Raw genomic sequence first — 56,451 nt, forward strand, 5'->3', positions numbered from 1 at the left:
CCGTCGGCGTCGAGGGCCACCGCCCAGTGGTGCCCCTTACCGGCGTCGATGCCGACCCATATCCGCTCCTGCCGCGTGCTCAACCGCGTTGCTCCGTTCCACCGTGACCAACACTCCCGTGGTCCGTAGAACACTCCGCCGACAGGTCCCTAACCAGCGATGACCGCAGTTCTCAATCAGTGGTCGGAGCGTCCCGGAGGACCGGGCGGCCATTCCTCTCGAGCCCTCAAGGGCAACCCACCATCAGCCACACCCGGTCCTCCCGGACCGCCTCACATTCTTAGGGAGACCTCCCATGTCCGAACTGCCGCTGGTGCTGGGGCTGCTCCTCGTGGCGCTCAGCGGGACCGCCACGGTGCTGGTCCGCGACCCCGTCCGGCAGTCGTTTCTGCTCTCCCTGCTCGGCCTGGCCCTCGCGCTGCTGTTCCTGCTGCTCCAGGCACCGGACGTGGCACTGTCCCAGCTGGCGGTCGGCTCGGCACTGACGCCGCTGATGGTGCTGCTGGCCGTCCGCAAGGTCCGCCGCCGGGCCCGCGACGAGCTGAGCGAGGAGCGGGAGTGAGCCGGCGCCTGCGGGCGTGGGTGCTCGCCCTCGGCGGACTGGGCTTCGCGCTGCTCTACGCCGCGGCCGTCACCGGGCTGCCGGAGTTCGGCGGCCGCTGGCACCCGTACGGCGACCGGGCGGTGCGGGCCGCGCTGGCCAGGCACACCGCCAACGTCGTCTCGGCGGTCAACTTCGACCAGCGGGCGTTCGACACCCTCGGCGAGGAGTCCATCCTCTTCGGCGCCGTGCTGGGCGCCGTGGTGCTGCTCCGCCAGGCCCGGGACGAGAACCGCCGGCCGCCCGCACCGGCGCCCGTCTCCCCGCCGGTCCGCCGCTACGCGCTGCTCGCCCTGCCCGTCACCCTGCTGATCGGCGTCTACGTCGTGGCACACGGCCAACTCAGCCCCGGCGGCGGCTTCCAGGGCGGGGTGGTCGTCGCCACGTCGCTGCACCTGCTCTACATCGCCGTCGACTACCGGGCGCTGGAGCGCATCCGGCCGGTGGGGCTGTACGAGGTCGCGGACGCCGCGGGCGAGGCCGCGTACCTGCTGGTGGGCGCGGGTGCTTTGGTGGCCGGCGCCGCCTTCCTGACCAACGTCCTGCCCTACGGCACGTTCAACATGCTCTCCTCCGGCGGCACCGTCCCGCTGCTGAACGCCGCGATCGGGGTGGAGGTGACCTGCGGGGTGGTGGTGCTGCTGGCCCGTTTCCTGGACCAGGCGGTGGAGATCGAGGACCCGGAGGGGGACGAGAACGGGGACGGCGGCGGAAACGGGAACAGGGGCGGGCCGGAACGACCATGAGCGGGGTGTGCGGATGAGCGGGATGGACGTGCTGCCGTACGCGGTGGCCGGATGGCTGTTCCTGGCGGGCTGCTACGGGCTGGCGACCAGCCGCAACCTGATCCAGGCGGTGGGCTGCCTCGCGGTCTGCCAGTCGGCGACGTATGTGCTGCTGCTCGCGGTCGGCTACCGGAAGGGCGCCACCGCCCCGGTCTTCTCCGACGTGACGCCCGGTTCCCGGCCGGTGGTCGACCCGGTGGTCCAGGCACTGGTCCTCACCGACGTCGTCATCGGCGCCACGGTCACCGCGCTGCTGCTGTCTCTGGTCATCCAGATAGCCAAGCGGCACCGCACGGTGGACCCGGACGAGCTGCGGGAGCTGCGCGGGTGAGCGTCGCACGGCTTCTTCCGCTGATCGTGGCCGGGCCGCTGCTGGGCGCGGCGCTGCTGGTGGGGGCGGGCCGGCGGCTGCCCCGTTTCGCCGCGGAGCTGATGGGGTGTCTGTTCTCGGCCGGGACGGCGACGTTGGCACTGGGTGCGCTGGCCGCCACCCCCGCGGCGGCGCCCCGGCCGGCCGAGTGGGTGGGCGGGTGGCGGCCGCACCGGGGTGCGGGAGTGGGCATCGTGCTGGTCGGCGACCCGGTCGGCCTCGGTCTCGCGGCGCTGGTGTCCGTGCTGGTCCTGGGCTCCCTGGCGTACGCCTGGCGGTACTTCGACGAACCGCCGCGCCGGCACGCCGGCTCCTTCCCGGGGCTGATGCTGCTCTTCCAGGCGGGCATGTGCGGTTTTGCACTGACCGGCGACCTGTTCAACGCCTTCGTCTTCTTCGAGCTGATGGGCGCGGTCGCGTACGCGCTGACCGGCTACCGGGTCGAGGAGGCCCGCCCGGTCCAGGGCGCCCTGGTCTTCGCACTCGTCAACTCCCTGGGCGGCTACGCCGCGCTGCTCGGCATCGGGCTGCTGTACGGGCGGACCGGCGAGCTGGGGATGGCACAGATCGGCAGCCGGCTGGACGCCCACCCGGGCCGGGGCGGCGCCCTGGTCCTGGCGGCGTTCGTCCTGATCGTCGCCGGGCTGCTGGTCAAGGCGGCGGCGGTGCCGTTCCACTTCTGGCTGGCGGACGCGCATGCGGTGGCCCCGACGCCGGTGTGCATGCTGCTGTCCGGGGTCATGGTGGAGCTGGGCCTGTACGGCGCCCTCCGGGTGTACTGGACCGTCTTCGCCGGCCCCGGCGGGCTGCCGGCCGCCGGAGTGCACCGGGCGCTGCTGACGCTGGGCGTCGTGACGGCGCTGCTGGGGGCGGTGATGTGCTGGCTGCAGCGCCATCTGAAGCGGCTGCTGGCCTATTCCACGATCGCGCACATCGGCCTGTTCCTGGTCGGTCTGGCGGTGCTCACCCCGCGGAGCACCGGCGGGGTCGCGCTGTACGTCCTGGCGCACGCGGGCGTCAAGGCCGCCCTGTTCGCCTGCGTGGGCATCCTGCTGGACCGCTACGGCAGTGTCGACGAACACGAACTGCACGGCCAGGCGCGGGAACTGCCGCGGGTGGGCGTGCTGTTCGCGGTGGGCGGTCTGGCGCTGGCGGGGCTGCCGCCGTTCGGCACCGCGCTCGGCAAGGCGGCCGTCGAGGAGGCGGCCGGCGGCTGGGTGACGGCGCTGGGCGTGCTGGTCTCGGCGGCCACCGGCGGCGCGGTGCTGCGGGCGGCCGCCCGGGTGTTCCTGGGTCTGGGGCAGCGGCATCCGACCGACGCGCCCGAGGAGACGACCGGTGCGGGCGAGGAGCCGGAGACCCAGGGCGGGCTGCTGTCCCGGGTCCCCGACACCATGCTGGTGGTGCCCGCGGTGCTGCTGGCCGGCGCACTGGCGACCGGCCTGGTCCCCGGGCTGCCTGCGGCAGTCGGCCGGGCCGCCGGCGCCTTCACCGACCACGCGGGCTACACCGCTTCGGTGTTGCGGGGCACCCCGGCCCCGCCCGCGGCGGACGAGGCGCCGCGCTGGTCGGCGGCCGGGGTGCTGTGGGGCCTCGTGGCCACCGCGCTGGCCGCCACCGGTGCCGCGCTGTCCGTGCGGCGGCCGGTCCACCGGGAACCGGCCCGCTGGATGGTGCCGCTGCGCCGCCTGCACTCCGGTCACCCCGGCGACTACGTCGCGTGGTTCCTGGCCGGGCTGACGGTGCTGGCGGCGCTGGTGCTCTGAGGTGACTCAGGCAGGACTCAGGGGTACGACACCACGGTCGAGGGGACCGTCGAGCTGCCGGAGGTCGGTGCGCCGGTCTCGTTGATGACGTGTTCGAACTGGCCCTTGCCGCCGAGCGAGACGACCAGCAGGTCGTGGAACTTCACCCCGGGCGCGTTCGGGGCGGCGAAGCCGTGGTGCTGGACGATGCCGGGGTCGACATTGTAGTAGCAGTAGCTGCCCAGGCCCCATGCCTCGTGGGTGGTGACCGAGTCGGCGACCTTGTAGGCGGCGTAGCCCTTGGTGTCGCCGTCCTGGACGGCTGCCTGGTTCGGGGCGTCGTACGCCTTCTCGTTCTGCAGGAAGACGGTGCGGCCGCGCTGCCCGTACCACTGCACGTCATACTTGTTGAAGTGCTCCACGAACAGGCCGGTGGCCAGCACGTCGTCGCCGTTGACGCGGATGCCGTAGTCGGCGCGGTTGGTCTCCCAGCCGACGCCGTCGCCGTGGTCGGCGCGCCAGACCCAGGTGTGGTCGACGAGGGTGTGCCGGCTGTTGACGACGATGCCGGTGGTGGCCTTGCCCGGGCCGGCGCCGCCGATGCGCAGGAAGACGTCCTGGACGGTGGTCGGGTCGGCGGAGTGGTCCGCGGCGGCGCCGGCCGGGCCGATTTCGAGGAGGGTGGCGGAGTTGACCGGTCCGGCGTCGATGAGCAGGCCGGCCAGTCTGATGCCGTCGACGTCGGCGGTCTTCAGGGCGGTGACACCGTTGTCGGGGACGAGGGTGGCGTAGCCGAGGCCGAGGACGACGGTGTGCGGTGCGGTCACCCGGATCGGCTGGTCGAAGTGGTAGATGCCGGGCGTGAGGAGCAGGTGGAGGCCCTGGGCGAGTGCCTGGTTGAGGGTGGCGGCCAAGTCGCCGGGCTTGGCGACATAGCAGCTCGACAGCGGCAGCGAGGTGCCGCGCGGGGTGCCCTTGCCCCAGGTGACCCCACGGGCGCCGGTTCTCAACTCCGGTAGGAATACCTTGAGTTCGGCACCATCGAGGTGGAGGAAGGGCTTTTCGCGGGAGACGGGGGTGGTGTCGAGGACGGTGTAGGGCGGGTGGGGGAAAGTCTGCCCGGGGGCGCCCTCGACGCCCGAGAAGACCATGTTCCACACGCCGTTGGACCAGCCGCCGACCGCGCTGTCGCGGGCGTACCACTGCTGTTGGGAGCGCGGCTCCACCGTTCCGTCGATCCGGCAGTCGGCGAGGTAGCCGCCACTGGCCCAGCCGTCGCCGGTGGGCGCGAGGCCGAGGCCGCCGCGGACGTGCATCCGGCGGAACGGCGCGGCCTGGGCGACGGCCCAGCGGGTGGTGCCGCTGACCGGGACGAGGGCGAGGTTCTCGGCGGAGCGCCAGAAGTTCTGCGTGGCGTTTCCGTTGAACCAGCCGGCGTCGACGGTGACATCGCCGTTGAGGGTGGTGTCGTCGGGCGACAGTCCCAGGCCGGCTATGGAGGTGTAGAAGCCGAGCTGGGCGTTGAGGCCGTGGTAGGTGCCCGGTGTGAACAGCAGGGCGTAGCGCCCGGTGCCGAACTGGGCCTTCTCCTGGCGCTTGAACACCTCGTCCAGTCGGGCCTGGATGTCCGGGGTGGACGGGTTGAAGATCAGGACGTTGGGGCCGAGGTCGCCGCCGCCGGGCAGCTCGCCGCGCGGGGCCCGGCGCCGCGGAGCGGCGCAGGCGGTGCGGGACAGGCCGAGCACGGCGGATGCCGAGGCGGCCGCGGCCCCGAGAACGGTCCGGCGGCCGACGGCGGGGCGCCCGGAGGTGGGGCGTTCGGGGGTGGCGGGTTCCTCGGAGGCAGGGCTCATGAGTGACCCTCCTGATTCAGGAAGTGAAGACGTGGGGGGAGGTGGGGAGCGTGCTCCCGCCGTCGCATGCTTCAGCTTCCTGAAGGGTGCGTCAAGAGGACGAACCGGAGTGCGCCCCGCCACAGCCGAGCCACCGTCAAGTTACGTGTACCTAAGGGCAGTTGATGCCCGTTGTGCAGCACCGACCGAAGCGGGACGCCTCGTTCCCGCCGTGTTCAAGAAGTGTTCGCTTCGACGCTTCACTCCACCGTCTGATCCCCGTCGGGGAGGTCCTGGACGGTGACCTTGGCGTGCGGCCGGCCGAGCCCGTCCGCCACCGCGCGGGCCAGGCCGTCGGGGTCGGGCGCGGTGGGCACCGGGATCTGTGCGTCCTCCGGATAGCTCTCGATCGCCTTGGTGAAGTAGCCGGGATACCAGGCACCGACCGCGCCCCGGACCTCCACCGCGCGGACCGCGCGCGTCCCGATCCGCTGCCGGACGGCGCCGAGGATCCGGTCGGACCGGTATTCCCCGGGCACCTGGAACAGACTGGCGTGCGCGCCGATCTTTCCGCCGTCGGCCAGGCGGACGGTGATCGTCAGACAGCTGGTCACCGCGGGGTAGAGCAGCGTGCCGCCGGGCCCGACCTCGCCGACCTGGCCCTCGGTGATCCTGAGCGTGGTGGCCGGGGCCGCGGCGGGGGCGCTCGCCACCGCCGGGGCCGCCTGGGCCGGGGCAGCCGCGGCCACGCCGGCCGGCAGAACCAGGACGGCGGCGAGCGTCGCTGTCGCGCGGTTGCGTATGCCGGTCATCGCTGCGCCGCCCGTCACTCGAACCGCGCCGGGTCGCCGGCGCCGCGCCGTACGATCTCCATGCCGTCGCCCGAGAAGTCGACGACGGTGGTGGGCTCGGTGCCGCAGTCACCGGAGTCGACCACCGCGTCCACGACGTGGTCGAGGCGCTCCTTGATCTCCCAGCCCTGGGTCAGCGGCTCGTCCTCGTCGGGCAGCAGCAGGGTGCTGGAGAGCAGCGGTTCGCCCAGCTCGGCCAGGAGTGCCTGGGCGACGGTGTGGTCCGGGATCCGGACGCCGACGGTCTTCTTCTTCGGGTGCAGGAGCTGGCGCGGGACCTCCTTCGTCGCCGGGAGGATGAAGGTGTAGCGGCCGGGCGTCGCGGCCTTGATCGCACGGAAGACGTCGTTGTCGATGTGCACGAACTGGCCCAGCTGCGCGAAGTTCTGGCACACCAGGGTGAAGTGGTGACGGTCGTCGAGGTTGCGGATCGACCGGATGCGGTCGATGCCGTCGCGGCTGCCGAGCTGGCAGCCCAGGGCGAAGCAGGAGTCGGTCGGGTAGGCGATGAGCGCGCCCGACCGGACGGCGTCGGCGACGGTGGTGACGGTGCGGCGCTGGGGGTTGTCCGGATGGACGTCGAAGTACTTGGCCATTTTCGCGAGTCTAGGTGATCGCCGGGCCGACGCCCCTTCGGCGCGGGCGGGCCGCGGCCCGGTCCATACCAAAGTATTGACGTGCCCACGGCGAGGGTTCACGCTGTGGTCGATTGGTCTGGACCACCCCCTCTCTCTCGTCGGCTCGTGGAGGTCAAGTGCCCCCTCGTCAGGTGCCCCCTCGTCACCTCAGAACTCTCGCCGCCGGTATCGCGGCGGCCGCGCTCGCGCTCGGCGTCGCCGGCACGGCGCTCGCCACCGGCGACCGCGCCGCCCCGCGGTCCGCCGCCGCGGCCCCGGCCCCGAAGGCCCTGGGCAGCAACTGGTACGCGGCCGCGCCCTACCTCATGCCGCTCGACAACGACCCGCCGGACGCCGGCGCGGTCATGGACGCCACCGGCCTCAAGGCGTTCCAACTCGCCTTCGTCCTCGCGCCCAACGGCGGCGGCTGCTCACCGGCCTGGGACGGTCTCCACCCGGTCGCGTCGGACACCGCGGTGACCGGCGTGATCTCCGCGATCCGGGCGAAGGGCGGCGACGTCTCCGCGTCCGTCGGCGGCTACAACGGCACCAAGCTCGGCCAGGCGTGCGGCACCCCCGAGGCGACCGCCGCCGCCTACCAGCAGGTCATCGACAAGTACGGCCTGAAGGCACTCGACTTCGACCTGGAGGAGCCGGAGTACGAGAACTCCGCGGCGATCCACAACGAGATCGGCGCCGCCAAGATCCTCCAGCAGAAGAACCCCGGCCTCTACCTCTCCGTCACCACCGCCGGGACGGCCGACGGCACCGGCTGGTTCGGCAAGCAGATGCTGAGCGAGGCCAAGTCCCAGTCCTTCACCCCGGACAACTTCTCCATCATGCCGTTCGACGGCGGCTTCGACGGCGCCGCCGCCCAGACCTCCGCACTGACCCACTTCAACGCCGTCCTGCGGTCCACCTTCGGCTGGGACGAGGCCACCGCCTACGCCCACGAGGGCATCTCGCAGATGAACGGCCGCAGCGACTCCGGGGAGTTCTTCACCCAGGCCGACTTCCAGACCGTGCTGGACTTCGCCACCTCCCACCACATGGCCCGCCTCACCAACTGGTCCGTCAACCGCGACCGCCAGTGCACCCCGCCCGACAACAACGGCCGCACCTCCGGGACCTGCAGCAGCGTCCCGCAGGGTGCCTGGGACTTCACCAGGTTCTCGGTGCGGTTCGCCGGTGCCACACCGCCCACCGCACCTCCGACGACACCGCCCACCACGCCCCCGGGCGGCAGTTGCGCGGCCAGTCCCTACGCCGCCGGGACGGTCTACGTGGGCGGTGACACCGTCTCCTACCAGGGCCACACCTGGAAGGCCCGCTGGTGGACCCAGGGCGAGGCGCCGTCCACCGGCGGCTCGGGTGTCTGGCAGGACCTGGGCGCCTGCTGACCCCGTGTGGGGAGGAGCGCTCGGCGGATCGCTTCTCCCCACCCGGGCCCCGCCCGTGCGATGCGCCCAAGATCACACATCCCGGCGGCCGGCCGGGGCAGACTCGGCGGTATGAGCGCCACGCCCCCGGTCCCCCACCTGCCCCGGACCATCGACGAGAGCACCCTGCTGCGCGCCCTCCCGATGGCCGCCGCCGTCGACGCCCTCCGCGCCGCGCTGCGCGACGGCCCCGACCCCGAAGCCGATCCCCCGCGCACCATCGTGCCCGTCGAGCACGGCCAGCTGCTGCTGATGCCCGCACACCGCAGCCGGTACGCGGGCGTCAAGGTCGCCACCGTCGCCCCGGACAACCCCGACGCCGGACTCCCCCGCGTCCAGGGCCAGTACCTCCTCTTCGACGCCACCACCCTCTCCCCGCTCGCGCTGCTGGACGGCATCGCGCTGACCACCGTGCGCACCTCCGCCGTCTCCGCGCTCGCCGCCGATCTGCTCGCCGTCCCCGACGCGGGCCGGCTGGTGGTGTTCGGCACCGGGCCGCAGGCCCGCGGCCACCTGGACGCGCTGCGCGCGGTGCGGCCGCTCACCCACGTCACGGTGGTGGGACGCACACCGGCGAACGTCGAACGCTTCGTCGCCGAGGCCCGCCGGGACACCGGGCTCACCGTGGAGTCCGGCGAGCCGTCCGCCGTCGCCGGCGCCGACCTCGTCGCCTGCTGCACGACCGCCCACACCCCGCTGTTCGACGGCGCCCTGCTCCCGCCGCACGCCACGGTGACCGCGGTCGGCTCCCATGAACGCGGCAGCCGCGAGGTGGACACCACCACCGTCCTGCGCAGCACGGTCGTGGTCGAGTCCCGGTCCGCCGCGGCCCGCGAGGCCGGCGACCTCATCCCGGAGCTGGAGAGCGGACGGCTCGACCGGGAGGCACTGGTGACGCTCGCCGGCCTGGCCACCGGCGCGGCCGCCGCGGACCCGGAACGTCCCCGCCTCTTCAAGAGCGTCGGGATGGCCTGGGAGGACCTCGCGGTCGCGGGCGCCGCCTACGAAGGTGCTGCCTGACGGCACACTCACCGGCGGTTCCGGCGACCCTCGTGCGATGCTAAGGGCGCCCGGCCGAGGGGCCTGACCTCGGCCGATGCCGAGATTGGGGAGCGTACGGCACGGTGAAGGCAGCTATACGACGGACCGTTACGGGCACCTGGAACCGCTTCGCGGCCTCCGACCCGGGACTGCTGCGACTGATGGCCGGGCTGCGGACGGTGGGGGCGATCGTGCTGACCCTCGTCGTCCTGGCGCTGCTCGGCACCGGCGTCACCTTGTTGGTCGCGGGCGCCATGGCGGCGATGGTCGCCACCTTCGCCATCCGGGAGAAGGAGGTGCGCGGCCAGGCGGTCACCCTCGCCCTGGGCCTGCCGGTCGCGCTGGCCGCGGTGACGCTGGGGGCGCTGCTGCACAGCCGGATCATCGCCGGTGACCTGTTCTTCATCGCGCTGATCTTCGGTGCGGCCTACGCCCGCCGGTTCGGCGACCGCGGGACGGCACTGGGGCTGATCGGCTTCCAGGTCTACTTCGTCTCGCTGTTCGTGCACGCCACCGTGGCGACGCTGCCGGAGCTGTTCCTGACCCTGGCGGTCGCGTTCGCGTGCAGCGCGGTGGTGCGCTTCGCCGTCTTCCCCGACACTCCCGAACGCACCCTGGCCCGGCTCCGGGAGGCGTTCCGGGCCCGGATGGCGCAGCTGGTGGCGACCCACCGGGAGGTGGTGGACGCCGGGCCCGAGGAGATCGACGGCGTCCTCGACGACCTGCGGCGGCACACCGCGCGGCTGCACGAGACGGCGCTGATGATCCAGGGCCGGCTGGAGGAGGGCACCCGCGACGCGGCCACCGCGGCACTGCTCCAACGCCGCGTCGCGGACGCCGAGATCGCCGCCGAACGCCTGGGCATGACGCTGCTCAACGCGCGCAGCGCGGAGCGCACCGACACCCTCACCCTGCACCTGCCGCACGCCCCGGTCCCGGCCACCGCCAACCGCATGCAGTCGGAGGGCGACGCGGTGGCGACCCTCCGCCGGGACCTGGACGCGCTGGCGCTGCTGGTGGCCCGGGCGCCCGGCGACCGCGGCACCGCGGTGGCGCACGTCCGCAACCGCCTGCTGGGCTACCGCGACGAGGACAACCTGCCGCGCGGCTCGGGCGCCGTCCAGGACGCCTTCCGTGCGCTCGGTGAGGCCGCCCGCGCGGTGCTCGGTCTGCGGCTGGCACTGGACGGGCCGCAGGACGAGTCCGACGACACCTCCGCCACCACTCGCTCGCGGGAGGAGTTCGACGCCGAGGACCTGGCGATCTTCGGCGCGGAGGAGGCCGAGGAGGAGGAGCACACCGGCCTGAAGCGGCCCACCACCCGGGCGGCGTTCCAGGTCGCGGTCGGTTCCGCGCTGGCCATCGTCGGCGGCGAGTTCCTGTCCACCCAGCGCTGGTACTGGGCGGTGCTGACCTGCTGGGTGGTGTTCCTCAACACCGCGTCCACCGGCGAGGTCCTGGTCAAGGGCTACCGCCGGCTGGTGGGCACGGTGCTCGGCGTGGCCGCCGGTGTGGCGCTGGCCGGGCTGGTGGGCAACCACACCTGGACGGCGTTCGTCCTGGTGCTGCTCTGCGTCTTCGGGGGCTTCTTCACCGCGCCGCTGTCGTACGCGCTGATGTCCTTCTTCGTCACCGCGATGCTGGGCCTGCTCTACACCCTCCTCAACACCTACAGCGTCGCGACGCTGGTGCTGCGGATCGAGGAGACGGCACTGGGCGCGGCGTGCGGGATCATCGCCGCGGCGGTGGTCCTGCCGGTGCACACCGACCGGCGCACCGACGAGCACCTGGCCGCGGTGCTGGACCGGCTGCGCGAGGCGGTGTCGGCGGCGGTGGCCCAGCTGTCCGGCGGTCCCGCGGTGGACCTGCTGACCCTCGCCCGCGACCTGGACACCGCGCTGAACGACCTGCGCGACTCCACCCAGCCGCTGGTGCACCCCATCACCCCGCTGCGGGTCCGCCGCCAGACCGCGCGCTATCTGGTGGCGCTGCTGGAGACCTGCGCCTACCACGCCCGGTCGCTGGCGGCGACCGCCGAGCTGCTGCCGGCCAGCCGCTCGGTGGCGGCCGATCCGCGGCTGGGCCGCGTCGGCCGGCGCATCGCGAGCAATATCGAGCTGATCTCCGCCCGGGTGCAGGACCAGCCCGCGGACGGCGAGGTGGAGGCGGGCGCCAGCATCGCCTCGCTGCTGGACGCCGGCGACTCCCCGGTGCCGCCCTCGCACACCGTCACCTTCCGTGTGCTGCGGCATCTGCAGCGGCTCGACGAGGGTGTGGTGGGTATCGCCCGCGCCCTGGACGTGCCGGTGGCCGGCCGGGCCGGCCGGAAGAACATCTGACGCGGCCGGTGGTGACGGGGGGCGCGGCGCACGGCCCGCCCCGTCACCGCCGGGTAAAACCTTTCCCTCGTTCCCGTAGCGCGGCCCGGCCCCCGCCGCGGCCGCCCGCTTCCCTCCCCCACGGAGAACCCGCAGCTCAAAGCAGCGCTCTCGTGATCGCCGACCGCTGGGGCGCCGCCCCGCGCGCCCCTCCCCCGCGATGCGCCCCGGTTGACGCGACCGGTTCCCCGGGCACACCCTCCTTACATAGGTGCTCGATACAACTGACTCTGGTGGAGCGGCTCGGGCGGCCGGCCCCGACCGGCCTCGTCCGCCCCCTCCGGGCCCGCGGCCGCAGCGGCGCCTCCGGCGTCCCCCTGCGCCCGCGGCCCCAGAGTTCGGAGCAGGAGGACACGGCATGTGCGGTATCACCGGCTGGATTTCCTTCGACCGCGATCTGCGTTCCGAGCAGAAGACCGTGGACGCGATGACCGAGACGATGTCCTGCCGCGGCCCCGACGACCGCGGCACCTGGGTACGCGGCCCGGCCGCGCTCGGCCACCGTCGCCTCGCCATCATCGACCTGCCCGGCGGACGTCAGCCCATGACCGCCCAACGCCCCGACGGCACCGAGGTCGTCCTCGTCTACTCCGGCGAGACCTACAACTTCGGCGAGCTGCGCAGCGAACTGACGGGCCGCGGCCACCACTTCACCACCGACTCCGACACCGAGGTCGTCCTGCACGGATACCTGGAGTGGGGCGAAGCGGTCGCCGAACACCTCAACGGGATGTTCGCGTTCGCCGTCTGGGACGAGCAGCGCCGCCGGCTGGTGATGGTCCGCGACCGGATGGGCATCAAGCCGTTCTACTACTACCCCACCACCGACGGCGTGCTGTTCGGCTCCGAACCCAAGGCGATTCTCGCCAACCCGCTCGCCCAGCGGCGGGTCGGACTGGACGGCTTGCGCGAGCTGTTCGCCTGCGTCAAGACACCCGGACACGCCGTGTGGGACGGCATGTACGAGGTCGAGCCGGGCAGCGTCGTCACCGTCGACGCCGACGGAGTGCGCCGGCACGTCTACTGGTCGCTGCGCACCCGTGCGCACCACGACGACCAGGAGACCACGATCGGCCACGTCCGAACCCTGCTCGACGACATCGTCCGCCGCCAGCTGGTCTCTGACGTCCCGCGCTGCACCCTGCTCTCCGGCGGCCTGGACTCCTCGGCGATGACCACCCTGGCGGCCCGTCAACTGGCCGAGACGGGCGAGACGGTGCGCAGCTTCGCCGTCGACTTCGTCGGCCAGACCGAGAACTTCGTCGCCGACGACCTGCGCGCCACCCCCGACACCCCCTTCGTGCACGACGTGGCCCGGGTCGCCGGCACCGAGCACCAGGACATCGTGCTGGACTCCGCCGCCCTGGCCGACCTCGACGTCCGCGCCGAGATGCTGCGCGCCCGCGACCTGCCGCTGGGCCTGGGCGACATGGACGCCTCCCTCTACCTGCTGTTCAAGTCGATCCGCGAGCACTCGACGGTGGCGTTGTCCGGCGAGTCGGCCGACGAGGTCTTCGGCGGGTACAAGCAGTTCTTCGACGAGGAGGCCCGCAAGGCCGACACCTTCCCCTGGCTCGTCCGCCACACCCAGCACATCGGCGACGACCGGACCATCCTGACCTCCGACGTCAGCGAACGCCTCGACCTGCGCTCCTACATCCAGGACGGCTACGACCGCGCCGTCAAGGACGTCGAACGGCTCGACGGGGAGAGCGACTTCGAGTTCCGGATGCGGACGATCTGCCATCTGCACCTGACGCGGTTCGTCCGGATCCTGCTGGACCGCAAGGACCGGGCGAGCATGGCCGTCGGACTGGAGGTCCGGGTCCCGTTCTGCGACCACCGCCTGGTCGAGTACGTCTACAACGCCCCCTGGTCCCTGAAGTCCTTCGACGGCCGGGAGAAGAGCCTGCTGCGCGAGGCCACCGCCGATCTGCTGCCCAGGTCGGTGTACGACCGGGTGAAGAGCCCGTACCCGTCCACCCAGGACCCGCAGTACGCCGTCGCGCTCCAGCAGCACGCCAAGGACCTGCTGGCGCGCCCCTCGCACCAGGTCTTCGACCTCGTCGACCGCGACTGGCTGCGCCGTGCGGCGCACCATGGGACGCCGCAGATCACCCAGGCAGCACGGCGCGGCCTCGAACGGACACTGGATCTGGCCCTGTGGTTGGAGATGTACTCCCCCGCCATTACGCTCACTTGATCCGCGGCGAGCCCTGAGCAGGGGATGCACGGCGGACCCGGTGCGGTACCGAGGGATGGTTGAGCGATGACAATCGGCGACGACGCGGCGCTCCAACTGGTGGTCTCACTGCACCGGCTCACCCGGAGCCTGCGCAGATCCGCCGCGGCGGGCAGCATCCAGCTGACCCATGTCGCCGTGCTGGCGCTGCTCAACCAGCGCGGCCCGTCCCGGATCGGGGAGATCGCGCAGTGGGTGCCCTGCTCCCAGCCGACCGCCACCGCGGCGGTCCTCGGCCTGGAGTCGGCCGGCCTGGTGCGCCGCGAGGCCGACCCCGAGGACCGGCGCGCCAGCCGGATCCTGCTCACCGAACGCGGCACCGCGGCGCTGGCGGACCTCGCCCGCGATGAGGCACAGGTGCTCACCCGTCGCCTCGCCGCGCTCCGGCCAGCGGAGATCCGCCGGCTGACCGAGGTCGAGCCGCTGCTCCGCCGCCTCGCCGAGGCGGGCGACTGACCAACTGGCCAACCGACCAGCGGCCGCTCCGGCCCTGCGCTCGGCCTCCGCTTTCTCCCTCGCCCGTCCCGGCACGGGCACCGGCATCCGGATCAATTGCGTCCGTGACGGCGATATCGCCCCACTCGGCCGGGAAGGGCTGCCCATGCGCACCGCCGACCGACTGACTGGCTGACTGGCGACCGGCCAGGTGCGGCGGGGCGGCCCACTGCGAGAAAGGGCGGACGATGCGGGTCGAGAAGGCGGTGCAGGCCGCGGAATCGGTGCGGGCCGAGGACGCGGTGCGCCCGGCGTCCGGGACGGACGGCGACCCCAGGCGGCTGGTGGCCCGCACCGACGCCGTACTGGCCGACCCACGGCTGGCCGCAGCCCTGCACCGACTGGGCCCCGGCGTCGTGAAACCACTGGTGGTGGCGGCCCAACAGCGGGCCCGCACCGGCGGGTTACCGCCCTCCGCGATCACCGAGGCGGTGCTGCGGGCGCTGCCCCGGAACGCCGGCGGGCTGCGCCCGGTACTGAACGCGACAGGGGTGCTGCTGCACACCAACCTCGGGCGGGCCCCGCTGTCGGCGGCGGCCCGGGCGGCGGTGGCCGACGCCTGCGGCTGCACCGATGTGGAACTGGACCTCGGCACCGGCCGGCGCGCCCGGCGCGGCGCCGCCGCCCTCGACGCCCTGCTGCACGCCGTCCCGGCGGCCGAGGCGGCGCATGTGGTCAACAACGGCGCCGCCGCCCTCGTCCTGGCCGCGACCGCGCTGGCCGCCGGCCGCGAAATCATCGTCAGCCGCGGCGAGTTGGTGGAGATCGGCGACGGTTTCCGGCTGCCGGAGCTGCTGGTGTCCACCGGCGCCCGCCTGCGGGAGGTGGGCACCACCAACCGCACCACCGCCGACGACTACCGGGCCGCGCTGAGCCCGGACACCGGCTGTGTGCTCAAGATCCACCCCTCCAACTTCCGGATCAGCGGCTTCACCCGCGCGGCGACCGTCGCCGAACTGTCCCGCCTCGGCGTCCCGGTCGTCGCCGACATCGGCTCCGGCCTGCTGGCACCCGACCCGCTGCTGCCCGACGAGCCGGACGCGGAGAGCTGGCTGCGGGCCGGCGCGTCCGTCGTCACGGCCAGCGGCGACAAGCTGCTCGGCGGCCCGCAGTGCGGACTGGTCCTGGGGCGCGCCGAGCCGGTCCGCCGGATGGCACGGCACCCGTTGGCACGCGCCCTGCGCACCGACAAGCTGACGCTCGCCGCACTGACCGCGACCGTCCGCGGACCGGCCACTCCCACCCACCGGGCCCTGCACACCGATGTCCGGGAACTCCGGTCGCGCGCCGAGCGACTGGCCGAACGCCTGCGCGCCGCCGGCGTGGACGCGTACGCGGTGGCCTCCGAGGCGACGGTGGGCGGCGGTGGTGCCCCGGGCGTCGTCCTCCCCAGCGCGGCGCTGTCGCTGCCGGAGTGGTTCGCGGCGCGGCTGCGCACCGGTGCGCCCGCCGTACTGGGACGCGTCGCGGGCGGGCGGTGTCTGCTGGATCTGCGGGCGGTGCCCGCGGAGGAGGACACCGAGTTGGCGGAGGCGGTCCGCGCCGCCGCGGACCGGTGAGCCGCGTGGCAGGCAACGACGACGGCGAGGTGCGGGCGGCCGGCCGGATGCATGTGCTGGCCACCGCCGGCCATGTCGATCACGGCAAGTCCACGCTGGTCAAGGCGTTGACCGGCATGGAACCGGACCGGTGGGAGGAGGAGCGCCGCCGCGGCCTCACCCTCGACCTGGGGTTCGTCTGGACGCGGCTCGGCCCCACCGACCCGTCCCTCGCCTTCGTCGACGTCCCGGGCCACGAGCGGCTGGTGGGCACCATGCTCGCCGGGGTCGGGCCGGTCCCGGCGGTCCTCCTGGTGGTCGCTGCCGACCAGGGCTGGCAGCCGCAATCGGCCGAGCACCTCGCCGTCCTGGACGCGCTCGGAGTGCGGTACGGGCTGCTGGCGGTCACCCGCAGCGACCTCGCCGACCCGGAGCCGGTCCGCCGGGACGCGCTGACACGGATCGCCGCCACCTCCCTGGGCCGCGTCGCATCCGTTCCGGTCAGCGCCACCACCGGCACCGGTCTCGCCGAACTCCGGGCGGCTCTCACCCGGTTGACGGGCCGCCTCCCCGCTCCGGACCACGGCGCCGACGTCCGGCTGTGGGCGGACCGGGTCTTCTCCGTCCGCGGCCGGGGCACCGTGGTCACCGGCACGCTCGGCGGCGGCACCCTGCGCACCGGCGACCGGCTCGTCGTCGCCGGCGGCGACGGGGCCCCCGGGGCGGACGCGGAGGTCCGGGTGCGGGGCCTGCAGTGCCTCCGGCAGGAGCGTACGGAGGTGACGGCGGTGGCGCGGGTGGCCGTCAACGTCCACGGCCCGGGCGAGGCCCGCATCCGGCGCGGCAGTGCCCTGCTCACCCCCGGCCGATGGACCGGCACCGACCTGATCGACGTCCGGCTGCGCGGGGACGCCACCACCGCGCTCCCCCGCCACCTGATGCTGCACGCCGGCACGGCCGCGGTCCCGGTCACGGTCCGCCCCCTCGGCCCGGACACCGCCCGGCTCACTCTCCGCCGCCCGCTCCCCCTACGGGTCGGCGACCGCGCCCTGCTCCGCGACCCGGGCCGGCACCGGGTCCCGGGCGGCATCACGGTGCTCGACGTCCGGCCGCCCCGGCTCACCCGGCGCGGCGACGCGGCCTCCCGCGCCGCGGTGCTCGCCACGCTGACCGGCGCCCCGGACGCCACCGCCGAACTCCGCCGCCGCGGCCTGATCCGGCGTCAGGACCTGCTCGCGATGGGCGTCCCGGCCACCGGGTCGGAGGTCGCCCCCGGCTGGCTGGCCGACCCGGCCCACTGGACCCGGCTCCGCACCCGCCTGGCCACCGCCGTCACCGCACACGCCACGGACCACCCCCTCACCCCCGGCCTCCCCACCGAGGCCGCCCGCCGGCTGCTCGACCTCCCGGACCGCGCCCTCGTCCACGCGCTCCTGACCACACCCGGTACCCGCCCCCTCCACCACCGCGACGGCCGGATCTACGACACCACCGAACACCCGCCCCTCCCACCCCGCGTACGCACGGCAGTCGACACGGTCCTCCGCGACCTCGCCACCGCGCCGTTCCACGCCCCGGACACCACCCGCCTCGCCGAACTCGGCCTTGCCACCCGAGAGTTGGCGGCGGCCGAGGCCGCGGGCATGCTGTGGCGCCTCACCGAGGGCATCGTCCTGCGCCCCGGCGCCGACACCCGGGCCGCCGCCCTCCTCGCCGCCCTCCCCCAGCCCTTCACCCTCAGCGAGGCCCGCCGCGCCCTCGACACCACCCGCCGGGTCGCCGTCCCCCTCCTGGAACACCTGGACCACCAGGGCCGCACCCAACGCATCAACGCCACCCACCGCCGCTGCCGCACCCCCACCGCCACCGGGGGCGGGCCCGCACTGTCGCCTCCGTGACATCCAGGGCAGAGCTTGCCAGCATCACCCAAACGCGGTAATAGCCTCAGACCATCCAGCGGCATATCATCTTCGGCATGGCGCCCACATGCGTCCCAGACGCCACCGCCGAGGCCAACGAACGTATACGTACGTTCATGGCCGCCCGTGTCGGTCGGCCACTATGGCCCGAAGAGCAAGCCGAGTACGAGCAACTGCTCGCCGCTTGGACCGACGCGATACACACCCGCCGGCCCACGAACTGACCACCACAGCGCCTCGTCCCTGCCCACGCGGGGCCGAGGCGCTGTCCGTTCACCGCCGCCCGGTTGGCCCCTGACACCGACTGTCCCGTTGCTCCGCCGGCCAGTTGGCCCGCCACACCGACCGACCCCGCCCCACGCCCCGAGATCACCGCCGTACACAATGACCGGTATGTCGATACCGAACACCCCAAAGACGGCGACGATCGACGACGCTCCACTGATCAGCCGCGCCCTGACCCGCGCCTTCGACGACGACCCGATGATGCGCTGGTGCTTCCCCGACGACACCTCACGCGAGGCAGGACTCGGCCGCTACTTCAGCACGCTCTTCACCCGCCAGTACGTCCGCCACGGCGTCTGCGAACGCACCGACGCGGCCGCCGCGTTCTGGGTGCCGCCGGAGGCACAGGACAAGGCCGTTCCCGACGCGGAGACCCTCCAGGAACTCGCAAGCATCCTCGGCGACCGTGCCGCCCTCTTCGCGGAGGCCGCCCAGACGGCCGCCGCCTACACGCCCCAGGAACCGCACTGGTCACTGGCGTTGATCGGCGCCGACCCGGCCGCCCAGGGCCAGGGCCACGGATCCGCCCTGCTCCGCTCGGGCCTGGCCAAGGCCGACGCCGCCGGGCTGCCCACCTACCTGGAGTCCTCCAAGCCGTCCAACCTGCCCGTCTACGAGCACTTCGGCTTCATCGTCCGAGAGAAGATGCAACTCCCGGGCAACGGCCCCACCCTGTGGACCATGTGGCGCGAACCCCGCGGTATCGCACACAGCAGCGCCCCCGTCCTCGCCCTCGAATGAGCATGAACGGAGGCGTCGCGCCAGGTATCCAAGGATCTGCCCCTTGGGGGAACTCAGTCGTCTACAAGAAAGGCGCCGCTCACCACTCTCTGAATACCTTCGGTGATCGGGGCGGTTCCGATCCGGGCAGAGCCGGAATTGGGCCCGTCGGCACTGGCGGTGCCGGCTGCAAGGACGACCAGCACTGAGGCCGCTACTGCTGTGGCGAGAACGGTCAGGCGCTTCATGAGGGACCTCCACTCGTCAAGGCGATTCATCGGCAGGATCACCGCCATCTTTCCCGCCACTCCCCGGGCCTCCTCCGGCACACGCCCATGTCACTCCAACGTGCGCCGGTGCTACAGGCCATCTGCGGCCGGCAGCGGCGTCGGCGGTAGGGGTGAGGTGAGCGCCGTGTACGGGTGCGCTTGGCGCGGTTTGAGGTGCTGATCCGTACGCTGGAGCCGTCCGCGGGTCGGCAGGCCGTGGCGAGCGGAGGCGGACGGGAATCGAACCCGCCTGTCCGAGATCCTCGGACACCTCGGTTTTGAAGACCGGGAGGGCCACCAGGCACCCGCACGCCTCCCCGCCGCGTCGGCGGACTCGGCCCAAGGTACCCGGCCGGCCGGGAGGTGCCCCGGATCCGGGACGGCACGGCATGGCGGACAGCAGGCAGCGGCAGGGCGCTGAGGTTGTGGAGGAGGCGATGAGTGTGGCGGGGGTGCGGCTTACGCAGTATGCGCGGGGTGGCGGGTGTGCCTGCAAGATTCCGCCGGGGGAGTTGGAGGCGGTGGTGGCCGGGTTGGACCGGGGCGGGGGTGTTGCCGGGGGGCTGGAGTTGGTGGTGGGGCTGGAGACCGGTGATGATGCGGCGGTGGTGCGGTTGGGCGGGGGCGGGGCCGGCGGCGGCACGGGCGGGACGGCGGTGGTTTCGACGGCGGACTTCTTCACGCCGGTGGTGGACGATGCGTACGACTGGGGGCGGATCGCGGCGGCCAACGCGCTGTCCGATGTGTACGCGATGGGCGGGGAGCCGGTGCTGGCGGTGAATCTGCTGGCCTGGCCGCGGGAGGTGTTGCCGGCGGACCTCGCGCGGGAGGTGCTGCGGGGCGGTTGGGACGTCGCGTCGGCGGCGGGGTGCCATGTGGGCGGCGGTCACAGCATCGACGATCCAGAGCCGAAGTACGGGATGGCGGTGACCGGGGTCGCCGATCCGGACCGGCTGCTGCGCAACGACGCCGGGGTACCGGGGACGCCGCTGTCGCTGACCAAACCGCTCGGCGTCGGGGTGTTGAACAACCGTCACAAGGCGACCGGGGAGCGGTTCGAGGAGGCGGTGGCGACGATGGCGGCGCTCAACCGGGACGCGGCGCGGGCCGCCGTGGCGGCGGGTGCCCGGTGTGCGACCGACGTCACCGGGTTCGGGCTGCTGGGCCATCTGTTCAAGCTGGCGCGGGCCTCCGGGGTGACCGCGGTGCTGGACGCGGGGGCGGTGCCGTTGCTGGACGGCGCCCGGGAGGCGGTGCGGGACGGGTACGTCAGCGGCGGCACCCGGCGGAATCTGGAGTGGGTCGCGCCGCACACCGACTTCGGCACCGCGGACGAGGCGACGCGGCTGCTGCTGGCGGACGCGCAGACGTCCGGTGGGCTGCTGGTGGCCGGCGAGGTGCCGGGCGCCCCGGTCGTCGGCGAGCTGGTGGGGTGGGCGGAGCGCACGCTGGTCGTCCGCTGAGCGGGCGCGGCCGGGCCGCGGTCGTCAGGGTTCCCGGCCGGTGTCCTCGGTGATGCCGGCGCGCCGCCGGCAGGCCGCGACCAGGGCCGCGGCGGCGGGGCCGCGCGGCCGCCGTCCCGGGCGGATGTCGCAGGTCAGCGCCTTGGCCTCCTGGATGTGGGTGTTGGGGTCGAGGGACAGGTGGAGGAGTTCGTTGGCGGCGTCGCCGGTGCTGTAGCCGTTGGGTCCCCAGTGGTAGGGCAGGCCGATCTGGTGGATCCGGCGACCCTGGACGGTCAGCGGCGCCATCCGGTCGGTGACCAGCACCCGGGCCTCGATGACGCCGCGGGCGGTGACGATCGTGGCCCAGTCGGTGTGGGCCAGTCCCCGTTCGGCGGCCAGTTCCGGTGACACCTCGCAGAAGAACTCCGGCTGGAGTTCGGCCAGGTAGGGCAGCCAGCGGGACATGCCGCCGGCGGTGTGGTGCTCGGTGAGGCGGTAGGTGGTCACGACGTACGGGAAGACGTCCGCGCCGGGTGCGGCGCCGGCGGGGTGGAAGCGGTCGGCGGGGTGCGGGCGCAGCAAGTGCCGTACGGGGTTGTGCTGTTGGGGGTGGAGCGGGTTGGTGAACGGCGACTCCTGCGGTTCGTAGTGGGTGGGCAGCGGGCCGTCGACGAGGCCGGCCGGCGCGTACAGCCATGCCTTGCCGTCGGCCTGCATGACGAAGGCGTCGGTGCCGGAGAGCGCCGCGGCGCCGGTGGCGTCGGGCGGCGGGCGGTGGTCGGGTGGGGTGGAGGCGCGGAAGTCGGGGACGTCGTGGCCGGTCCAGGCGGCCCGGTCCGGGTCCCACCACACCAGGGCCTTGCGGGCGCTCCAGGGGCGGCCGTCGGGGTCGGCGGAGGCCCGGTTGTAGAGGATGCGCCGGTTGGCGGGCCAGGCCCAACCCCACTCGGCGGCCACCCAGTTCTGGTCCCGGCCGGGCTTGCGGCGGGCCGCCTGGTTGACCCCGTCGGCGTGGACGCCGCAGTAGATCCAGCAGCCGCAGGCGGTCGAGCCGTCCGCGGCGAGCTGTTCGTAGGACGACAGCGGACGGCCGTCGGCGTCGCGGCCGTTGATCTCGGCGAGCACCGCCTCGGCGTCCGGTTCGGCGTGCCCGCCGTGGGTCGGGTAGTCCCAGGTCAGGTCGCGGACGGGGTGGTCCATCGGGTCGTTCGAGGCGGCCAGTCTCGCCTTGAGGAGGCGGCCGAGGTGGTAGGTGAACCACAGGTCGCTGCGGGCGTCCCCGGGCGGTTCCACGGCCTGGTGGTGCCATTGCAGCATCCGCTGGGTGTTGGTGAAGCTGCCCGCCTTCTCGGTGTGGGCGGCGGCGGGCAGGAAGAAGACCTCGGTGCCGATGTCCTCGGTGCGCAGTTCGCCGGTGGCGATCTCGGGGCCGTCCTGCCACCAGGTCGCCGATTCGATCAGCGAGAAGTCGCGGACCACCAGCCAGTCCAGGGCCGCCATGCCGAGCCGCTGCAGCTTGGCGTTGGCCGAGCCGACGGCCGGGTTCTCGCCCATCAGGAAGTAGCCCTTGCAGACGCCGTCGAGCTGGGCGTGGACGGTCTCGTAGGTGCTGTGCGAGCCGGTCAGGCGGGGCAGGTAGTCGAAGCAGAAGTCGTTCTCCTCGGTGGCCGCGTCGCCCCAGTACGCCTTGAGCAGACTGACCAGGTAGGCACGCAGGTCGCCCCAGTAGCCCTTGCGCGGCGATCGGCCGGCCACGAACTCCGCCAGGTCCTGGCCCTCGTGGGCCTGCCGCATGGGGAGGTAGCCGGGCAGCAGGTCGAAGAGGGTGGGGATGTCGGTGGAGCCCTGGATGGAGGCGTGGCCGCGCAGCGCCAGGATGCCGCCGCCGGGGCGGCCGATGTTGCCCAGGAGGGTCTGCAGGACGGCCGCGGCCCGGATGTACTGCACGCCGACGGTGTGCTGGGTCCAGCCGACCGCGTAGGCGAACGCGGTGGTGCGGTCCCGGCCGGAGTTCTGCGTGAGCAGGTCGCACACCTGACGGAACAGCGCACGCGGTACCCCGCAGACCTCCTCGACCAGCTCGGGGGTGTACCGGGCGTAGTGCCGCCGCAGCACCTGGAAGACGCACCGCGGGTGGGTGAGGGTCTCGTCGCGGCGGGGCTCGCCGTGGCCGGTCTCGGCGGCCTCGTACTGCCAGCTGGTGGTGTCGTAGACGCGGCCGTCCCGGTCCAGGCCGGAGAAGACACCGGCCAGGTCCTCGGTGTCGCGGAAGTCCTCGCCGAGGACGAACGGCGCGTTGGTGTAGGCGACCACGTACGCGCGGAAGTACGCCTCGGTGCGCAGGACGTGGTTGATCAGGCCGCCGAGGAAGGCGATGTCGCTGCCGGCGCGCAGCGGGACGTGCAGGTCCGCCAGGGCGCTGGTGCGGGTGAAGCGCGGGTCGACGTGGACGATCCGCGCGCCGCGGGCCTTGGCCTCCATCACCCACTGGAACCCGACCGGATGGCACTCGGCCATGTTCGAGCCCTGGATGACGATGCAGTCGGAGTTCTGGAGGTCCTGCTGGAAGGTGGTCGCACCGCCGCGGCCGAACGAGGTTCCCAGACCGGGAACGGTGGCGGAGTGTCAAATACGTGCCTGGTTCTCGATCTGGACCGCGCCCAGGGCCGTGAACAGCTTCTTGATGAGGTAGTTCTCCTCGTTGTCCAAGGTGGCGCCGCCCAGGCTGGCGATGCCCAGCGTGCGGCGGGTGCGGAGCCCGTCGGCCGCCCACTGCCAGCCCTTGCGGCGGGCCTCGACGACCCGGTCGGCGATCATGTCCATCGCCGTCACCAGGTCGATCCGCTCCCAGCGGCTGCCGTGAGGGCGGCGGTAGAGCGCGTGGTGCTCCCGGGCCGGGCCGGTGGTCAGCTGGAGGCTGGCGGCGCCCTTGGGGCACAGCCGGCCGCGTGAGACGGGCGAGTCGGGGTCGCCCTCGATCTGGGTGACCCGGCCGTCCTGGACGTAGACGCTCTGGCCGCAGCCCACCGCGCAGTACGGGCAGACGGACGGGACGACCTTGTCGGCGGTGCGGGTGCGTGCGGTGCGGTGCGCGGTGGCGGGGCTCTTGGCCGCGGCTCCCCGGCCGGTCGGGTCGTCGCCGGTCAGCTGCCGGTAGACCGGCCAGCCCTCGATCCAGGTGTGCACGCCCATGGCGATCGGCTCCTCTCCCGCTCCCGTCCGGCGGCCCTCGCTGCCGCGCCCGCCCGGGCCCGGCCATGTCCTGCCACGATCCGACGGCGACCGGGCGCCCCGCAACCGGAGCGCGTCCGGCCCCGGCGGGCCGCCGGCGGCTCACCCCCGCTCGCGGGCGCGCAGCCGCTCCCGTTGCGGCACGACGGTGTAGCGGGGGTCCTCGGCGGAGGCGACGCCGGCGTGGAAGACCCCGAAGCGCAGCGCGGCGGAGCCGGCGAGCAGGGCGGCGCCGGCCGCCGCGGCGGTCCGGCGGCTGCGCCGCCCGGGGCCGGCGGCCAGCAGTGCGCCGCCCGCGGTCAGCGCCTCCGCGGCCCGCATCAGGGCCCCGGCGCGGCCGGTACGGTACGGCTGTGCGGCGAGCCCGATCCGCCGCGTCAGCAGGCGGGTCGCACCGGCCTCCAGCGCGGCGCCGAGGACCGCGAGCCGGCGCGCCGGGCCGGCTTCCCGCACCGGGGCGGCCAGCAGGCCGAGGCCGGCCGCGGCGGCGGCCCCCGAGCCGGCGAAGGCGAACGGCAGCTGACGGTACCCCTCGTGCCAGGACGGTACGGCGGTGTCGCTGAGGAGGACGGCGGTGTAGGTGGTGACGGCCGGCCCCAGGGCCGCCGCCGCGGCGGTCGCGGCCGCCCCGGCCCGCCGGCCGGCGCCGGTCAGGTCGCTCAGGGCGGCGCCGACCGCCAGGGGTGCGTAGCCCGCGAGCAGCCAGGAGCCGAGGTTCATCGGCGAGGTCGGCTTGAGGACCCGCAGCATGTGCAGGAAGCGGGCCGGCCGGCCGAGGTCGTGTACGAGGGCGCCCAGCGACAGGGTGATCGCCGCCGACGCGCCCGTCTTGGCCGCGCGGGCGAGCCGGGGGCGGCCGGTGCGGTGGGCGCCGGCGGCGAGCAGGGAGGAGCTGCCCGCGAGTCCGCCGAGGAAGACGTAGCCGGCGATGTCGAGGGCCTGCCAGGTCGGCTTGTTGAGCACCGGGCGGCCGTAGTAGGAGGCGAAGTCCGCCCGGGGGACGACGGGCCGCTCGCCCTTCCCGCCGCGGTCGCGCCGGCCGTTGGTCCTGGACTGCGTCAACGGTCTCTCCTGAGGAAACTGACGGCGACTCCGGCGGCCAGGGTCGCGGCGGCCGCGGCCGCGTAACGCCACATGGCCGGCAGGTCCCGGGTGGTGACGACGGGGTCCGGGGGCAACCCGTAGACCTCCGGCTCGTCCAGCAGCAGGAAGAACGCGCCGTCCCCGCCGACGCCGTCGTGCGGGCTCTCCCCGTAGAGGCGGGCCTCGGCGACGCCGTCGGCGTGCAGCCGGGCGATGCGGGCCGCGGCCCGCTCCCGCAGTTCGTCCAGCGGTCCGAACTGGATGGAGTCGGTGGGGCACGCCTTGGCGCAGGCCGGTTCGGCGCCGGCGCCCAGCCGGTCGTAGCACAGGGTGCACTTCCACGCCCGGCCGTCGCCGGACCGCTGGTCGATGACGCCGTAGGGGCAGGCGGGCACGCAGTAGCCGCAGCCGTTGCAGATGTCCTCCTGTACCACGACGGTCCCGAACTCGGTGCGGAACAGCGATCCGGTGGGGCAGACGTCGAGGCAGGCGGCGCGGGTGCAGTGCTTGCACACGTCGGAGGACATCAGCCAGCGCAGCTCGGTGCGGCCGTCGGGGGCGGGCGGGGCGGCGGACCCGGGCCCGGGTGACGGGCCGTCCGGGACGGCGCCCAGCCGTGCGGCGGCCTGGAAGACGTCGACGTCCGCGTGGTCGTCCGCGGGGGTGCGGCGCTGCTCGACGAAGGCCACATGGCGCCAGGTGTCGGCGCTCAGCCGCTGGGAGTTGTCGTAGGACATGCCGGTCAGTTCCAGGCCGTCCTCGGGGATGGCGTTCCATTCCTTGCAGGCCACCTCGCATGCCTTGCAACCGATGCAGACCGAGGTGTCGGTGAAGAAGCCCATGCGCGGCGGTGGGTCGCCGTGGCCGGCGGCCCGGTCGTGGTCGGTCATGGGCGGCTCCTCCTCCCTGCGCTCCGATCAGTCTCGGCGCTGCCGACGGCCCCGGCACCGGCCGCCGGGCAATCGGGGGAGCCGGCCGCGCGGACGCCCCGGAGGGGCCCGGACGCCGGAGCCGTCAACGGGACCGGCCGTCCGGCCCCGAGCCCTCACCCATCACGATGACCGCTTAGCCCAGCTGGCCCGCAACCACGGGGAGACCCGCGATCAGTGCGGGGAAGCATCCAACTCCTCCTGAGGGAGGTCACCGTGGAGGTATTCACGTCATGGCTGGAGAACGACAGCAGACCCCCGATCCGCGAGCGGGTTCTCCTCGGCGGCGCGTACTGGCCGCAGCGGCCTTCGCGCCGCTGCTGGCCGCGGCGCCGACCCCGGCGCGGGCCCGTCCGGCCGCCCTGCCGGGCGGGTCGGCCGAGGCGCTCGCGCCGGCCGCGCGGAAGCTGATCGAACCGGTCCAGACCACGCTCTCCCACTGGAAGTCGGTGGCCAGGACGATGGGCCGGACCGGCGACATGAAACGCAAGGTGATGTACCACACCGGCCTCCCCCGCCGGGACCTCAAGGTGGCCTCCCATCGCGTCCACGTCAAACCGGCCCTCGCACTGGGCTCGCACGTCTCCTTCGTCCGCTACGCCGACGACAGCACCCTGCTGATGGGCGACGTGGTGGTGACCGAGGACGAACTCCAGGGTTTCGTCGACACGTTGCAGAAGCACGACCTCGCCCTGACCGCGCTGCACAAGCACCTGCTCTCCCAGCGGCCCGACATCTGGTGGGTCCATGTGCACGGGCACGGCGACGACCCGGTGGCCCTGGCGCGCGGTATCCGCAAGGCGTTCGACGGCACCGGCACCCCGCTCGCGAAGGAGAAGGAGTCCGACGCGGACGACGACGTCGATCTGGACACCGACGGGATCGACGATGCGATGCGCGCCAAGGGGTCCGTGGACGACGGCATCTACAAGTGCATCTTCGTCCGCCGGGAGAAGATCACCGACGGCAGGCTGGTGCTGCCGCCGGGCCTGGGCTCGACCAGCGCCTTCAACTTCCAGCCGCTGGGCGACGGCCGGGCCGCGGTCAGCGCGGACTGCTGCATGGTCGCCGACGAGGTCCAGGACGTCCTGCGGGCGCTGCGGAAGGCCGACGCCAAGCTCGTCGAGCTGCACAACCACGGCCTGACGGACGAGCCCCGGCTGTTCTTCGTCCATGTGTGGGCGGTCGGCGACGCCGTCCGGCTCGCCCGCGCCCTGCGCCGCGCGGTGGACGCCACCGACGTCGTCGCGGTCGGCAGCTGACCCCGCCACCTCCGCCGGCGGTCGGAGGCCGCACGACGGTCCGCTGCCCGGCACGAGGTGCCCGCCTGCCCCGCGGCCCGGGGCCGGGACCTGGCCGGGAACGGCTGGACCCGCGCGAAAATGCCGAGCGGTGCGGGCGCCCTGCGCAGTACGGTCCGAGCATGGTCGATGTCGATGCGGACGGATACTTCGGGCAGGGTGTCGCGGAAACCTATGACGAGTCGTCAGCGGAGATGTTCGCGGCGGGAGTTGTGGAGCCGGCGGTCGATTTCCTGGTCCGGCGCGCCGGGCGCGGGCGGGCGCTGGAGCTGGGCGTCGGGACGGGGCGGATCGCGCTGCCGCTGGCGCGCCGCGGGGTGCCGGTCCACGGCATCGACCTGTCGCGGGCGATGGTCGCCCGGCTGCGGGCCAAGCCGGGCGGCGACGGCATCGGCGTGACGATCGGCGACTTCGCCACCACGCGGGTGGACGGGACGTTCTCCCTCGCCTACCTGGTCTTCAACACCGTCATGAATCTGACGTCCCAGGAGGCGCAGGTCGCCTGCTTCCGCAATGTCGCGGTGCACCTCGCACCGGGCGGCTGCTTCGTCGTCGAGGTGATGGTCCCCGAGCTGCGGAAGCTCCCGGCGGGACAGCACGCCGTGCCGTTCCAGATCAGCCCGACCCGGTGGGCGTTCGACCTCTACGACGTCGCCACGCAGGCGATGAGCTCGAACTACGTCGATGTCGTCGACGGGCGCGGCCGCTATCGGTCGATCCCCTTCCGGTACGTCTGGCCGGCGGAACTCGATCTGATGGCGCAGCTGGCCGGGCTGCGGCTGCGCGAGCGCTGGGCCGGGTGGGCGGGCGAGGCGTTCACCGGCGAGAGCCGCCGGCATGTGTCGGTCTGGGAGAAGCCGGCGGCCGACGGCGGGGCCCTGCCGTGACAAAGCGGTTTCTCGGCGTTCTTCTTTCTCGGCTTTCTCGGCGTTCTTCAGTTTGGGTCGGTTCATGGGGCATGTAGAAGTCGCGCACGTGGAGTACTACCTTCCGGACGGGCGGGTGCTGCTCGACGACGCCTCCTTCCGGGTGGGCGAGGGGGCGGTGGCCGCGCTCGTCGGGGCGAACGGCGCGGGCAAGACCACGCTGTTGCGGCTGATCTCGGGTGAGTTGAGGCCGCACGGCGGGTCGGTGACGGTCAGCGGCGGGCTGGGGGTGATGCCCCAGTTCGTCGGCTCGGTGCGGGACGAGCGGACGGTCCGGGATCTGCTGGTGGCGGTGGCGCCGGAGCGGATCCGGCAGGCGGCGCACGCCGTCGACGAGGCCGAGACGGCCCTCATGGAGCGGGACGACGAGGCCGCGCAGATGCAGTACGCGCAGGCCCTGAGCGACTGGGCGGAGGCCCGCGGGTACGAGGCCGAGACGGTGTGGGACATGTGCACGATGTCCGCGCTGGGCATCCCCTACGAGAAGGCACAGTGGCGGGCGGTGCGCACGCTCTCCGGCGGCGAGCAGAAGCGGCTGGTGCTGGAGGCACTGCTGCGCGGCCCGGACGAGGTGCTGCTGCTCGACGAGCCGGACAACTACCTCGACGTGCCCGGCAAGCAGTGGCTGGAGGAGCAGCTGCGGGAGACCCGTAAGACGGTGCTGTTCGTCTCCCACGACCGGGAGCTGCTGGCGCGGGCGGCGCAGCGGATCGTGAGCGTGGAGCCCGGTGCGGCGGGCAGCGACGTGTGGGTGCACGGCGGCGGCTTCGCGACGTACCACGCGGCGCGGGCCGAGCGGTTCGAGCGGTTCGAGGAGCTGCGGCGGCGCTGGGACGAGAAGCACGCCCAGCTCAAGCGGCTGGTGGCCGACATGCGGCAGTACGCCTCGCGCAGCGACGAGATGGCCTCGCGGTACCACGCGGCGCAGACCCGGCTGCAGAAATTCGAGGAGATCGGCCCGCCGCCTGAGCCGCCGCGCCCGCAGAAGATCACCATGCGGCTGACGGGCGGCCGCACCGGCGTCCGGGCGGTGACCTGCCGGCAGTTGGAGCTGACGGGGCTGATGAAGCCGTTCGACCTGGAGGTCTTCTACGGCGAGCGGGTCGCGGTCCTGGGGTCCAACGGCTCGGGGAAGTCGCACTTCCTGCGGCTGCTGGCGGGTGAGGACGTCGCGCACGGCGGGCAGTGGAAACTGGGCGCCCGGGTGGTGCCGGGCCACTTCGCGCAGACCCACGCCCGGCCGGAGCTGATGCGGCGCACGCTCGTCGAGATCCTGTGGACCGAGCATGCGCGCAGCCGGGGGCCGGCGATGAGCGCGCTGCGCCGGTACGAACTCGACCGGCACGGGGACCAGCCCTTCGAGAAGCTGTCCGGCGGGCAGCAGGCGCGGTTCCAGATCCTGCTGCTGGAGATCGGCGGGGCGACCGCGCTGCTGCTGGACGAGCCGACGGACAACCTCGACCTCGAGTCGGCCGAGGCGCTGCAGAAGGGCCTGGAGGCGTACGAGGGCACGGCGCTGGTGGTCACCCACGACCGCTGGTTCGCCCGTTCCTTCGACCGGTATCTGGTCTTCGGGCAGGACGGCCGGGTCCGGGAGACGCCGGAAGCGGTGTGGGACGAGCGCAGGGTGGAGCGGCGCCGGTAGCTCCGGTCCGTCCCACCCGTGGGCGGCATCATCTCGGCCGTGTTCGGGCCGGTTTCCGCTGGGCCGTTCGGGCTGCGGGCGGGCGGGGCGGCACGGGGCCCGGTCCGGACGGGCGTCCGCGCCGGGCGGCCGTCGCCGCGCGCGCCCGCCTCAGGACTCCGTCCGCGCCCCAGCGCCCCCACGGGTGCCGGCGAACGGCGGCTACCGCAGCGGGAGGGGCACGTCAAGAGGGTCAATTCCGGTACGAAAGGGTGTCGTTGACCCTTTCCTTGACGCGGTGGTTGACTTCCCGGGCCGTCCCGCGTCACCCCATCACCCCTCACCCGCAGCACGCCGCGCTCCCCGAGACACCGGCGCATCCCCGGGTCCGTCCCACGCCGTGGGCGTCGCCATGACTCCGGGTGGGCACCGGCCGTGCGGGTTCTTCACCAGGCTGTCGCCCACCGAGATGAGGCCCGTCGGAGCATGAGGATCAGTGTCGTCATCCCCGCCTACCGCGCCCGGGACGTGCTGGAGCTGTGCCTGCTGTCCCTGGCCCGTCAGTCGCTCGAAGCGCAGCACTCGTCCGAGGTGATAGTGGTGGACGACGGCTCGGCCGACGGCACGGACCGGATGGTCGCGGGCCTCCCGTCCGGCCTGGACCTCCGCTATGTGTACGCGCCGCGCTCCGCCGCGTCCGGCCGGGCCCGGGCCCGCAACCTCGGGCTGGCGCGGGCGGCCGGGGATCTTGTGGTGCTGCTCGACGCGGACCAGGTGGTGGCGCCGACGTTCCTCGCCGAGCACGCCCGGGCCCATGCCGGGGACGACGGGGCGGTGGTCGTCGGCCGGCGGTTCCAGTTGGGGGACGGGCCGGTGGACCGGGAGCGGCTGCGGTACGAGTTCAGCTTCGAGGCGCTGCCGCCGGTGGTGCGGGGCGACGAACGGGAGCCGGTGCTGGAGGCGTTCGACTGCGAGCTGGCCGACCTGGAGACCGCCTGGCACTACCTGTGGGCGTGCAACGCGTCGGTGCGGCGGCGTCATCTGGTGGCCGCCGGCGGCTTCGACGAGGCGTTCGTGGGCTGGGGGTTGGAGGACTCCGAGCTGGGCTACCGGCTCACCCGGCGCGGTCTGCGGCTGCGCTACGCGCCCGAGGCGGGCGCCTACCACCTGCACCGGGAGCCGGTCTCCACGGCGCGGCACCGCGAGTGGCGGCGCAATCTCGCCTACTTCGCCGGCAAGCACGACGATCTGGTGGTCGCCCTGCAGCGGGCGTTCGAGCCGGCCATCGCCCCGGCCGGCCCGGGCCCGGGGCGGCACGAGTGCGCCCTGCGCTTCGAGCTCGCCGCCCGGGTGCTCGCCGGCCGCCACCGTGCCGCCCCGGTGGGCTGAGCCGGCGACGCCGGACGACGGCCCGGGAGGCCCGCGTGTCTACCCTGGAGATGCGGCAGGTCCGCCGGGCGGGGAGCCGGTGGGCCGCGCCCCGGGCCGCACCACGACGCACGAAGGAGAGTTGTGTCCGGCGCACCACGCAATCCCCTCACCGGGACGCCCGGCCCGTACCGCTCCTGCGTCCTGCTCAAGCACGGCGAGATCTTCCTCAAGGGGCGCAACCGCCGGCTGTTCACCGAGCGGCTGCACGACAACCTCCGGCTCGCGCTGCGCGGCGTCGGCGGCTCCACGTGGATCAAGACCGCGCAGAACGTCACCGTGCTGGGCGGGCAGGTGCCGCAGGAGGTCCTGGTCGAACGGGCCCGCCGGGTGATCGGTTTCAACTCCGTCGAGCCGGCGATCCGGGTGCCCAGCGCCGTGGACGCGATCACCACGGCGGCGGTGCGGACGCTGGGCGCGGTGGTGGCGCAGCGGCCGGTGGCGAGTTTCGCGGTCCGGGTCCGGCGCCGGGACAAGACGTTCCCGATGACGTCGACGCAGCTGGAGGCGTATGTCGGGGGGCGGGTCCAGGAGGCGCTGGGCGGACTGCCGGTCGACCTCTCGCACCCGGGCGTCCGGCTGGCGATCGAGGTCGACCACCGGGAGACCTATCTGTCCTGGGCCCGCTATCCGGGGCAGGGCGGGCTGCCGGTCGGGGCGAGCGGCCGCGCCCTGGTGCTGCTGTCCGGCGGCTTCGACTCGCCGGTGGCCGCCTACCGTGCCATGCGCCGCGGACTGGCCTGCGACTTCGTCCACTTCACGGGCGCCCCGTACACCAACGCGTCCTCGGCGTACAAGGCGTACGCGCTCGCCCGGGAACTCAACCGCTACCAGCCGCCGGGCAGGCTGTACGTCATCGCCCTGGGGCGGGCGCAGCGGCAGCTGGCGGTGGCCGGGGCGGGCCGGCTGCAGGTGGTGGCCCAGCGGCGGTTGATGGTCCGGGCCGCCTCGGTACTGGCCGGCCGGATCCGGGCGCAGGCGCTGGTGACCGGGGACAGCCTGGGGCAGGTGGCCAGCCAGACGCTGGCGAACCTCGCCGCGGTGGACGAAGCCGCCGCGCTGCCCGTCGTCCGGCCGCTGGTCGGCTGGGAGAAGCAGGAGATCATCGACGAGGCGCGGACCATCGGCACGGCGGACGTCTCCGTCCTGCCGGACGAGGACTGCTGCCGGCTGCTCGCCCCGCCCCGGGTGAGCACCCGGGCCGCGCTGCCCCATCTGCACGCGGTGGAGCGGCGGCTGGACCTCGACGAGGTGATCGCGGAGCTGCTGGCCGGCGCGCAGATCCTGTGTCCGGGCGGGGACGAGGCGGAGGGGGACACGGAGGAGGACACGGGGAACGCGGAGGAAGCCGGGGCCGCGGCGGCTACGCCCGCCCCGTCCCGGACGTGATCCGGGACGCGGGCTCCGGCTCCGGCTCCGGCTCCGGCTCCGGCTCCGGCAGCAGTTCGCCCGTCTCCAGCAGGGTCTTGAGGTTGGACAGCAGTGCGGGCCAGCCGTGCTCGATCATGCCGCGGGCGGTGGAGCCGGCCGCGAAGCCGTCGTGCACGACGGTGAGCCTCACCAACTCGCCGAGCGGCTCGATCTCGAACGTCACCTTCGAGCGCGGCTCGGCCGCGAGCCTGGCCCGGACGTCGTCCGCGACGCCGACGCTCCGGGCCCACTCGGGGGTGAAGGTGTGCCAGGTGTACGACAGTCGCCGGTGTGGGGTGGACTCCAGGACGACCTGCTCGGGGTCGGTGACGGTGGCCCCGCGCTCGGTCCAGTCCATGGTCGAGCCGGTCCGCCAGTCCGTGGCGAACTCCGCGCCCCAGTAGCGGCGGGTGAACGACGGGTCGGTGAGGGCCTGCCAGAGCCGCTCCGGTGTGGTCCGGATGTAGGTGGTGTAGACGAACGCGTTGCTGTCCATGGGGGGTGTCTCCAGAGCGCGATGCGGACGCCCGCCGTCGCGCGTCAGTCCGTGATCTCGATGTGCCGGGGCGTGGTGGCCTCCGCCTTGGGGAGGGTCACGGTCAGCACGCCGTCCGTCAGGTTCGCCGTGACCTCGTCGGTCCGGACGTCGACGGGCAGCGCCGCGCGGAAGGTGAAGCGGCCGGTGCGGCGGGTGGTGCGGCGCAGTACGCCCTCGTGCCCGCATTCCTTGTACTCGCCGGTGATGCGCAGTTCCCGGTTGCCGATCTCGACGTCGACGTCGTCGCGTTTCACCCCGGGGAGTTCGGCCTCGACGATATAGGCGTCGTCGGTCTCGTGCAGGTCCGCCAGCGGCGCCCACTGGCTCCGCCCGGCGAGCGCGGTGCCACCGCCGGTGGCTTCGAGCAGCCGGCCCATCCGCTCGTAGAGGTCGTCGAACTCCGAGGCGATCGGCTCGCCCCAGGCCGGCAGAGCCTGCTCCAGGAAGCTGCCGGGCCGGTGTCGTACGGGCATGTTCATCGCGGTCACCTCCGCGCCTCGATGGGGTTCGCATGGCGTCCGGCCGATGCGTGCCGGGCCCCGTGGGGTCTGCTTCCGGGGCCCGCTTCCATGCTGCGCGTCGCGCTCCGGCCCGGCGACTTCGCGAGCCGGGCCGCGGGCTCAGCCGAACAGGCGGGGCACCCGGATCGTCCGGACCGGGCGCTTCGGCTTCGGCTCCTGGTGCGGCGGCAGCCGGCCGCCGGGGAGTTCGTCGGCGCGCGGCGAGCCGTCGGCCGGGCCCCGCGGTTTCTTGGTGCGGCCCGTCTGGTCGGCGCGGCCGCCCTGTCCCGTTCCGGCGGGCGTCGCGCGGTGCCGGCGAGCCGCCGCTTTGCGTCCCATGGGGACTACACCGTGTGCCGGGGCGCGTCGGTCCGCGCCGGGCGCGCCCCGGCGGCGGCTTCGGTGACACAGCCCGGTCCGGGGAAGATCTCCGTCTCGTGGCCGTCCTCGTAGCGCACCCGGTACGGGGGTGCGCCGTTGCGGCCGAGCACCTCGACCACCGTGGCCCGGTGCTCCGGGCTGCCCACCGCGCGTCCGGTGAAGCGCAGTACGTCTCCCTCGTGCGCCTGCATCGCCGCTCACCCTTCCCTGCACTGCCGTGACTGTGCGCGCATGCCCTCCGGGGGCCGTGCGCCCCGCCTGCTTCCAGTGTGCGTACGCGGCGGCCGTCCGCACGAGGAGCCGGGGCCGACCGCCGCAAGGCGCCGTGGCGTCCTGGCGGTTCAGCCCTGGATCTCGACGTGGCGCGGCCTGGCGGCCTGCGCCTTGGGGATCGTCACCGTGAGGACACCGTCCGAGAGCGCGGCGGTCACCTCGTCGGCCTTGACGTCCACCGGCAGCAGCGCCCGGTACTCGAACGCCCCGGTGGGACGCCCGCCGTGGCGCAGCGCGCCGGCCCGCCCGGACGCCCGGAACTCGCCGGAGATGCTCACCTCATGCTCGCCGACCTCGACGTCGACGTCCTGGCGGGCGATTCCGGGCAGTTCGCACTCGACCACATACGCCTCGTCGGTCTCGTGCAGGTCGGCGGGCGGGGTGAAGGCCATCGTCTCGGTCAGGGACGCGGGGAACACGGCGGACTCCAGCAGGTGGCTCATCCGGTCGAAGAGTTCCTGGACCTCGGCCATCGGCCGGGGCAGGCCCGCCCCGTGCTCCCACGGGCCGCCGGACCGGTGGCGCCTCGGCAGATTCATCACGGATCACCTCCCCGTACGGGCAGCGGAACGCCTCCGCTCCCTCCATGCTGGCCATGCCCGGCGCGGCGGCGCGAGTCGGACGGGCCGCACTCTACTGACGGGTCGTCAGGTATTGCCGGTCATGCACCGTGGTAGAGCCGGTCGATGCCGATCAGCAGGACCTCGCCCTTGGCCTCCGCGGCCCGCAGCTCCGGGCCGAAGCCGACGCCGCCGTAGCAGGCCGGCACGATCTGGCCGGTGTCCTCGCCGGACGCGGCGAGGAGGGCGAGGATGCGGCGCAGCCGGGCCAGGTGCGGGGCGTCCATGACCTCGTTCCAGCAGGCCACCCCGACCGACAGCAGCACTCCCGGGCGCCCGTCGGCCGTGCCGCGGACGACCACCTCCGCGTCGAGCCGGCCGTTCTCCTCCGGATCGAGGACGGTGCCGCGAACCGCCGTCGCGGCCTCCCCGCCGAAGGTGTCCCAGGCGGCGTACCGGGTGGCCCAGTCCCGGCAGAGCTGGGCGAAGTGCGGCGCGGCCACCGAGGCGTCGAAGTCCGGGCGGACCCGGCGCCAGACGGCGGCCGGGTCCTCCTGCTCCAGGGCGGCCCGGTGCGGCCAGGCGACGGCGTGCTCGAAGGCCAGCAGCGGTTCGGCGATGCGGTAGCGGGTCAGGCCCGGCCGGAACGCGTCGGCTTCGCCGTGCAGCAGCCCGTGGTTCCGCATCACGGCCAGGACGTGCGAGACCTCGTGCAGCGAGGCTCCCAGGCGGTCGGCGATCCCGCCGGGGGTGGAGCGGCCGCCGGCGATCGCGACCAGCACCGAGTGGCACAGGGCGCGGTCGGCGTAGTCGCCCTCCTGCTCCAGCAGATGGCGGGCCTCCCAGAACAGCGGCACCCGCGGATTGAGCACCGTCCGGCACACCCAGGCGTCGAAGTCGTCCGGGCCGGCCGGCACGTCGTCGCAGACCAGGTCGCCGCGGTAGGCCGGGGTGCCGCCGACGACGGCGTGCACCTGCACCGCGAGCCGGGGCGAGCGGATGCCCCAGAAGCGGGCCGCCTTCCGGAAGCCGAACGGCCGCACGACCAGCTCCAGGGAGGCCAGGCCGTGCAGCGACGACGGGCCGGCGAAGAGCCGGCGGATGACGGCCGGGCTGGCGCCGCTGAGGATCAGCCGGGTGCGGTTGTGCGGGCGCTGCTCGTGCATGCGCACGAAGGCGCAGTGCAGCACGGACGGCAGGGCGGGGCTGTGCCCGACCAGCTCGGGGAAGTCGTCGACGATCACCGGCGCGGGCCGTTCGTCGCCCAGCGCGAGCAGCGCCTCCACCGCGTCGTCCCACCGGTGCCAGTGCGGCGGCCGCTCCGCTCCGGTGTGGGCGGCCAGCCGCTCGGCCAGCCGCCGCAGGGACTCCGCCTCGGCCGCCGCCTGCCCGTCGAAGTAGAAGCCGTCGGTGGCCTGGCTCACCGCCTCCAACAGGAACGTCTTGCCCTGGCGGCGCTGCCCGGAGACCAGCGCGAGGGTGGCGCCCGGACGGGGATCGCGGGCGAAGCCGACGAGATCCGTCCACTCGTCGGCACGGTCGAAGATCCGGTCGGGCCGGGCCGGCAGGGCAGTGGCATCCGATGACGACACGGGCCCGCTCCCCTCGTTCACGGGCCGCCGGCGGCGACCGGCGGCCGACCTCGCTGTCCGTGCGGTGCGCTGTGTGTCAAGTACACCTCCGGCATCCGGTGGGCGCCCGGTCCGGTGGGCCGTCCGGGGCAGCGCGGCCGGCCGGCCCCGTCAGCCCGCTTCGGGCGCGGGCTGCCCGGGGAAGGCGGCGGCACCGCCCGGCGCGTCGCCGCCCCTGGTGTCGTCCCGCTCGTAGGTGAGCCGGTCGATCACCTCGATCACCCCGTCCACGCTCTCGCAGAGCCGGACCGCGATCGGTACCAGGCTCCGGCGCTCCAGCGTGCCGGTGAGCGTCACGGTGCCGTCGGCGACGGCGACGGTGACCGCGGACGGCGCGACCCCGAGCGTGCGGGTCAGCACCTCCTCCAGGATCTCCTCCTGGATCGCCCGGTCGCGCCGCAGGAACAGCTGGACCAGGTCGCTGCGGCTGATCACCCCGATGAGCCGGCCGCCCTCGTCGACCACCGGCAGCCGCTTGACCCGGCGCTGCTCCATCATCCGTGCCGCCTCGACCACGCTCCACTCCGGCCGCGCCACCACGGCCGGGCTGGTCATGATCGCCTCGGCGTTGGCCGCGCCGGCCTTGGAGAGCTGCCGGCGCAGCAGATCGGCCTCGGACACCACCCCCACCGGCCGCCCGTCGTCGTCGACCACCGGAACGGCGGTGATGTCGTACTCGTCGAGCAGCCGCGCGATCTCCCGGAACTGGGTGCCCCGTTGGACGGTGACGGCGTTGGGGGTCATCAGATCGGCCACTCTGCGGTGCCTCATGATGGGCCACTACCTCCGGATGTGCTCGTTCTGCCGGCCCCGGCCCGTTTTCGACCGGAGTCCTCTCTCATGATCCCGCGTCGCGCCCCCGAACGGCGTACACCCGCGGCGGAAGACGACGATGTGGTCTGGCCGCAGCCCCCAGGAACGTCGCTAGTCGTGCGGCACCACGGCAACGGGGCAGGTCACATGGTGGATGGCGGCATGGGCGACGGCGCCGATCCGGGGCGCCGGCAGCCGGTGGGGATGGCGGCGGCCGACGACCAGGAGGCCGGCCCCCGCGGCGGCCTCGACGACCGCCCGGGCCGGGCTGTCCGACAGCACGGTCCGCTGCACCAGGACGCCGGGGAACCGTGCGCACCACGGGCGCAGCGCCTCGGCCAGCTCGCGCTCGGCCGCCGCGGTCACCTCACCCGCCGCGTCCAGGTCCAGGCCCCACGGCGTGTAGACCTGGACGGGGAACGGGCGGCCGTGCACCACCTGGAGCAGGACCCCGCGGGTGGCCGCCGCGTCGAAGGCGAACTCCAGCAGCCGCTCGGCCGGCCCACCGAGCCCGACCCCCGCCACGACCCGCGGCCCGGCGCGTTCCCCCTCCCCCGGGCCACCGGCCGCCGCCCGCTCCGGCTCACCGGCCCGCACCAGGACCACCGGGCCCGCGGCCCGGGCCACCACGCTCAGGCTGACGTCACCGAGGACGAAGCTCTTCCATGCCGACAGGGCCCGCGACCCCAGCACCAGCAGCCGGGACTCCGCCGAGGCCCGCAGCAGCGCCGGCTCCGGCTCGTCGCCCACCAGGTCCTCGATGATCCGCAGCTGCGGATGGCGGGCCCGCACCGCGGCCGTGGCCGCGCGGACGACCTGCCGGGCGCAGACGTTCTGGTCCCGCTCGGGCGCGGTGTCCGGCGCCTGGGCGGCCAGCATGATCCAGGCGTGCAGCAGCCGCAGTACGGCGCCCCGCCGGTGCGCCTCGTCGGCGGCCCACTGCGCCGCCGCCAGGCCCTCCGCCGAGCCGTCGAGTCCGACGGTGACGATCTCCGGCTCCATGACTCTTCCCCAACGCATCGATGCGCGGGACGCCCGCCCCGCATTATCGAGCCTGCGCGTCCGCGCGGCGCGCGGCCAGTGGGCCGGTGGGCACCGCACGGGGGCCGAACGGCCCGGGCCGCCGCGGACGGACGGCCCGGGCCGGGGCCGTCACCGCACCGGCAGCGTCAGCTCGGCCGGGCCGTCCGCCAGCGAGCCGAACGCCACACTGCTCCCCCGCGGGGTGCTGCCCCCGTACAGCGGGTCCGCGGTGTCCAGCACCAGCGCGAGCCGGTGCCCGGCCGGCAGGTCGTACGCGGTGGGGTAGAGCGTGACGTCGAGCGAGAAGGGGTGCCCCGCCTGGCGGCCGGACCAGCTCTGCGGGGCGTGCGAGATCAGCTTGCCGATGCCCAGCGCGTTCACGTCGTAGAGGTAGGCGAAGGCGCTGCCCTTCGGCGTGGACGCGGTGACCGCCGTGTGCAGCCGCGCGGTACCGCGGAGTTGGAGACCCTTGGCGTACGGCGCCGACTGCCAGAGCGCGGCGGAGCTGCGCGGCAGCAGCGGGACGACGACCGTGGGCGGCAGGCCGATCACCTGGTCGAGGGTCCCGGACAGTTCGGCGATGCCGCCGTCGGCGCCCGAGTCGGTGCCGCCGGCCACCCGCCGCCACCAGCCCTCGCCGCCCGCCGCGCCGAGGGTTCCGACGCCACCGGAGTCGGGACGGCCCAGCCGCAGCCGCTCCGTCCGGGAACTGACGGCCCGCCAGTTCTGGTAGTTCTCGTGCTCGCCGCCCGACCGGACCTCCAGCTCCACACCCTGGCGCGCCCCGCCGGAGCCCTTCAGATAGTGGTCGAGCCACTGCCGGGCGCTCTTCCAGGTGGCGTTCGGCAGCCCGAGCAGACTGGTCAGCTCCTGGGTGGCGTGGTCCCCGGGGCGTAGTTCCAGCCGCTTGGGCACGGTCAGCCGCTGGTAGAAGGACGTCATCTGGCCCGGGTTGAAGATGCTGTCGCCCCAGGCGTTGGCCATGAAGACAGCGGTGCCGTGGGCGTTGATGCGGTCCACGTAGCTGGCCGGGGACCTGGTGTGCGCCCACTGGATGACACGGGGCATGTCGCGGTCGGCGAAGAGGTCCGACAGCGTCCGGGCGAACTCGGGGCTGCGGCGGCCGGTCGGCGTCTGGACGGCGGCCAGCAGCCCGGCGGCCTGGAGGTGCCGGGTCTGCCCGCTGTAGAGCGCGTCGGTCAGGTCCGCCCAGCCGCTGAGCGAGGCCACCGCCTTGACCCGCGGATCGAAGGCCGCGCCCAGCAGCGTCAGGCCGCCGCCCAGCGAGAGGCCCACCATGCCGATGCGGCTGCGGTCGGCCGGGGTGTGGGCCAGGGCCCAGTCGATGACCGCGGAGATATCGCCCACGTCCTTGGGGCCCGCGACATCGATCTGCCCGCCCGAGCCCCAGAAGCCGCGCACCGTGTACGTCACCGCGACATAGCCGGCGGCGGCGAGCTGCCTGCCCTGCGCCACGTACTCCAGGTCGTTCTGCCCCCAGCTGGCCGGCTGGACGATCAGCGGGTAGTGGCCGTTCCGGTCGGCGCCCGGGGTCCCGGCCGCCGGGGTGAACACATCGGCCTTGAGTACGGTGCCGTCCTTCAACGGGATGTCGACCAGCCGGAAGGCGGGGGCGGCGGACGCGTGGGCGGCGGACGGAGCGGCAGCCGGGGCGACGGCCACCGCGGTCCCGCCGGGCACGGCCACCGCCAGGGCAGCGGCAACCACCCCCGCGCACAGGGAAACCGACACCCTTCGTCGTCGTCCGACGGGGTGGCCTGAGGTACGGCGGGATCGCGCCATTGCTGCTCCAGGGGGTCTGACCGGGGCGCCACGGTGGCGTCCGTCCGGTGCGGTGATCGGGAGCGTAGGACGGCGCGACCGCCCCGGACGAGATCATGATCAGCCAAATTACCCGCTGGTAACACGCCGCCCGCAGCCCTTACTTGACCGGCCCGAGGGACGAAATGCGAGAGATCGGGCAAATGGTTTAGGGTGCATGGATGATCTTTATCGTTGTGAAGTTTCCCGTGAAGCCGGAATGCGCCGAGGAGTGGCCCGAGAAGGTCAGCGCCTTCACCCGCGCCACCCGCGAGGAGCCGGGCAACCTCTGGTTCGAGTGGTCGCGCGACCTCGAGGACCCGAACACCTACGTCCTGGTCGAGGCGTTCAAGGACGACGCGGGCGAGGCCCATGTGAACTCCGACCACTTCCGCGCCGGCCTGGAGGCCATGCGCCCGCTGCTGCGCCGCACCCCCGACATCGTCAGCACCACGATCAAGGACGCGGACGGCTGGAGCGCGATGGGCGAGCTCCAGATCGGCTGACACCCACGCAAGACCGCGAGACGACGAGGCGGCGGGCCACCCTTGGGGCGGCCCGCCGCCTCGCTGCCGTCGCCCTAGTGCGGGGGCGGGGTACGGGCCGGTGCGCGGGTCACCGTGCGGCCCGCGGTGGTCGCCGCGTGGGCGAAGTGGGCGGCGTCGAGGACGGCGGCTCCGCCGGGGTCGTTGTTGAAGTAGGCGTAGACGTCGGCGCGGTCGGGCCAGGTGTCGGCGATCCGTTGCAGCCAGGTGTGCAGTGACTGCCGTCCGTAGCGCGGCCAGGGCTCGGCGCGGCCCTCGTGGAAGCGGAGGTAGCCCCAGTCGGCGGTCCGCCACAGCGGCGTCACGGGGCGGGACCCGCGGTCGGCCCAGCACAGTGCGGCGCCGCGGCGCTCCAGTACGGTGCGGACGGCGTCGGTCCACCAGGAGTCGTGGCGGGGTTCGACGGCGACCCGGGTGCCGGCGGGGAAGCAGTCCAGGCAGGTGTCCAGGAGTCCGGCGTCGGCGTGCAGGGTGGGCGGCAGTTGGAGCAGTACGGGGCCGAGCCGGGGGCTCAGGTGCGCGGCGCGGGTCATCAGTCGGCGGACCGGCTCCTGGGGGTCACGGAGGCGTTTGATGTGGGTGAGGTAGCGGCTGGCCTTGACCGCCATGACGAAGCCGTCCGGCGTCCGGTCCCGCCAGTCGGCGAACGTCCTGGCCTCGGGCAGGCGGTAGAAGGCGGCGTTGCTCTCGACGGTGGCGAAGTGCCGGGCGTACTCCTCCAGCCAGAGCCACTGTGGGACGTCGGGCGGGTAGAGGACGTCGCGCCAGTCCCGGTACTGCCAGCCGGAGGTGCCGAGGTGGATGGTCATGGGGGATGGGTCCCCGGCCGGGCGTGTGGCGTATCAGACGGGGAAGGGGAGCGGGGAAGGCGGGGTCCCACCGGGTGCCCCGGTTTCCGCAGGTCCGGCCGCCGCCCGCAGCCAGGACGGGGAACATTGGCCGCAAAAGGTGCATCTTGACAGCTGTCGGGGCACGTTCTATGCAGATGGTGTAGCCGACTCGGGCGCCATATCAGCAGGTGAGAGGCGTTGCGAGAGGCGCGGCCGGGCGCCGTCCCGGCCGGGGCGGCCCCGGCGCGCGCCGTCGCCCCCGGATCGGGCCGCGAGACCAGGAGGAGACATGGCACGAGCAGTCGGTATCGACCTCGGGACGACGAATTCGGTGGTCAGCGTGCTGGAGGGCGGTGAGCCGATGGTCATCGCCAACGCCGAGGGCGCGCGGACCACCCCCTCGGTGGTCGCCTTCGCCAAGGGCGGGGACGTCCTCGTCGGCGAGATCGCCAAGCGCCAGGCCGTGACCAACGTCGACCGCACCTGCCGCTCGGTCAAGCGGCACATGGGCGACGCCCAGTGGCACTTCCCCGAGAGCGGCGACATCGACGGCAAGCGCTACACGGCCCAGGAGATCTCCGCGCGGGTGCTCCAGAAGCTGAAGCGGGACGCCGAGAACTACCTGGGCGAGGAGGTCACCGACGCGGTCGTCACCGTGCCCGCGTACTTCAACGACGCACAGCGCACCGCCACGAAGGAGGCCGGGGAGATCGCGGGCCTGAAGGTGCTGCGGATCGTCAACGAGCCGACCGCCGCCGCGCTGGCCTACGGCCTGGACAAGGAGAACGACCAGACGATCCTCGTCTTCGACCTCGGCGGCGGCACCTTCGACGTCTCCCTGCTGGAGATCGGCGAGGGCGTCGTCGAGGTGAAGGCCACCAACGGCGATACGCATCTGGGGGGCGACGACTGGGACCAGCGGATCGTCGACCATCTGACCAGGCAGTTCAAGAACGCGTACGGCATCGATCTGGCGCTGGACAAGATGGCCACCCAGCGGCTGCGCGAGGCCGCGGAGAAGGCCAAGATCGAGCTGTCGGCGGCCAGCGAGACCACCATCAACCTGCCCTATCTGAGCGCCTCGCCCGAGGGGCCGCTGCACCTGGACGAGAAGCTCACCCGCGCCCAGTTCGAGCAGATGACCGCGGACCTCCTCGACCGCTGCAAGGCACCGTTCCACAACGCCATCGACGACGCCGGCATCAAGGTCGCCGACATCAACCATGTGATCCTGGTGGGCGGTTCGACGCGGATGCCCGCGGTGACCGAGCTGGTCAAGCAGCTGACCGGCAAGGACCCGCACAAGGGCGTCAACCCCGACGAGGTCGTCGCCATCGGGGCCGCCCTCCAGGCCGGTGTCCTCAAGGGCGAGGTCAAGGACATCCTGCTGCTGGACGTCACCCCGCTGTCCCTGGGCATCGAGACCAAGGGCGGCATCATGACCAAGCTGATCGAGCGCAACACCACGATCCCGACGAAGCGTTCGGAGATCTTCACCACGGCCGAGGACAACCAGCCGTCCGTGCAGATCCAGGTCTTCCAGGGCGAACGGGAGATCGCGGCGTACAACAAGAAGCTCGGGATGTTCCAGCTGACCGGTCTGCCGCCGGCGCCGCGCGGCCTCCCGCAGATCGAGGTCTCCTTCGACATCGACGCCAACGGCATCATGCACGTGACCGCCAAGGACCTGGGCACCGGCAAGGAGCAGAAGATGACCGTCACCGGCGGCTCCTCGCTGCCGAAGGACGACATCGACCGGATGGTGCGGGACGCCGAGCAGTACGCCGAGGACGACCGCCGCAAGCGGGAGGCGGCCGAGACCCGCAACCAGGGCGAGCAGCTGGTCTACCAGACCGAGAAGTTCCTCAAGGACAACGAGGACAAGGTGCCCGCCGAGGTCAGGACCGAGGTCGAGACGGCCGTCGGCGAGCTGAAGGAGAAGCTCAAGGGCGAGTCCGCCGAGGGCGACAACACCGCCGAGATCCGCACCGCGTCGGAGAAGGTCGCGGCGGTCTCGCAGAAGCTGGGCCAGGCCATGTACGCCGACGCCCAGGCCGCTCAGGGCGCGGCCGGCGGCGAGGGCGCGCAGGCCGGCGGGCGGCAGCCCCAGGCCGAGGACGACGTTGTCGACGCCGAGATCGTCGACGACGACAAGCGGGAAGGAGGCGGACGATGAACCGCCCGACCGACGTCGGTCGGCGCTCCCGCCCGCCGCTCGCGCTCGTCGGGCGCACCGGGTCGGAGCGGGGGCCGGCCCCGCCGCCGCGGCCGGAGCCGGACCCGGTGCGGCCGGACCGGGAGTCCGCCCGCGCGGCGACGCACCCCGCGCGGCGCCGCGGCGCGTCCTCCGGCGCCGCCCGTACGCCCGCCGGGGAGCCCGACGCCGAACGGCTCGCCGCGCAGCTGCGGGAGCGCACGTCCGATCTCCAGCGGCTCAAGGCCGAGTTCGACAACTACCGGCGCCGGGTGCACCGCGACCGGCTGGCGGTCGGCCAGATCGCCGTGGGCAATGTGCTGGAACGGCTGCTTCCGGTGCTCGACGCGCTCGCCGAGGCCACCGCGCAGGGCGAACTGACCGGAGGCTTCCGGCGCGTCGCCGAACTCCTGGAGGCGGAGCTGGCGTCGCTGGGCCTCACCTCCTTCGGCGCCGCGGGCGAGCCCTTCGACCCGCACGTCCACGAGGCGGTGGCCTATACCCCGCCCGAGCGCACCGGCCCGGCCACCCCCGGCGCCACGGACGAACGTACGGTGTGCGCCGAGATCGTCCGCCGGGGCTTCCGGGTCGGCGACCGGCTGCTGCGCCCGGCCGAGGTGACGGTGACCGGCCGGCCGCCGGACCCGCAGGGCGACCAACTGGCGTGAGAAATGCGGCAGTTGCGCGGCTCACCGGACCGGGGTGCCGCGCGCCGCCGTCCGCCGCCCGCTCACCGTGCCGGCCACCACCAGTGTCCCGACGGCCGCCAGGCACAGCCAGGCGAAGGTGTCGCCGATCCGGTCGTAGACCGTGGTGGTGCCGTGCACCGGGACGTAGGCCACGGTGGCCTGCCGGTCGGTGCCGAAGTAGTCCGTGGTGGCCAGCACATGGCCCTGGTTGTCGAAGGCCGTCGTCACGCCCTCGGCGTCCTGGCGGAACAGCGCATAGCCGGCCTCGACGGCCCGGAGGGCGGCCTTGCGGGTGTGCGCGCTCCCGTATTCCCGCCAGTCGTGGGAGGGCACCAGCATGATGTCGGCCGGGACCCGCATCATGTCGGGGAAGTCGGCGTCGTAGCAGATGACGTTGGCCAGCCGGCCGTACGGGGTGGCGACGACCGGGACCCGGCCGTCGCCGGGGGTGAAGGTCTCCGACCCGGGGATGGGGTGGGCCTTCTGGTAGGTCCAGCGCACGGTGCCGCGGGGGTCGATGAGCAGCGTCTCGTTGCGGCCGTAGGACGGTGCCTGAGCGGTGTGGACGCCGATGCCGATCTCCAGGTGGATGCGGGAGCGGCGGGCCTCCTCCCGGGCCGCCGCGATGACCGCGGGCTCGTCGGCGGCCAGCGCCCGCACCCCCTGCTCGGGCCAGACCACGATCCCGGCGCCGGCCGCGGCCTCCCGGCGGGTGGCGGCCAGCAGAGTGTCGAGCACCCCGCGCAGCGCCGGGCGGAGGCTCGCCGGCGGGGCGGTGGCGAGGGCCGCGCGGCCGCCGTCGGCCTGGGCGTAGGCCGCCTTCTGGGCGCGGAGCGCGGTCGCGTCGGCGCTGACCCCGGCGATCCGTACCGTCGGCCCGTCCGGCGGGAGGAAGGCGAGGCGGGCGCCGCCGGCGAGGACGACGGCCAGCAGCACCGCGGCGCAGGTGAGCACGGCGCGCCGCGCGGCGTGCCAGGAGGCCCTCTCCCAGGCGAGATTGGCGACCGCGGCGCACCAGGCGATGAGGAAGCCGATCCCGTAGGAGCCGGTGACCGAGACGAGCTGGAGGAGCGGCAGCATGCCGTCCTGGGTGACCGCCAGCGAGCCGTAGGCGGTGCCGAACGGGGAGAGCAGGGTGATCAGGAACTCCGCCCCGGCCACCGCCGCGGGGAACACCAGCAGCGCCGCCCAGGGCCGCAGCCGGCCGGTCAGCAGCCGGTCGAGGAGGAACGGCAGGGTCAGCAGCGCGGCGAGCGCGGCCGCCCCCGCCAGGGCCACGGGACTGAACAGCGCCGACTCGACGAGCCAGAAGACCGCGGCCGTGGTGTTCGCCGCCCACAGCCACAGGGCGCCGGACCAGGCACGGCTGGTGCGGGCGAAGCGCAGCAGCAGGACGGGGAAGAGCCAGGCCGCGGCGGCGGTGTCCCAGCGGCCGCCGACGGCGAGGAGGTGGGCCGCGGTGCCCAGCGCCAGCCAGGCCCAGCGGGCGCGGGCCGCCGGGGTACGGGTACCGGCGTGGGCCGTCGGCCCGGCGGTGCTCAGGGTGCTCGTGGTGATCACGTGGTTCGTCGTCCCTTCGGGAGGCGCCACGGGCGGCGCCGTCCGGTCAGGTCATGACGCTAGAAAGGCCAGGGCGGGCACGGCGTCGTCCTGGATGCCGATCCGCCGCGGACCCGCGCAACCAGGGTTGCGCCGACGCCCCGCCGATGCCCTCCCCGGGCACGATCACCTCGGCCGAGGCGGGTGGTTAGCCTTGCCACCGTCATGGACACACATCTCCCCGCCGTTCCACGCGGCGCCTGGCGCCGGCTCGCCGACCGGCGCCCCCGGCTCACCGATCTCGCGCTCGGCGGCGGGCTGACCGCGTTCGACGTGCTGACGCTGCTGGGCCGCGCGCCGGCGCCGCGGCCGGGCGGCGTGCTGCTCTGGGGCCTCCAGACGGTCCCGCTGCTGTGGCGCCGCCGCTGTCCGCGTGCCGTGCTGTGCGCCATGACCGCCGCCTTCGTCGCCTTCGAGGTGATCGATCCGGTGCCGGGCAAGATCCCCGGCCCGTTCCTGCTGGTCTTCGCCGTCTACGCGGTGGCCCGGTACACGCCGCTGCCGGCCGGTCTGCCCTGGACGGTGCTGTCGCTGCTGACGGCGGTGACGACCGATCTGCTGACCGGCCGGACCGGGCCGCCGCAGCCCGGTTCGCTGGAGCCGATCACCGCCACCACCTTCGTCGTCTTCTACGGCGCCGCCTGGCTCGTGGGATACGGGCGGCGGCGGATCGTGCGCCAGGCGGACCGGCTGCGCGATCTCAACCTGCGGCTCGGCGACGCCAACGGGCAGTTGCGGGACGTCAACACCCGCCTGCGGGAGGCCAACGAGCGGCTGCGTGCGGAGCGGGAGATCAACGCCCGCCAGGCGGTGGTCACCGAGCGGGCCCGGATCGCCCGCGACCTCCACGACGTGGTCGCCCACCATGTGAGCGCCATCGCCCTCCAGGCACGCGCCACCGAGGAGGTGGTGCGGGACGACCCGCCGGGCGGCCGGCGGGGCCTGGCGCGGATCGCGGAGGCCGCCGACACCGCCCTGGTCGAGATGCGCCGCATCCTGGGCCTGCTGACGGCGGGCGAGGAACGGGACGGGGACGCCGGGCCGGCACCGGAACCGTCCCTCCGCCACCTCGACCGGCTCGTGGCCGCCGCCGAGGCGGCCGGCTGCCGGGTGACCGCGCAGCTGGACGACGCCCTCGGCGAACTGCCGCCCGCACTCCAGATCTCGGCGTACCGGATCGTCCAGGAAGCGCTCACCAACGTCCGCAAGCACGCCGGCCCCACGGACGTACGGGTCGCGCTGCGCCGCGACGGGACGGCGCTGACCGTCGCGGTCGAGAACGGGCCGCCCGCCACCGGGCACCGGCCACCGCCCGGCTCCGGCCGAGGGCTGCTCGGGATCCGGGAACGCGTCGCGGCGTTCGGCGGCACGGTGCACACCGGCCCGCTCCCGCACGGCGCCAGCTGGCGGCTGTCCGCCACCCTTCCCCTGGAGGCCCCCGTATGACGATCCGGGTGCTGCTCGCCGACGACCAGGAGATGGTCCGGGACGCGCTGCGGGCGGTCATCGACCGCCGGGCGGACTTCGAGGTCGTCGGAGCCGCCGCGGACGGCGCGGAGGCGGTCGCGCTCGCCGCCGACCTGCGCCCGGACGTGGTGGTGATGGACGTCCGGATGCCCGGCATGAACGGCGTCGAGGCCACCCGCCGGCTGCGCGCCGACTGGCCGCACCCCGGCCCGCCGCCCCGCGTCCTGGTCCTGACCACCTTCGACCTGGACGAGTACGTGCACGCCGCGCTGCGCGCCGGGGCCGGCGGGTTCCTGCTCAAGAACAGCCCGCCGGACCAACTCGTGCACGCCCTGCGGGTGGTGGCCGATGGCGAGGCGATGCTCGCCCCCAGCGTCACCCACCGGCTGATCGGCGCCTTCACGGCACTGCCCGCGGGCCTGCTGCCCGGCGCCCCGCCGCGGCGCGACGCCGCCGCCCGGCTGCTCGACACCCTCACCGCCCGCGAACTGGAGGTGCTCGTCCTCGTCGCCCGGGGCCGCTCCAACCTCCAGATCGGCGAGGACCTCGGCCTGTCCCGACCCACCGTGAAGAGCCGTGTCAACCGCATCCTGACCCGGCTCGGCCTGGACAACCGCGTACAGGCCGCCCTCCTCGCCCACGAGGCGGGGCTCCTTGGGCCCGGCCCGCTCTGACCCGTCCGCCGGCTGCCCGGGCACGTCGCGCGGCGCTCTTGCGGGGTGGTGCGGGGGCGGCAAGGGTGGGCCGTGGTCGTCCCGCCGGGCGGACGACGGTGTCCGGCCCGGCGCAGAGCCGGAAGACCGGAAGAGAGGTGGAGAGCGCGTGGCGGACGTGCCCGGCATCCCCGACGTCTTCGACCCGCGCCGCTACGCCGGCGGGCTGCCGCACGACGCCTACCGGCTGCTGCGCGACCACCACCCGGTGGCCTGGCAGGACGAACCGGAGGTGCTCGGCTGGCCGGCCGGTCCCGGCTTCTGGGCAGTGACCCGGCACCGGGACGTCGTACGGGTGCTGAAGGACGCCCGGACGTTCTCGTCCCACCTGGGCGCCACCCAGATCCGCGATCCCGACCCCGCCGACCTGCCGTTCGTCCGGCGGATGATGCTCAATCAGGACCCGCCGGACCACGGCCGGCTGCGCCGCCTGGTCAGCCGTGCCTTCACCCCGCGCCGGGTGGGCCGCTTCGAGACCGCCGTACGGGAGCGGGCCCGCGCGCTGCTGACGGCGGCGGTGCGTGCCGCGCGGTCCGGCGACGGGGTGTGCGACGTGGTCGGCGCGGTCACCGACGACTACGCGCTGCTCAACCTCGCCGACCTGCTGGGCGTTCCGCCCGGCGACCGCGGGCTGATGCTGCACTGGACCCGACGGGTCATCGGCTACCAGGACCCGGACGAGGGCGGCCCGGCGGCGACCGGGGCGGACGGCCGGCCGCTCGATCCCCGCTCCCCCGCGCTGCTCCAGGACATGTTCGCGTTCGCCCGCGAGCTGGCCGCGCACAAGCGGCGGCACCCGGGCGACGATGTGCTGACGGCGCTCGCCGCCGATCCCGAACTGGCCGTGCCCGAGCTGGAGATGTTCTTCTTCCTGCTGACCGTCGCGGGCAACGACACCGTCCGCAGCGCCGCTCCCGGCGGGCTGCTGGCACTGGCCCGGCACCCCGACGCCTACGCCGCGCTGCGCACCGGCGCGGTCGCGGTGGGTCCGGCGGTGGAGGAGCTGCTGCGCTGGCATCCGCCGGTGCTGAGCTTCCGCCGGACCGCCGCGGTCGACACCGAGCTGGCCGGCCGCCGGATCCGCGCCGGCGACAAGGTCGTGGTCTTCCACGGCTCGGCCAACTACGACGAGCGGGTCTTCGCCGGACCCGGCCGGCTGGATCTCGCCCGCACCCCGAACCCCCATGTCTCGTTCGGCGACGGTCCGCACGTCTGCCTGGGCGCGCATCTGGCCCGGCTCCAACTACGGGTGTTCTACGAGGAGTTCTGCGCGCTGCTGCCCACCGTGACGCTCGCCGGACCACCGCAGCGGCTGGTGTCGAACTTCATCCACGGGCTGAAGGCGCTGCCGTTGCGGATGGCGAGGTGAGGCAGGGGGTCGGGGGCGGGAGGGGGTCGGCGGGGCGGCCGGTCAGCGCACGGTCGGTGCGCTGGTCCGGTCCGAGGTGTCCGGGGTGTCCGAGGTGTCCGGGGTGTCCAGGGTGTGGGCCGTCGTCCAGTCGACGATCTGCACGGCCGCGCCGGCGGCCTCCCGGCCCCGGCAGCGGGCGTGGTGGCGGCGGGCGATGGCGTCCAGGTCGAGGTGGCGGCCGAAGGCGGGCCGGGCGGCCAGGCGGCGGGCGTAGGCCCACAGGCGGCGGTGGCCGGCGATGCGCTGGACGGCCGCGGCGTCGAGGTGCCAGCGGTGGACGGTGTCGAGCTGGACCAGGTCCACCCACAACTGCACGTCGGCGAGGGTGAGTTCGTCGCCGAGCAGGTAAGGATGGTCGGCCAGGCGGCGTTCCAGTGCGGCGAGCGTGCCGAGCAGGGTGTCGAGGGCGGCCTCGTAGCCGGGGTGGTCGCTGCCGAGGCCGCCGGCGCGCTGGGCGGCCTGGGCGAGGTCCCGTTCGCAGCGGTGGGCCAGCGCGTCGATCGCGTCCCGGGCGTGGGCCGGGTAGAGGGCGGGGCCGTGGGCGCCGAAGCGCTCGGCCAGGTCGCGCAGGATGTCCGGGGCGTGGTTGCTGACGATCCGTCCGGTCCAGTCGTCGCCGAGCACGGGTGCGGCGGCCGGGCCGCGGTACTGGTGCGCGCCGGCCTCGTAGCGGGGGCGCAGCGCCGCGTAGCCGCCGTCGGGGGTGTCGGGGACGGCGGGCAGCAGGGTCACCGGGAGGGTGTCGCCGAGGTCGAGCAGGCTGTGGGTGATGGCGAGGCCCAGACAGTGCGGACAGGACGGGGACAGGAAGAGGCGGTAGCGGTGCGGGACGGGGTAGTGGCCGCTGCGCACGTCGGAGCCGATGCGACCCCGGAAGGCCGGCGTCGCGGGCGCGGCCGTCTCGCCGGTGGTCGTCTCGGCGGCGGGTGCGGCGGACAGGGAGGTTCTCGATGCGGAGGTCATGGGAGTCCCTGGGTGCGAGGTCCGGTGTGTGGGCGTACGGGCGGGCGCCTGACGGCGGTCGCCTGCGGGTGTGGACGGACGCGGATGGACACGAACGGACGTGAACGGCCGTCCGCGCGGCGGCGCGAGGGGCGGACGGGCCGCGAACGGGGCGTGGCGTCAGGGGAACCGGCTGCCGCGCCGCGGGTGGGCCGCGGCGGACTATGCGGCGCTGCAGACGCGCAGCAGATCGATGTGCCGGCGGGAGGTGAGGAGGGGCAGCGGCCGGTCCGCGCGTGCCCCGCGGGCGCCGGTCCGCTCCGTGTGCCCCATGGTTGCCCACCTGTTCGCTAGGGTCTGCCCTCGAGTGTCGAGGCGGCACCGGGCGGCGTCAAGGGTGGTGCGCCGGCGCGGTTCCGGTGGTGAACGCATATGCGTGCCCCGAGCGGCGCGGCCCGCGCCATGTGCTCAGGGATAATGCCGGCATGCGGATTTCAGCCAGAGCGGATTACGCGGTGCGCGCCGCACTGCAACTCGCGTACGCCCGGGACGGGGGTCCGCTCAAGGCCGAGGCGATCGCCGACGCCCAGGACATTCCACACAAGTTCCTCGAAGGCATCCTGGGCGATATGCGGCGGGGCGGTCTGGTGCTCAGCCAGCGCGGCGGGAACGGCGGTTACCGCCTGGCCAAGGCCCCGGAGGAGATCAGCATCGCCGATGTGATCCGGGTGGTGGACGGACCGCTGGTGTCCGTACGGGGCGTGCGGCCGCCGGAGTTGTCGTACAGCGGCCCCGCGGAGTCCCTGCTGCCGCTGTGGGTGGCGCTGCGGGCCAACGTCCGCCAGATCCTCGACGGGGTCTCGCTGGCCGATGTGGCCTCGGCCGCACTCCCCCGCCGGGTGTCCGCGCTGACCGAGGACCCGGCGTCCTGGACGAATCCGTAGCTACGGTCCCGTCCTCGGCCACAGTCCACCCGCACCCGCGCCCGCCCGACCTGCGACGGACGGCCCGGGCGTCCGGAATCCGACCCCGATCCGTCCACCCCTCGAACACCCCTTGCCCGGAGCCGAGTTCAGAACGCATCATCATGCCCGTGATCGCTTTCCCTACCAATCCAGTGGGAAATAGGGAAGCGGCCCGGGCAGCCCCCGCTCCCCGGTTCCCCAACCCGGCTCCCCAGCCCGGTTCCAGCCGACGAGGACGGTGAACGGCGCCATGCCGAAGAGGTCCGCAGCACGCCCCGCCGCCCCGCGGCCCGAACCCCCGGCGGAGCCCGAGAACTGGCACCGCGTCACCCGTGAACTCGCCGACGACCTCGCCGTCGACGCGCTCAGCCGCGACCGGGCCGGCAAACCGCCCTTCGACGAACTGGCCCGGCTGCGCGAGGCCGGTCTGCCGGCGCTGCTGACCCCACCGGGACCGCTCCGCGGCGGCAGCGACTGCCGCACCGCCGGCTCCGTCATCCGCGAGATCGCGGCGGCCGACGGCTCCATCGGCGAACTCCTCGCCCGCCACTACGCGCTGTCCTGGAGCACCCGGTTCTTCGGCACCCCGCAGCAGGCGGACGCACTGGAACGCCGGGTGGCCGAGGAGCAGTGGCTGCTGGCCGGCGACACCGGGCATCCGACGGCCGACACCGAACCGCCCGCGCCGGGCGCCGGCCGCGCCCTCACCCTCACCCCGGACGGTTCCGGGTATCTCCTGCACGGCCGCCGGTCGTTCGCGGCCGGGGTGACCGTCGCCGACCGCCTGATCGTCGGCGCCGCCTGCACCGGGGCCGGCGACCGGCTGATCGCGCTGGTCGACCCGGCGCACCCCGGCGTCACCACCGACCCGGCCCACGACCGGCTGGGCCAGCGCCTGACCGGCGCCGGCACGGTCGCCTTCGACGCCGTGCCGGTGCCGCCCGAACAGATCCTCGGCACCGTCTCCCACGACGAGCAGCACCTCACCCCGTACGCCGCGCTGGACCCGCTGACGCTGCGGCTGGCGCTCGTCCAGGTGGCGCTGGGCATCGCCGAGGGCGCGCTCGCCGAGGCCCGCGACCTCAACCGCGCCGCCTCGCGCACCTGGGAGCCCGAGGACGGCGCCGCGGCCCCGTACCCGGAGCTGCCGGGCGGCGACCCCTATCTGCTGCTGGCGTACGGCGAACTGGTCGCCGCCGCGCACACCGCCGCGGCCGTCGTGGAACCGGCCACCGAGGCGCTGGCCCGGGGCCTGCTGATCGGTCAGGGGCTGGGCGTCGACGAGTGTGCCGACATCGCGGTGCTGGTGGCCGCGGCCGAGGCGGTGACCGGCCAGTCCGCGCTGCAGATCACCACCCGCATCCTGGAGCTGACGGCCGGCGCCGACGCCACCGGCGGCGACCCGGGCTTCGACCGGTTCTGGCGCAACGCCCGCGTCCTGACCGCGCAGCGCTCGTCCGCGCACAGCCTCCGGGCCATCGGCGACCACTACCTCAACGGCGCGCATCCGCCGCTGACCCTGCGGATCTGAGGCGCGAGCAGGGACAGCGGCGGATACCGGGCCGGGGTGGTCTCAGACGGCGGCCAGCATGCTCCGGCCGAGCCAGTCCGAGGCGTCCCGCACGCCGGGCAGCGCGAAGAAGTACCCGCCGCCGGTCGGCGAGATGTAGTCCACCAGCGGCTCGTCGATCAGCCGCTCCTGGGTGGCCTCGAACTGCCGCAGGACGTCCTGCTGGTAGCAGCAGAAGACCAGGCCCATGTCGAGGTTGCCGACGTTGTCGACACCCCGGTCGTAGTTGTAGCCGCGGCGCAGGATGCGGGTGTCGTCGGTCTTGGCGGTCCGCGGGTTGGCGAGCCGGATGTGCGAGTCGAGCGGGATCGCGGTGCCGTGCGGGTCCTTGTGGTACGCGGGCACGTCGAACTCGCCCGCGCCGTCCAGCGGGGCGCCGGTGTCCTTGCGGCGGCCGAACATCTTCTCCTGCTCGGCCAGCGAGACCCGGTCCCAGAACTCCACCAGCATCCGGATGATCCGGATGACCTGGTAGCTGCCGCCGGTGGCCCAGGCGGGCTCGCCGTGGCCGTCGCCGACCCACACCAACTGGCCCATCTCCCGCCCGGACTTCACGTCCGGGTTGGCTATCCCGTCCTTGAAGCCGAGCAGGTTGCGCTGGGTGCCGCTGGGCCGGGGCGCGTTCTGGAAGCCGTCGACGCGCCACTTGATCTGCATCCCGCCGCGGGTGTGCCGGGCGATGTCGCGCAGCGCGTGCAGCACGGTGTCCTGGCGCTCGGCGCAGATCTGCAGCGAGAGGTCGCCATGGCACTCGGCGGCCTGGAGGTTGTCGTTGGGGAAGGTCCGCATCGGGCCGAGCTTGCGCGGCTTGGCCTTGGCGAGGCCGTAGCGGTCGTCGAAGAGCGAGGCGCCCACGCCGACGGTGACGGTCAGCGCGTCGGCCGGGACCACCGGCCCGAGGATGCCGTTGTCGGACGGCGGGGCGCCGACGCCGAGGTCCTGCGGGGCGCCGCCGGCGGTCAGGAAACGGGCGCGTTCGGTGATCGTCCGCAGCAGGTCGGTGAGTTCCTTGCGGTTCTCCGCGATGACGTTGAGCGAGACGAAGGCGGCGGCAGCGGGCTGCGGGGTGAGGATGCCCGCCTGGTGGGCGCCGTGGAACGGCACCTTCCCGGCGTCGGCGGTGTCGGCGGCCCGGGCCGTTCCGGCGGTGCCCTGGCCCAGCGCGAAGCCGCCGCCGGCCAGCACCGCACCGGCCGCGCCGGCGCCCAGCGCGGTCTTCACGAACGAGCGCCGGTCGGCGGGACAGCGGCCCTGCGGGCCGGGCGTTTCGGCGGACATCTCGTGGTTCCCTTCGGAGCGTGCGTGGGGTGGTGCAGCGTTGTCGACGTGGACGGGGTGGGTGGTACGGGGCCGTCGGGCGGGCGCCCGGTGCGTCCGGCGGTGTGCGCGGACGTCCGGGCGTCCCGTGCCTCGGCGGGTCAGGCGGACTTGCGGATCTCCAGGAGGTCCGGCACCGGCGCCAGGTGCTCCAGCAGCCGGCCGGTGATGCCGTTCAGCCGCTGGCGGGCGGTGGCGTCGAGCTTCTCCACCGGCGTCCAGGTGCCGTCGTGGTGCGCGGCGTCGAGCTGCTGCTGCAGCCGGTCGATGTCGCTCTGGATGGACGTCAGCAGCTGCGGATCGCGCTTGACGATCAGCGGGTGCAGGACGTCGAGGAGTTCGCGGGTGCCGGCGAGGTTGGCGTCAGCGGTGGCGAGGTTGGTGCCGCTGCCCTCGTCGGTGTCGCCGGTCAGCTCGAACTGGAGGGTGTTCTCCAGGATTTCGTGGGTGCGCAGCGGCAGGTCACCGGGGTCGAAGTCCTGGGTGGGGAACGCCTTGCGCAGTCCCACCACGTCGTCGTGCAGCTGCCGCGCCGGGCCGGTCAGCTCGTCCGCGGACGCGCCGTGCCACAGCCCGTACTCGATCCGGTGGAAGCCGGAGAAGTCCTTGTCGTGCACGCCGCCCGGGAGTCCGTCGGCGCGCCCGTTGATCTTCTTGTCGAAGTCCTCGAACGTGCCGTAGGCGGCGCCGAGCGAGGAGTAGGTGCGGTGCGCGGTGAGCCAGTCCGTCCGCGCGCCGTCCAGGTCGCCGGCGGCGAGGTCGTCGCCGAGCTGCCGGGTCTGATCGGTCAGCGTGGCCAGACCCCGGTCGACGTACTGCTTGTAGGCGCGCAGCGGCCCGGTGAGGTCCGCCTCCGCGACCGGCACGACGGCCTTGGCGCCGCCCCCGCCGCTGACCCGCACGGCGGCGGAGGTGACCGCCTTGCCGCCGGTGGGGACGCAGCGCCAGGCGTACGAGCCGCCGGCGATGGTGGCGACCAGGTCGCGGGTGGTGCCGGGGGCCAGGCCCTCGATCTCGCCGTATACCGCGTTGGTCGCGGGGTCGACGAGGTACACCTCGGAGGTCTTGTCGCCGGTGTTCTGCATCTGGAAGGTCTGCCGCCCGGGCTTGGGCGCGGTGAAGCCCTTGCCGCACTCGGTCTCGGACACCGCGACGGTGGGTGCCCCGGCCGGCTTGGCCTTGCCGAAGGCGACGATCCCGCCCGCGACGACGGCCGGCACGGCCACCACGGCGACCGGCAGCAGCCACGCGGGCCGCTTCCGGCCCCCGCCGGCCGACGCGGGCTCCGGCACCGACTCCGGCTCCTTCGGTTCCGGCTGCGCCGGGGACTCCGGCTCCGGGTCCGGCTCCGACCCGGCCTCGGGAGCCTCCCCGTCCGCAGGTGCCTCGCCCTTCGCGACCGACGCACCCTCAGCGGCCTGCTCCGCGACCGCCTTGGCGGCCGCCGGCTTCTCCTCCGCCGCCCGCGGCGCCGGCTTGGCGGTCCGCACGCCACGGACGAACAGTGTCATCACCACGACGAGGTAGCCGGCGTACCCGATGAGCTGCAGCCAGGTCATGGCCGGCATGAGGTTGAAGACGCCCTGGACCAGGGTCGTGTACCAGGCGCTCGGGTCGATGCTCTGGCTGAGGTCGAAGGCGAACGCGGTCTTGCCGGGCAGGACGCCGCCCTCCTGGAGGTCCCGCAGGCCGTATCCCAGGACACCGGCGGCGATGACGATGAGCACGGCACCGGTCGCGGTGAAGAACCTGGTGAGGTTGATCTTGAGCACCCGGCGGTACAGGCCCCAGCAGAGCCCCGCGGCGATGACCAGCCCGACGCCGGCGCCGACCATCGGCCCGACCGACTCCCCCGCCGCCCGCGCCGTGGTCCACAGGAACAGCGCGGTCTCCAGCCCCTCCCGGCCCACGGCCAGGAAGGAGGTGACGATCAGCATGCCCGAGCCCATGGCGAGCGCCCCGGTGACCTTCTCCTTGATCTCACCGGAGAGGCTGCGTGCGGAGCGGCGCATCCAGAACACCATCGCGGTGACGAACGCGACCGCGATCACGCTCAGCGTGCCGCCGAAAGCTTCCTGCGCGGTGGCCGAGAGCGAGGCGGCGGTGAAGGTGAGGACCGCACCGAAGCTCATCGCCACCGCGATCGCCGCGAGTACACCGGTCCA

At 73.9% G+C, this 56,451-nt stretch carries 48 protein-coding genes and 1 tRNA gene (1 of these 49 only partly in view); 26 read left to right on the forward strand and 23 right to left on the reverse strand.

Translation table 11 applies throughout. The features are described 5' to 3' along the window. Positions 1-295 precede the first annotated feature (295 nt). The 4 genes from B073_RS0108225 to B073_RS0108240 are packed head-to-tail and all read left to right on the forward strand — an operon-like array spanning position 296 to position 3,522. Positions 296-562 (forward strand): hydrogenase subunit MbhD domain-containing protein, encoded by a 267-nt coding sequence (locus B073_RS0108225; protein WP_018537605.1) that lies wholly within the window; start codon positions 296-298, stop codon positions 560-562. Beyond that, complete coding sequence (locus B073_RS0108230) at positions 559-1,347, forward strand: MnhB domain-containing protein (RefSeq protein WP_018537606.1); 789 nt, start codon at positions 559-561, stop codon at positions 1,345-1,347. The genes B073_RS0108225 and B073_RS0108230 overlap by 4 nt, the downstream gene beginning before the upstream one ends. 22 nt (positions 1,348-1,369) lie before the next feature. Then, a complete protein-coding gene (locus tag B073_RS0108235; protein ID WP_018537607.1) occupies positions 1,370-1,717 on the forward strand; it encodes a sodium:proton antiporter in 348 nt (115 codons plus the stop codon). Further along, entirely contained in the window at positions 1,714-3,522 is a 1,809-nt protein-coding gene (locus B073_RS0108240; RefSeq protein ID WP_018537608.1) for a complex I subunit 5 family protein, read from the forward strand. The genes B073_RS0108235 and B073_RS0108240 overlap by 4 nt, the downstream gene beginning before the upstream one ends. A gap of 17 nt (positions 3,523-3,539) precedes the next feature. Here B073_RS0108240 and B073_RS0108245 read toward each other — a convergent pair whose 3' ends face one another. From B073_RS0108245 to B073_RS0108255, 3 genes are all read right to left on the reverse strand, one after another. Next, complete coding sequence (locus B073_RS0108245) at positions 3,540-5,354, reverse strand: hypothetical protein (RefSeq protein WP_018537609.1); 1,815 nt, start codon at positions 5,352-5,354, stop codon at positions 3,540-3,542. 239 nt (positions 5,355-5,593) lie between these two features. Beyond that, on the reverse strand, positions 5,594-6,145 hold the full coding sequence (locus tag B073_RS0108250; RefSeq protein WP_018537610.1) for a hypothetical protein: 552 nt from the start codon (positions 6,143-6,145) through the stop codon (positions 5,594-5,596). 14 nt (positions 6,146-6,159) lie between these two features. After that, on the reverse strand, positions 6,160-6,780 hold the full coding sequence (locus tag B073_RS0108255) for an L-threonylcarbamoyladenylate synthase (RefSeq protein WP_018537611.1): 621 nt from the start codon (positions 6,778-6,780) through the stop codon (positions 6,160-6,162). A gap of 173 nt (positions 6,781-6,953) precedes the next feature. Between B073_RS0108255 and B073_RS0108260 the strand changes: the two genes are divergently transcribed. The 8 genes from B073_RS0108260 (at position 6,954) to B073_RS39420 (ending at position 18,879) form a co-directional block, all read left to right on the forward strand. Beyond that, a complete protein-coding gene (locus tag B073_RS0108260; RefSeq protein WP_018537612.1) occupies positions 6,954-8,201 on the forward strand; it encodes a chitinase in 1,248 nt (415 codons plus the stop codon). Between the two features lie 111 nt (positions 8,202-8,312). Continuing rightward, positions 8,313-9,260, forward strand: a complete 948-nt coding sequence (locus B073_RS0108265; RefSeq protein WP_018537613.1) for an ornithine cyclodeaminase family protein — start codon at positions 8,313-8,315, stop codon at positions 9,258-9,260. Between the two features lie 182 nt (positions 9,261-9,442). Then, on the forward strand, positions 9,443-11,620 hold the full coding sequence (locus tag B073_RS0108270) for an FUSC family protein (RefSeq protein ID WP_018537614.1): 2,178 nt from the start codon (positions 9,443-9,445) through the stop codon (positions 11,618-11,620). Between the two features lie 397 nt (positions 11,621-12,017). Further along, positions 12,018-13,862, forward strand: coding sequence for an asparagine synthase (glutamine-hydrolyzing) (asnB, locus tag B073_RS0108275; protein WP_018537615.1), 1,845 nt, complete (start codon positions 12,018-12,020; stop codon positions 13,860-13,862). A gap of 66 nt (positions 13,863-13,928) precedes the next feature. After that, complete coding sequence (locus tag B073_RS0108280; protein WP_018537616.1) at positions 13,929-14,357, forward strand: MarR family winged helix-turn-helix transcriptional regulator; 429 nt, start codon at positions 13,929-13,931, stop codon at positions 14,355-14,357. 227 nt (positions 14,358-14,584) lie between these two features. Continuing rightward, positions 14,585-15,955, forward strand: a complete 1,371-nt coding sequence (selA, locus tag B073_RS0108285) for an L-seryl-tRNA(Sec) selenium transferase (RefSeq protein WP_018537617.1) — start codon at positions 14,585-14,587, stop codon at positions 15,953-15,955. A gap of 47 nt (positions 15,956-16,002) precedes the next feature. Beyond that, complete coding sequence (gene selB, locus B073_RS0108290) at positions 16,003-17,832, forward strand: selenocysteine-specific translation elongation factor (protein WP_037811244.1); 1,830 nt, start codon at positions 16,003-16,005, stop codon at positions 17,830-17,832. Positions 17,833-18,246: 414 nt separating this feature from the next. After that, complete coding sequence (locus tag B073_RS39420) at positions 18,247-18,879, forward strand: GNAT family N-acetyltransferase (RefSeq protein ID WP_018537619.1); 633 nt, start codon at positions 18,247-18,249, stop codon at positions 18,877-18,879. A gap of 53 nt (positions 18,880-18,932) precedes the next feature. Here B073_RS39420 and B073_RS0108300 read toward each other — a convergent pair whose 3' ends face one another. After that, a complete protein-coding gene (locus B073_RS0108300) occupies positions 18,933-19,166 on the reverse strand; it encodes a hypothetical protein (RefSeq protein WP_018537620.1) in 234 nt (77 codons plus the stop codon). A 185-nt stretch (positions 19,167-19,351) separates the two neighbouring features. After that, a tRNA-Sec gene (locus B073_RS46285) sits at positions 19,352-19,444 on the reverse strand. Positions 19,445-19,564: 120 nt separating this feature from the next. Between B073_RS46285 and selD the strand changes: the two genes are divergently transcribed. Beyond that, on the forward strand, positions 19,565-20,590 hold the full coding sequence (gene selD / locus B073_RS0108305; protein WP_026247185.1) for a selenide, water dikinase SelD: 1,026 nt from the start codon (positions 19,565-19,567) through the stop codon (positions 20,588-20,590). Between the two features lie 24 nt (positions 20,591-20,614). Here the strand turns inward: selD and fdnG are convergent, their stop codons facing one another. The 3 genes from fdnG to B073_RS0108325 form a co-directional block, all read right to left on the reverse strand. Continuing rightward, positions 20,615-23,764 (reverse strand): formate dehydrogenase-N subunit alpha, encoded by a 3,150-nt coding sequence (gene fdnG / locus B073_RS0108310; RefSeq protein ID WP_106731802.1) that lies wholly within the window; start codon positions 23,762-23,764, stop codon positions 20,615-20,617. Positions 23,765-23,905: 141 nt separating this feature from the next. Beyond that, on the reverse strand, positions 23,906-24,865 hold the full coding sequence (gene nrfD / locus B073_RS0108320) for an NrfD/PsrC family molybdoenzyme membrane anchor subunit (RefSeq protein WP_018537624.1): 960 nt from the start codon (positions 24,863-24,865) through the stop codon (positions 23,906-23,908). Then, entirely contained in the window at positions 24,862-25,776 is a 915-nt protein-coding gene (locus tag B073_RS0108325; protein ID WP_018537625.1) for a 4Fe-4S dicluster domain-containing protein, read from the reverse strand. Before B073_RS0108325 ends, nrfD begins: the two co-directional genes overlap by 4 nt. 272 nt (positions 25,777-26,048) lie before the next feature. Here B073_RS0108325 and B073_RS0108330 point away from each other — a divergent pair, with 272 nt between their 5' ends. From B073_RS0108330 to thiI, 5 genes are all read left to right on the forward strand, one after another. Beyond that, the gene (locus B073_RS0108330; RefSeq protein WP_018537626.1) at positions 26,049-27,077 is read left to right on the forward strand and encodes a DUF1259 domain-containing protein; all 1,029 of its coding nucleotides are present in this window, start codon (positions 26,049-26,051) and stop codon (positions 27,075-27,077) included. A gap of 161 nt (positions 27,078-27,238) precedes the next feature. Next, positions 27,239-28,003, forward strand: a complete 765-nt coding sequence (locus tag B073_RS0108335; protein ID WP_018537627.1) for a class I SAM-dependent DNA methyltransferase — start codon at positions 27,239-27,241, stop codon at positions 28,001-28,003. Between the two features lie 64 nt (positions 28,004-28,067). Then, a complete protein-coding gene (locus B073_RS0108340) occupies positions 28,068-29,687 on the forward strand; it encodes an ABC-F family ATP-binding cassette domain-containing protein (protein ID WP_026247186.1) in 1,620 nt (539 codons plus the stop codon). Positions 29,688-30,152: 465 nt separating this feature from the next. Continuing rightward, positions 30,153-31,055 (forward strand): glycosyltransferase family 2 protein, encoded by a 903-nt coding sequence (locus B073_RS39425; protein WP_018537629.1) that lies wholly within the window; start codon positions 30,153-30,155, stop codon positions 31,053-31,055. Positions 31,056-31,178: 123 nt separating this feature from the next. Then, positions 31,179-32,483 carry a tRNA uracil 4-sulfurtransferase ThiI gene (thiI, locus tag B073_RS0108350; RefSeq protein WP_018537630.1) on the forward strand — a complete coding sequence of 435 codons (1,305 nt, stop codon included), beginning with the start codon at positions 31,179-31,181 and terminating at the stop codon, positions 32,481-32,483. Here the strand turns inward: thiI and B073_RS0108355 are convergent. The 9 genes from B073_RS0108355 to B073_RS0108395 form a co-directional block, all read right to left on the reverse strand. Next, the gene (locus B073_RS0108355) at positions 32,458-33,000 is read right to left on the reverse strand and encodes an SRPBCC family protein (RefSeq protein ID WP_018537631.1); all 543 of its coding nucleotides are present in this window, start codon (positions 32,998-33,000) and stop codon (positions 32,458-32,460) included. The genes thiI and B073_RS0108355 overlap by 26 nt on opposite strands. A 44-nt stretch (positions 33,001-33,044) precedes the next feature. Further along, the gene (locus B073_RS0108360; RefSeq protein ID WP_018537632.1) at positions 33,045-33,521 is read right to left on the reverse strand and encodes an Hsp20/alpha crystallin family protein; all 477 of its coding nucleotides are present in this window, start codon (positions 33,519-33,521) and stop codon (positions 33,045-33,047) included. A gap of 141 nt (positions 33,522-33,662) precedes the next feature. Continuing rightward, on the reverse strand, positions 33,663-33,881 hold the full coding sequence (locus B073_RS0108365) for a hypothetical protein (RefSeq protein WP_018537633.1): 219 nt from the start codon (positions 33,879-33,881) through the stop codon (positions 33,663-33,665). Between the two features lie 5 nt (positions 33,882-33,886). Then, positions 33,887-34,114 carry a DUF1918 domain-containing protein gene (locus B073_RS0108370; RefSeq protein ID WP_018537634.1) on the reverse strand — a complete coding sequence of 76 codons (228 nt, stop codon included), beginning with the start codon at positions 34,112-34,114 and terminating at the stop codon, positions 33,887-33,889. Positions 34,115-34,264: 150 nt separating this feature from the next. After that, positions 34,265-34,735, reverse strand: a complete 471-nt coding sequence (locus B073_RS0108375; protein ID WP_018537635.1) for an Hsp20/alpha crystallin family protein — start codon at positions 34,733-34,735, stop codon at positions 34,265-34,267. Between the two features lie 122 nt (positions 34,736-34,857). Further along, the gene (locus B073_RS0108380) at positions 34,858-36,348 is read right to left on the reverse strand and encodes an AAA family ATPase (protein WP_018537636.1); all 1,491 of its coding nucleotides are present in this window, start codon (positions 36,346-36,348) and stop codon (positions 34,858-34,860) included. A gap of 150 nt (positions 36,349-36,498) precedes the next feature. Then, positions 36,499-37,158: a CBS domain-containing protein gene (locus B073_RS39430; RefSeq protein WP_051093952.1), complete on the reverse strand. Its 660-nt coding sequence runs from the start codon at positions 37,156-37,158 to the stop codon at positions 36,499-36,501. A gap of 153 nt (positions 37,159-37,311) precedes the next feature. After that, a complete protein-coding gene (locus tag B073_RS0108390) occupies positions 37,312-38,202 on the reverse strand; it encodes a universal stress protein (protein ID WP_018537638.1) in 891 nt (296 codons plus the stop codon). Between the two features lie 150 nt (positions 38,203-38,352). Next, entirely contained in the window at positions 38,353-39,951 is a 1,599-nt protein-coding gene (locus B073_RS0108395) for a CocE/NonD family hydrolase (RefSeq protein WP_018537639.1), read from the reverse strand. Between the two features lie 275 nt (positions 39,952-40,226). On the opposite strand from B073_RS0108395, the gene B073_RS0108400 reads away from it, so the two are divergent. Continuing rightward, complete coding sequence (locus B073_RS0108400) at positions 40,227-40,550, forward strand: putative quinol monooxygenase (RefSeq protein WP_026247188.1); 324 nt, start codon at positions 40,227-40,229, stop codon at positions 40,548-40,550. A 74-nt stretch (positions 40,551-40,624) separates the two neighbouring features. Here B073_RS0108400 and B073_RS0108405 read toward each other — a convergent pair whose 3' ends face one another. Further along, the gene (locus tag B073_RS0108405; RefSeq protein ID WP_018537641.1) at positions 40,625-41,398 is read right to left on the reverse strand and encodes a DUF72 domain-containing protein; all 774 of its coding nucleotides are present in this window, start codon (positions 41,396-41,398) and stop codon (positions 40,625-40,627) included. 310 nt (positions 41,399-41,708) lie between these two features. Between B073_RS0108405 and dnaK the strand changes: the two genes are divergently transcribed. Continuing rightward, a complete protein-coding gene (gene dnaK / locus B073_RS0108410) occupies positions 41,709-43,595 on the forward strand; it encodes a molecular chaperone DnaK (protein ID WP_018537642.1) in 1,887 nt (628 codons plus the stop codon). Continuing rightward, positions 43,592-44,281 carry a nucleotide exchange factor GrpE gene (grpE, locus tag B073_RS0108415; protein WP_018537643.1) on the forward strand — a complete coding sequence of 230 codons (690 nt, stop codon included), beginning with the start codon at positions 43,592-43,594 and terminating at the stop codon, positions 44,279-44,281. Before dnaK ends, grpE begins: the two co-directional genes overlap by 4 nt. Before the next feature lie 21 nt (positions 44,282-44,302). Here the strand turns inward: grpE and B073_RS0108420 are convergent, their stop codons facing one another. Beyond that, positions 44,303-45,862, reverse strand: coding sequence for a nitrilase-related carbon-nitrogen hydrolase (locus tag B073_RS0108420; RefSeq protein ID WP_018537644.1), 1,560 nt, complete (start codon positions 45,860-45,862; stop codon positions 44,303-44,305). Positions 45,863-46,066: 204 nt separating this feature from the next. Here B073_RS0108420 and B073_RS0108425 point away from each other — a divergent pair, with 204 nt between their 5' ends. From B073_RS0108425 to B073_RS0108435, 3 genes are all read left to right on the forward strand, one after another. Next, entirely contained in the window at positions 46,067-47,347 is a 1,281-nt protein-coding gene (locus tag B073_RS0108425; protein ID WP_018537645.1) for a sensor histidine kinase, read from the forward strand. Continuing rightward, positions 47,344-48,042: a response regulator gene (locus B073_RS0108430; protein ID WP_018537646.1), complete on the forward strand. Its 699-nt coding sequence runs from the start codon at positions 47,344-47,346 to the stop codon at positions 48,040-48,042. The genes B073_RS0108425 and B073_RS0108430 overlap by 4 nt, the downstream gene beginning before the upstream one ends. A gap of 148 nt (positions 48,043-48,190) precedes the next feature. After that, a complete protein-coding gene (locus B073_RS0108435) occupies positions 48,191-49,450 on the forward strand; it encodes a cytochrome P450 (RefSeq protein WP_018537647.1) in 1,260 nt (419 codons plus the stop codon). A 42-nt stretch (positions 49,451-49,492) separates the two neighbouring features. Here the strand turns inward: B073_RS0108435 and B073_RS0108440 are convergent, their stop codons facing one another. Both B073_RS0108440 and B073_RS49000 read right to left on the reverse strand, forming a co-directional pair. Next, positions 49,493-50,455, reverse strand: coding sequence for a glutathione S-transferase C-terminal domain-containing protein (locus B073_RS0108440; RefSeq protein ID WP_018537648.1), 963 nt, complete (start codon positions 50,453-50,455; stop codon positions 49,493-49,495). Between the two features lie 201 nt (positions 50,456-50,656). Next, positions 50,657-50,767, reverse strand: coding sequence for a putative leader peptide (locus B073_RS49000; protein WP_018537649.1), 111 nt, complete (start codon positions 50,765-50,767; stop codon positions 50,657-50,659). Between the two features lie 152 nt (positions 50,768-50,919). Here B073_RS49000 and B073_RS0108450 point away from each other — a divergent pair, with 152 nt between their 5' ends. Together B073_RS0108450 and B073_RS0108455 are read left to right on the forward strand one after the other, a co-directional pair. Continuing rightward, positions 50,920-51,378, forward strand: a complete 459-nt coding sequence (locus B073_RS0108450) for an RrF2 family transcriptional regulator (RefSeq protein ID WP_026247189.1) — start codon at positions 50,920-50,922, stop codon at positions 51,376-51,378. A 271-nt stretch (positions 51,379-51,649) separates the two neighbouring features. Then, positions 51,650-52,930 carry a hypothetical protein gene (locus B073_RS0108455; protein ID WP_018537651.1) on the forward strand — a complete coding sequence of 427 codons (1,281 nt, stop codon included), beginning with the start codon at positions 51,650-51,652 and terminating at the stop codon, positions 52,928-52,930. Positions 52,931-52,972: 42 nt separating this feature from the next. On the opposite strand, the gene efeB is transcribed toward B073_RS0108455, so the two are convergent. Both efeB and efeU read right to left on the reverse strand, forming a co-directional pair. Further along, entirely contained in the window at positions 52,973-54,247 is a 1,275-nt protein-coding gene (gene efeB / locus B073_RS0108460) for an iron uptake transporter deferrochelatase/peroxidase subunit (protein WP_018537652.1), read from the reverse strand. Positions 54,248-54,387: 140 nt separating this feature from the next. Then, on the reverse strand, positions 54,388-56,451 hold the 3' portion of the coding sequence (gene efeU, locus B073_RS0108465; protein WP_018537653.1) for an iron uptake transporter permease EfeU. Its footprint extends 126 nt past the window's final position; the window shows 2,064 of its 2,190 coding nt (coding positions 127-2,190); the start codon falls outside the window, past its right edge; it ends in the stop codon at positions 54,388-54,390.

The sequence above is a fragment of the Streptomyces sp. MspMP-M5 genome, assembly GCF_000373585.1.
Classification (GTDB): Bacteria; Actinomycetota; Actinomycetes; order Streptomycetales; family Streptomycetaceae; genus Streptomyces.

Excerpts from the sequence above, each read along its gene's own strand:
- B073_RS39425 (WP_018537629.1), top strand. The coding sequence starts at position 30,153 with ATGAGGATCAGTGTCGTCATCCCCGCCTACCGCGCCCGGGACGTGCTG.
- B073_RS0108375 (WP_018537635.1), bottom strand. The coding sequence starts at position 34,735 with ATGAATCTGCCGAGGCGCCACCGGTCCGGCGGCCCGTGGGAGCACGGG.
- B073_RS0108365 (WP_018537633.1), bottom strand. The coding sequence starts at position 33,881 with ATGGGACGCAAAGCGGCGGCTCGCCGGCACCGCGCGACGCCCGCCGGA.
- B073_RS0108280 (WP_018537616.1), top strand. The coding sequence starts at position 13,929 with ATGACAATCGGCGACGACGCGGCGCTCCAACTGGTGGTCTCACTGCAC.
- grpE (WP_018537643.1), top strand. The coding sequence starts at position 43,592 with ATGAACCGCCCGACCGACGTCGGTCGGCGCTCCCGCCCGCCGCTCGCG.
- B073_RS0108390 (WP_018537638.1), bottom strand. The coding sequence starts at position 38,202 with ATGGAGCCGGAGATCGTCACCGTCGGACTCGACGGCTCGGCGGAGGGC.
- B073_RS0108455 (WP_018537651.1), top strand. The coding sequence starts at position 51,650 with ATGCCGAAGAGGTCCGCAGCACGCCCCGCCGCCCCGCGGCCCGAACCC.
- B073_RS0108235 (WP_018537607.1), top strand. The coding sequence starts at position 1,370 with ATGGACGTGCTGCCGTACGCGGTGGCCGGATGGCTGTTCCTGGCGGGC.
- B073_RS0108425 (WP_018537645.1), top strand. The coding sequence starts at position 46,067 with ATGGACACACATCTCCCCGCCGTTCCACGCGGCGCCTGGCGCCGGCTC.
- dnaK (WP_018537642.1), top strand. The coding sequence starts at position 41,709 with ATGGCACGAGCAGTCGGTATCGACCTCGGGACGACGAATTCGGTGGTC.
- B073_RS0108255 (WP_018537611.1), bottom strand. The coding sequence starts at position 6,780 with ATGGCCAAGTACTTCGACGTCCATCCGGACAACCCCCAGCGCCGCACC.
- B073_RS49000 (WP_018537649.1), bottom strand. The coding sequence starts at position 50,767 with ATGGGGCACACGGAGCGGACCGGCGCCCGCGGGGCACGCGCGGACCGG.
- B073_RS0108405 (WP_018537641.1), bottom strand. The coding sequence starts at position 41,398 with ATGACCATCCACCTCGGCACCTCCGGCTGGCAGTACCGGGACTGGCGC.
- B073_RS0108245 (WP_018537609.1), bottom strand. The coding sequence starts at position 5,354 with ATGAGCCCTGCCTCCGAGGAACCCGCCACCCCCGAACGCCCCACCTCC.
- B073_RS39430 (WP_051093952.1), bottom strand. The coding sequence starts at position 37,158 with ATGAGGCACCGCAGAGTGGCCGATCTGATGACCCCCAACGCCGTCACC.
- B073_RS0108225 (WP_018537605.1), top strand. The coding sequence starts at position 296 with ATGTCCGAACTGCCGCTGGTGCTGGGGCTGCTCCTCGTGGCGCTCAGC.
- selB (WP_037811244.1), top strand. The coding sequence starts at position 16,003 with ATGCATGTGCTGGCCACCGCCGGCCATGTCGATCACGGCAAGTCCACG.
- B073_RS0108400 (WP_026247188.1), top strand. The coding sequence starts at position 40,227 with ATGATCTTTATCGTTGTGAAGTTTCCCGTGAAGCCGGAATGCGCCGAG.
- selA (WP_018537617.1), top strand. The coding sequence starts at position 14,585 with ATGCGGGTCGAGAAGGCGGTGCAGGCCGCGGAATCGGTGCGGGCCGAG.
- B073_RS0108335 (WP_018537627.1), top strand. The coding sequence starts at position 27,239 with ATGGTCGATGTCGATGCGGACGGATACTTCGGGCAGGGTGTCGCGGAA.
- B073_RS0108440 (WP_018537648.1), bottom strand. The coding sequence starts at position 50,455 with ATGACCTCCGCATCGAGAACCTCCCTGTCCGCCGCACCCGCCGCCGAG.
- selD (WP_026247185.1), top strand. The coding sequence starts at position 19,565 with ATGAGTGTGGCGGGGGTGCGGCTTACGCAGTATGCGCGGGGTGGCGGG.
- B073_RS0108330 (WP_018537626.1), top strand. The coding sequence starts at position 26,049 with ATGGCTGGAGAACGACAGCAGACCCCCGATCCGCGAGCGGGTTCTCCT.
- B073_RS0108265 (WP_018537613.1), top strand. The coding sequence starts at position 8,313 with ATGAGCGCCACGCCCCCGGTCCCCCACCTGCCCCGGACCATCGACGAG.
- B073_RS0108270 (WP_018537614.1), top strand. The coding sequence starts at position 9,443 with ATGGCCGGGCTGCGGACGGTGGGGGCGATCGTGCTGACCCTCGTCGTC.
- asnB (WP_018537615.1), top strand. The coding sequence starts at position 12,018 with ATGTGCGGTATCACCGGCTGGATTTCCTTCGACCGCGATCTGCGTTCC.
- B073_RS0108430 (WP_018537646.1), top strand. The coding sequence starts at position 47,344 with ATGACGATCCGGGTGCTGCTCGCCGACGACCAGGAGATGGTCCGGGAC.
- B073_RS0108355 (WP_018537631.1), bottom strand. The coding sequence starts at position 33,000 with ATGGACAGCAACGCGTTCGTCTACACCACCTACATCCGGACCACACCG.
- B073_RS0108450 (WP_026247189.1), top strand. The coding sequence starts at position 50,920 with ATGCGGATTTCAGCCAGAGCGGATTACGCGGTGCGCGCCGCACTGCAA.
- B073_RS39420 (WP_018537619.1), top strand. The coding sequence starts at position 18,247 with ATGTCGATACCGAACACCCCAAAGACGGCGACGATCGACGACGCTCCA.
- B073_RS0108325 (WP_018537625.1), bottom strand. The coding sequence starts at position 25,776 with ATGACCGACCACGACCGGGCCGCCGGCCACGGCGACCCACCGCCGCGC.
- efeB (WP_018537652.1), bottom strand. The coding sequence starts at position 54,247 with ATGTCCGCCGAAACGCCCGGCCCGCAGGGCCGCTGTCCCGCCGACCGG.
- B073_RS0108250 (WP_018537610.1), bottom strand. The coding sequence starts at position 6,145 with ATGACCGGCATACGCAACCGCGCGACAGCGACGCTCGCCGCCGTCCTG.
- B073_RS0108360 (WP_018537632.1), bottom strand. The coding sequence starts at position 33,521 with ATGAACATGCCCGTACGACACCGGCCCGGCAGCTTCCTGGAGCAGGCT.
- B073_RS0108340 (WP_026247186.1), top strand. The coding sequence starts at position 28,068 with ATGGGGCATGTAGAAGTCGCGCACGTGGAGTACTACCTTCCGGACGGG.
- B073_RS0108370 (WP_018537634.1), bottom strand. The coding sequence starts at position 34,114 with ATGCAGGCGCACGAGGGAGACGTACTGCGCTTCACCGGACGCGCGGTG.